The organism is Maccoyibacter intestinihominis (assembly GCF_040096355.1).
Classification (GTDB): Bacteria; Bacillota; Clostridia; order Lachnospirales; family Lachnospiraceae; genus Maccoyibacter; species Maccoyibacter intestinihominis.
On record NZ_JBBMEX010000007.1, the window covers coordinates 115,344 to 173,014 of the forward strand.

52 protein-coding genes, 1 pseudogene and 1 other annotated feature (2 of these 54 cut by a window edge) are annotated in these 57,671 nt (G+C 41.9%); of the genes and pseudogenes, 8 read left to right on the forward strand and 45 right to left on the reverse strand.

What is annotated here, in order from left to right; genetic code table 11:
* The 4 genes in view from WMO43_RS08285 to WMO43_RS08300 are tightly spaced (at most 12 nt apart) and all read right to left on the reverse strand, a layout consistent with a single transcriptional unit that may run on beyond the window.
* A protein-coding gene (locus tag WMO43_RS08285; RefSeq protein ID WP_353530864.1) for an AAA family ATPase crosses the window boundary here: on the reverse strand, positions 1-840 show its 5' portion. 351 nt of this gene lie to the left of the window's left edge; only the first 840 of its 1,191 coding nucleotides appear in the window; its start codon is at positions 838-840; its stop codon lies off the left edge, out of view.
* A gap of 6 nt (positions 841-846) precedes the next feature.
* The gene (locus WMO43_RS08290) at positions 847-1,692 is read right to left on the reverse strand and encodes a hypothetical protein (protein WP_353530865.1); all 846 of its coding nucleotides are present in this window, start codon (positions 1,690-1,692) and stop codon (positions 847-849) included.
* 12 nt (positions 1,693-1,704) lie between these two features.
* Positions 1,705-2,940 carry a DUF5716 family protein gene (locus tag WMO43_RS08295; RefSeq protein WP_353530866.1) on the reverse strand — a complete coding sequence of 412 codons (1,236 nt, stop codon included), beginning with the start codon at positions 2,938-2,940 and terminating at the stop codon, positions 1,705-1,707.
* Positions 2,941-2,951: 11 nt separating this feature from the next.
* On the reverse strand, positions 2,952-6,497 hold the full coding sequence (locus WMO43_RS08300) for a DUF5717 family protein (protein WP_353530867.1): 3,546 nt from the start codon (positions 6,495-6,497) through the stop codon (positions 2,952-2,954).
* Between the two features lie 126 nt (positions 6,498-6,623).
* On the opposite strand from WMO43_RS08300, the gene WMO43_RS08305 reads away from it, so the two are divergent.
* From WMO43_RS08305 to WMO43_RS08320, 4 genes are all read left to right on the forward strand, one after another.
* On the forward strand, positions 6,624-7,715 hold the full coding sequence (locus WMO43_RS08305) for a pyridoxal phosphate-dependent aminotransferase (RefSeq protein ID WP_353530868.1): 1,092 nt from the start codon (positions 6,624-6,626) through the stop codon (positions 7,713-7,715).
* 95 nt (positions 7,716-7,810) lie between these two features.
* Positions 7,811-8,173 (forward strand): GntR family transcriptional regulator, encoded by a 363-nt coding sequence (locus WMO43_RS08310; protein WP_353530869.1) that lies wholly within the window; start codon positions 7,811-7,813, stop codon positions 8,171-8,173.
* 14 nt (positions 8,174-8,187) lie between these two features.
* Entirely contained in the window at positions 8,188-8,883 is a 696-nt protein-coding gene (locus tag WMO43_RS08315) for an ABC transporter ATP-binding protein (RefSeq protein ID WP_177963489.1), read from the forward strand.
* Entirely contained in the window at positions 8,877-9,689 is an 813-nt protein-coding gene (locus WMO43_RS08320; RefSeq protein ID WP_353530870.1) for a hypothetical protein, read from the forward strand. Before WMO43_RS08315 ends, WMO43_RS08320 begins: the two co-directional genes overlap by 7 nt.
* Positions 9,690-10,113: 424 nt before the next feature.
* Here the strand turns inward: WMO43_RS08320 and WMO43_RS08325 are convergent, their stop codons facing one another.
* The 13 genes from WMO43_RS08325 to WMO43_RS08385 form a co-directional block, all read right to left on the reverse strand.
* Positions 10,114-11,016 carry a DNA-methyltransferase gene (locus WMO43_RS08325; protein ID WP_353530871.1) on the reverse strand — a complete coding sequence of 301 codons (903 nt, stop codon included), beginning with the start codon at positions 11,014-11,016 and terminating at the stop codon, positions 10,114-10,116.
* 16 nt (positions 11,017-11,032) lie between these two features.
* Positions 11,033-11,920, reverse strand: a complete 888-nt coding sequence (locus WMO43_RS08330) for a HindIII family type II restriction endonuclease (RefSeq protein WP_353530872.1) — start codon at positions 11,918-11,920, stop codon at positions 11,033-11,035.
* Positions 11,921-12,386: 466 nt separating this feature from the next.
* Positions 12,387-12,596, reverse strand: coding sequence for a hypothetical protein (locus WMO43_RS08335; protein WP_353530873.1), 210 nt, complete (start codon positions 12,594-12,596; stop codon positions 12,387-12,389).
* 213 nt (positions 12,597-12,809) lie between these two features.
* Complete coding sequence (gltA, locus tag WMO43_RS08340; protein ID WP_177963807.1) at positions 12,810-14,195, reverse strand: NADPH-dependent glutamate synthase; 1,386 nt, start codon at positions 14,193-14,195, stop codon at positions 12,810-12,812.
* Positions 14,195-15,082, reverse strand: a complete 888-nt coding sequence (locus tag WMO43_RS08345) for a sulfide/dihydroorotate dehydrogenase-like FAD/NAD-binding protein (protein WP_177963806.1) — start codon at positions 15,080-15,082, stop codon at positions 14,195-14,197. The genes gltA and WMO43_RS08345 overlap by 1 nt, the downstream gene beginning before the upstream one ends.
* 129 nt (positions 15,083-15,211) lie before the next feature.
* Positions 15,212-16,390, reverse strand: a complete 1,179-nt coding sequence (locus tag WMO43_RS08350) for a CaiB/BaiF CoA transferase family protein (protein ID WP_353530874.1) — start codon at positions 16,388-16,390, stop codon at positions 15,212-15,214.
* A gap of 25 nt (positions 16,391-16,415) precedes the next feature.
* On the reverse strand, positions 16,416-17,189 hold the full coding sequence (locus tag WMO43_RS08355) for an ABC transporter ATP-binding protein (RefSeq protein WP_353530875.1): 774 nt from the start codon (positions 17,187-17,189) through the stop codon (positions 16,416-16,418).
* Positions 17,182-18,066 (reverse strand): ABC transporter permease, encoded by an 885-nt coding sequence (locus tag WMO43_RS08360; protein WP_177963803.1) that lies wholly within the window; start codon positions 18,064-18,066, stop codon positions 17,182-17,184. Before WMO43_RS08360 ends, WMO43_RS08355 begins: the two co-directional genes overlap by 8 nt.
* 32 nt (positions 18,067-18,098) lie before the next feature.
* The gene (locus tag WMO43_RS08365; protein ID WP_353530876.1) at positions 18,099-19,142 is read right to left on the reverse strand and encodes an ABC transporter substrate-binding protein; all 1,044 of its coding nucleotides are present in this window, start codon (positions 19,140-19,142) and stop codon (positions 18,099-18,101) included.
* A 275-nt stretch (positions 19,143-19,417) separates the two neighbouring features.
* Positions 19,418-19,663: a binding site (T-box leader), on the reverse strand.
* A gap of 72 nt (positions 19,664-19,735) precedes the next feature.
* Complete coding sequence (locus WMO43_RS08370) at positions 19,736-21,463, reverse strand: methyl-accepting chemotaxis protein (RefSeq protein WP_353530877.1); 1,728 nt, start codon at positions 21,461-21,463, stop codon at positions 19,736-19,738.
* 11 nt (positions 21,464-21,474) lie between these two features.
* Entirely contained in the window at positions 21,475-22,656 is a 1,182-nt protein-coding gene (locus WMO43_RS08375; protein ID WP_353530878.1) for a BMP family ABC transporter substrate-binding protein, read from the reverse strand.
* Positions 22,640-24,190 carry a LuxR C-terminal-related transcriptional regulator gene (locus tag WMO43_RS08380; RefSeq protein ID WP_177963799.1) on the reverse strand — a complete coding sequence of 517 codons (1,551 nt, stop codon included), beginning with the start codon at positions 24,188-24,190 and terminating at the stop codon, positions 22,640-22,642. The genes WMO43_RS08375 and WMO43_RS08380 overlap by 17 nt, the downstream gene beginning before the upstream one ends.
* Positions 24,191-24,414: 224 nt before the next feature.
* Complete coding sequence (locus WMO43_RS08385) at positions 24,415-26,583, reverse strand: hypothetical protein (protein ID WP_353530879.1); 2,169 nt, start codon at positions 26,581-26,583, stop codon at positions 24,415-24,417.
* Positions 26,584-26,951: 368 nt separating this feature from the next.
* Between WMO43_RS08385 and WMO43_RS08390 the strand changes: the two genes are divergently transcribed.
* Positions 26,952-27,686: a LytR/AlgR family response regulator transcription factor gene (locus tag WMO43_RS08390; RefSeq protein ID WP_353530880.1), complete on the forward strand. Its 735-nt coding sequence runs from the start codon at positions 26,952-26,954 to the stop codon at positions 27,684-27,686.
* A 42-nt stretch (positions 27,687-27,728) separates the two neighbouring features.
* Here WMO43_RS08390 and WMO43_RS08395 read toward each other — a convergent pair whose 3' ends face one another.
* Genes WMO43_RS08395 through WMO43_RS08410 form a run of 4 tightly spaced genes read right to left on the reverse strand, consistent with a single transcriptional unit; the run spans position 27,729 to position 33,661 of the window.
* Positions 27,729-29,792 carry a response regulator gene (locus tag WMO43_RS08395; protein ID WP_353530881.1) on the reverse strand — a complete coding sequence of 688 codons (2,064 nt, stop codon included), beginning with the start codon at positions 29,790-29,792 and terminating at the stop codon, positions 27,729-27,731.
* 17 nt (positions 29,793-29,809) lie between these two features.
* Positions 29,810-30,754 (reverse strand): TIGR03943 family putative permease subunit, encoded by a 945-nt coding sequence (locus WMO43_RS08400; protein WP_353530882.1) that lies wholly within the window; start codon positions 30,752-30,754, stop codon positions 29,810-29,812.
* A gap of 29 nt (positions 30,755-30,783) precedes the next feature.
* Complete coding sequence (locus WMO43_RS08405; protein WP_353530883.1) at positions 30,784-31,875, reverse strand: CobW family GTP-binding protein; 1,092 nt, start codon at positions 31,873-31,875, stop codon at positions 30,784-30,786.
* Between the two features lie 43 nt (positions 31,876-31,918).
* The gene (locus tag WMO43_RS08410; protein WP_353530884.1) at positions 31,919-33,661 is read right to left on the reverse strand and encodes an ABC transporter ATP-binding protein; all 1,743 of its coding nucleotides are present in this window, start codon (positions 33,659-33,661) and stop codon (positions 31,919-31,921) included.
* Positions 33,662-33,781: 120 nt separating this feature from the next.
* Between WMO43_RS08410 and WMO43_RS08415 the strand changes: the two genes are divergently transcribed.
* Entirely contained in the window at positions 33,782-34,420 is a 639-nt protein-coding gene (locus tag WMO43_RS08415) for a lactate utilization protein (RefSeq protein ID WP_353530885.1), read from the forward strand.
* Between the two features lie 72 nt (positions 34,421-34,492).
* Here the strand turns inward: WMO43_RS08415 and WMO43_RS08420 are convergent, their stop codons facing one another.
* The 3 genes from WMO43_RS08420 to WMO43_RS08430 all read right to left on the reverse strand — a co-directional run bounded on the left by WMO43_RS08420 (position 34,493) and on the right by WMO43_RS08430 (position 37,321).
* Positions 34,493-34,996, reverse strand: a complete 504-nt coding sequence (locus WMO43_RS08420; protein ID WP_177963008.1) for a GreA/GreB family elongation factor — start codon at positions 34,994-34,996, stop codon at positions 34,493-34,495.
* A 34-nt stretch (positions 34,997-35,030) separates the two neighbouring features.
* Positions 35,031-36,800: an arginine--tRNA ligase gene (gene argS / locus WMO43_RS08425; protein ID WP_353530886.1), complete on the reverse strand. Its 1,770-nt coding sequence runs from the start codon at positions 36,798-36,800 to the stop codon at positions 35,031-35,033.
* A 110-nt stretch (positions 36,801-36,910) separates the two neighbouring features.
* Positions 36,911-37,321, reverse strand: coding sequence for a hypothetical protein (locus tag WMO43_RS08430; protein ID WP_177963010.1), 411 nt, complete (start codon positions 37,319-37,321; stop codon positions 36,911-36,913).
* Positions 37,322-37,700: 379 nt separating this feature from the next.
* Between WMO43_RS08430 and WMO43_RS08435 the strand changes: the two genes are divergently transcribed.
* Positions 37,701-38,564, forward strand: a complete 864-nt coding sequence (locus tag WMO43_RS08435) for an AraC family transcriptional regulator (protein WP_353530887.1) — start codon at positions 37,701-37,703, stop codon at positions 38,562-38,564.
* On the opposite strand, the gene WMO43_RS08440 is transcribed toward WMO43_RS08435, so the two are convergent.
* Both WMO43_RS08440 and WMO43_RS08445 read right to left on the reverse strand, forming a co-directional pair.
* Positions 38,538-38,687, reverse strand: coding sequence for a hypothetical protein (locus WMO43_RS08440; protein WP_177963012.1), 150 nt, complete (start codon positions 38,685-38,687; stop codon positions 38,538-38,540). The two genes, WMO43_RS08435 and WMO43_RS08440, sit on opposite strands and share 27 nt — an antisense overlap.
* 6 nt (positions 38,688-38,693) lie before the next feature.
* A complete protein-coding gene (locus WMO43_RS08445) occupies positions 38,694-39,065 on the reverse strand; it encodes a hypothetical protein (protein WP_177963013.1) in 372 nt (123 codons plus the stop codon).
* 149 nt (positions 39,066-39,214) lie between these two features.
* Between WMO43_RS08445 and sigG the strand changes: the two genes are divergently transcribed.
* Entirely contained in the window at positions 39,215-39,994 is a 780-nt protein-coding gene (sigG, locus tag WMO43_RS08450) for an RNA polymerase sporulation sigma factor SigG (protein ID WP_353530888.1), read from the forward strand.
* 25 nt (positions 39,995-40,019) lie between these two features.
* Here the strand turns inward: sigG and WMO43_RS08455 are convergent, their stop codons facing one another.
* The 19 genes and pseudogenes from WMO43_RS08455 to rsmB all read right to left on the reverse strand — a co-directional run.
* Entirely contained in the window at positions 40,020-41,621 is a 1,602-nt protein-coding gene (locus WMO43_RS08455; protein WP_353530889.1) for an MBL fold metallo-hydrolase RNA specificity domain-containing protein, read from the reverse strand.
* Positions 41,622-41,755: 134 nt separating this feature from the next.
* A complete protein-coding gene (gene sigE / locus WMO43_RS08460) occupies positions 41,756-42,505 on the reverse strand; it encodes an RNA polymerase sporulation sigma factor SigE (RefSeq protein ID WP_177962457.1) in 750 nt (249 codons plus the stop codon).
* A 19-nt stretch (positions 42,506-42,524) separates the two neighbouring features.
* Positions 42,525-43,301: a sigma-E processing peptidase SpoIIGA gene (locus WMO43_RS08465; RefSeq protein ID WP_353530890.1), complete on the reverse strand. Its 777-nt coding sequence runs from the start codon at positions 43,299-43,301 to the stop codon at positions 42,525-42,527.
* Positions 43,302-43,614: 313 nt separating this feature from the next.
* Complete coding sequence (locus WMO43_RS08470; protein WP_353530892.1) at positions 43,615-45,297, reverse strand: methyl-accepting chemotaxis protein; 1,683 nt, start codon at positions 45,295-45,297, stop codon at positions 43,615-43,617.
* Between the two features lie 243 nt (positions 45,298-45,540).
* Positions 45,541-45,720, reverse strand: coding sequence for a DUF6179 domain-containing protein (locus tag WMO43_RS08475; protein WP_177962452.1), 180 nt, complete (start codon positions 45,718-45,720; stop codon positions 45,541-45,543).
* Positions 45,717-46,013, reverse strand: a pseudogene (locus tag WMO43_RS08480) (DUF6323 family protein); the annotation flags it as partial. The gene WMO43_RS08475 and the pseudogene WMO43_RS08480, both read right to left, overlap by 4 nt.
* Positions 46,014-46,025: 12 nt before the next feature.
* Complete coding sequence (locus WMO43_RS08485; protein WP_177962450.1) at positions 46,026-46,595, reverse strand: GNAT family N-acetyltransferase; 570 nt, start codon at positions 46,593-46,595, stop codon at positions 46,026-46,028.
* A gap of 33 nt (positions 46,596-46,628) precedes the next feature.
* The gene (locus WMO43_RS08490; protein ID WP_353530893.1) at positions 46,629-49,511 is read right to left on the reverse strand and encodes a leucine-rich repeat protein; all 2,883 of its coding nucleotides are present in this window, start codon (positions 49,509-49,511) and stop codon (positions 46,629-46,631) included.
* Positions 49,512-49,757: 246 nt separating this feature from the next.
* Positions 49,758-50,054: a helix-turn-helix domain-containing protein gene (locus tag WMO43_RS08495; protein ID WP_177962448.1), complete on the reverse strand. Its 297-nt coding sequence runs from the start codon at positions 50,052-50,054 to the stop codon at positions 49,758-49,760.
* The gene (locus WMO43_RS08500; protein ID WP_353530894.1) at positions 50,054-50,407 is read right to left on the reverse strand and encodes a type II toxin-antitoxin system RelE/ParE family toxin; all 354 of its coding nucleotides are present in this window, start codon (positions 50,405-50,407) and stop codon (positions 50,054-50,056) included. The genes WMO43_RS08495 and WMO43_RS08500 overlap by 1 nt, the downstream gene beginning before the upstream one ends.
* A 56-nt stretch (positions 50,408-50,463) precedes the next feature.
* Entirely contained in the window at positions 50,464-50,790 is a 327-nt protein-coding gene (locus WMO43_RS08505) for a diguanylate cyclase (protein ID WP_353530911.1), read from the reverse strand.
* Positions 50,791-51,321 (reverse strand): histidine kinase N-terminal 7TM domain-containing protein, encoded by a 531-nt coding sequence (locus WMO43_RS08510; protein ID WP_353530895.1) that lies wholly within the window; start codon positions 51,319-51,321, stop codon positions 50,791-50,793.
* A 104-nt stretch (positions 51,322-51,425) separates the two neighbouring features.
* A complete protein-coding gene (locus tag WMO43_RS08515) occupies positions 51,426-52,088 on the reverse strand; it encodes a thiamine diphosphokinase (RefSeq protein WP_353530896.1) in 663 nt (220 codons plus the stop codon).
* A 15-nt stretch (positions 52,089-52,103) separates the two neighbouring features.
* A complete protein-coding gene (gene rpe / locus WMO43_RS08520) occupies positions 52,104-52,754 on the reverse strand; it encodes a ribulose-phosphate 3-epimerase (protein WP_353530897.1) in 651 nt (216 codons plus the stop codon).
* A gap of 13 nt (positions 52,755-52,767) precedes the next feature.
* A complete protein-coding gene (gene rsgA, locus WMO43_RS08525) occupies positions 52,768-53,646 on the reverse strand; it encodes a ribosome small subunit-dependent GTPase A (RefSeq protein WP_353530898.1) in 879 nt (292 codons plus the stop codon).
* An 8-nt stretch (positions 53,647-53,654) separates the two neighbouring features.
* Entirely contained in the window at positions 53,655-55,682 is a 2,028-nt protein-coding gene (gene pknB / locus WMO43_RS08530; protein WP_353530899.1) for a Stk1 family PASTA domain-containing Ser/Thr kinase, read from the reverse strand.
* Between the two features lie 14 nt (positions 55,683-55,696).
* Entirely contained in the window at positions 55,697-56,419 is a 723-nt protein-coding gene (locus WMO43_RS08535) for a Stp1/IreP family PP2C-type Ser/Thr phosphatase (RefSeq protein ID WP_353530900.1), read from the reverse strand.
* Positions 56,420-56,431: 12 nt separating this feature from the next.
* On the reverse strand, positions 56,432-57,490 hold the full coding sequence (gene rlmN, locus WMO43_RS08540) for a dual-specificity RNA methyltransferase RlmN (protein ID WP_353530901.1): 1,059 nt from the start codon (positions 57,488-57,490) through the stop codon (positions 56,432-56,434).
* Positions 57,483-57,671: the end of a 16S rRNA (cytosine(967)-C(5))-methyltransferase RsmB gene (gene rsmB / locus WMO43_RS08545; RefSeq protein ID WP_434784174.1), read on the reverse strand. 1,128 nt of this gene lie beyond the right edge of the window; 189 of the gene's 1,317 nt are visible here — the last part of the coding sequence; its start codon lies off the right edge, out of view — the gene reads right to left on this strand; it ends in the stop codon at positions 57,483-57,485. Before rsmB ends, rlmN begins: the two co-directional genes overlap by 8 nt.

The following is a 57,671-nucleotide window of genomic DNA, read 5'->3' on the forward strand; positions in this document are numbered from 1 at the left end:
GATATAGGTCAGTTCCTTCGAATTGTGTACATGGTATTTTTCACAGGCATAGTCGACTGCGTTCTTCGTATTGACATATTTAAACTTGATCTTATTCAAAAGGATGATCGCTCCGTTAATGTTTGCCTCGCAGCGTTTTAACTGATCGATATCCCGCTGCTGACGGAAATAGAGGAAAAATCCACCGATTGCTGCCGCGGATACCAGCAGCGTAAACATCAGCTTTGTGTCCACGTTTTTCACTCCCTGCAGGACTAAGATCAGCGCCATCAGTACAATAAATACGCCAAACAATACATAGGAAAAAATCCTAAGATAATGCATCTCTTCCTTTACTTCTTCCATGCAGTACACCCACGCCTGTTTTTCTCCCTCTAAATAATTCATATCCCGGCGGATGGCTGCCTCATAGGCTTCATTTGCCTCTAATCTGCGGATGGCATCCGGTATCTCATCCTCTTCCTGCTGCATCTGAACGAACTGTGCGTCGGAAATCTTCTGGGCCGTATTTAAATACTGATCCCTTGCCTTATTGAGTTTGGCAACATTTCCTGCAACCTCATGCAGATCCTCCTGTGTTTCTTTTGGAATATTGCGGATTTTCTGGATATCATTCAGATAGTCCGTGACAATGCGGTACTCAGACTTCGCCTCTTCTAACTCCCGGATCGCCTCAATGATCTCCTCACAGCGTCCGAGCATCTCATGCTCTGCCTGCCTCTTATATTCCGCACTGTCCGTATATGCACCCCGCGTATTCAAATGCTCTAACACATCTTCAATATTCTGTTTTGCTTCCGGCTGTTCTTTTGCTTTCTTTCTTCTTTTCCAAAATCTCATTGTTTCTTACCTGCCATACTTCTCATATTCCTGACGCCATTTATGGACGATCCCGTAAATTTCTGATTTTGTCTCTGCTTTTATTTCTTCCTTTGTTCCTTTTTCATAAGCCTCATATAGGTTCCGGATCTTTTTTACATTTTCATCCAAAGGAAGCTGCTCTTTTATCGCTTCTAATTCTCTTTCATACTCTTTGAGTTGTTCTGTACCGATCCCGTATTCTTTCGCCCGTTCGCTTTGTTTTTCTTTCTTATCTGCTAAGAACAGACAAAATAATTCTGACTTTTTGGAACTTGGGTTTGTATTCTTCTCATAAGCTGTTTTGTAACAATCTGCCGCCTGGGAAAACAGAAACAGATTTGCATAGGCGGTTCCTAAATTGTGGCTCACATCTCCTAAGAACGCCTCCTGTGTCTCTTCTGTCTGATTCTGTAAGATCCAACGATATTCCTCCATGGCGCAATGATATTTTTCACGCCGCAACAGACGGTCTGCACGCAGCTTATGCCTTGAAAGCTCGTCCTTTTCCTCTAACTGTCTGAAGATCTCCATGGCAGCCTGCTGTTCCGCCTCGGTCGCATAGCCGGTCTCCTCTAAAAGAATCCTTGCAAATTCATAAGAAGGCACCCCCTGTTCTAATGCCTCTTCTAATTTGCAAGCAAGTCCTTCCTCTTTGATCTCCGTTCTTACCCAGTCGCAGAATGTCCTTCCGACAAAGTCCATCTCCACAAATTCTGCATTGTGGATCAGATAATAGCTCATCTCCTCTAAGGAATATATATTTAAGGAAGCACTCTCTATATCATATGGTTTTTTGGCTAAAGCATGACTACAAAATAGTAATTGTCCCATCGGCTTCCTCCTCTAAAATTCCATCGTATACTTCCACACCTTTTCACTGGATGGAAATAACTCTCCAAATCCAAGGTCCTCTATCTCAATCTCCGCTTTTGTATCTCCTAACAGATGTACCGTGATCCTGATCCTTGTGGTCCGTGCCGGTCTTTTAGGCAGATCCGCAAGCTCTAAACTCTCTATTTTTGCCTCCCTGCCATATGGATGCTGTAACCACAGTTCCACGGTATCCGTACCGTCTAAGATCACCTCACAGCTATGCTCCTTTAAATACCAGTTCTCTCCGGCAGTTACAAGCGAATAGAATTCCAACTCCTGCTTCTTTCTTACCTTCAGACTGATGTTCATCTTGAACTCACTGTCTCCTAAATACACATATTCCCGCTCTGTCTCTTTTTTTTGGAATGCCACAAAACATGCACCCAGAGAATATAGATTCTTCCCTAAAAATGCCCGTCGTCCACGGCAGATATATTTTAAAGATTCCTGCATCCATCCACCGTCAAACGCACTTCCGACAAAATAGACCGTAGACACAAGCTGCTTGTCGAATGCCTGCTGTGCCATTGCTAAAAACCCTGCATCTTTGTCATCTGTCAGTATGCCCAGTTTCTGTTCTTTTATCGTAACCACACAGGGCTTCGTTCGTTTCTCTTTTTCCAGACTATAATACACGATTTTCTCACTGCTGCCATCAAATAATCCTGCCTGATGATTCTGAAGTTTTTCCTCCTGATTGCAATGATAAAAACAAAAACACTCTTTATAATCCACAACCTCAAACTGTTCTTCGGACAATTCTAATTCCTGCCGCACCCGGTCTAACAGGCGGACACATTCTTCCGTGACGGTCTGCACCGCAAAGACCAGACGTTCTAGTTTCCGTTCCCTGTCGAGTTTATTCGGGATGGATAAGATTTTTTTTATAAATAAAAGGAACAGATCCTCCGCCGGATACTCTCTGCCCTCTACCGTTATCCTGTTTTTATTTAGTGCCTGCCGGAACAGATTCTCTGCTTTCGTTCCCTGTCCTGCCTCTGCTAAACGCTCTGCATCTTTACCGTAAACCCATTGTCCGATACCATGGCGTTTTGCAACCACCAGTGGCAGACTGTATTCAGAGCTTCCTGCTACAAAACTGACCGTTGCAGGACGTTCCATACCCGGATGAAAGTAACTGAGCATTGCCGACTCTTCTTTCAGATCAATACCAATATATAATTTGTCCAAAAGTCTCTCACTCATAACTTTCTCCTTTATAGAACCTCAAAGAGTCTCTTACAGAGCTGTTGCTGCTCTTCGTATTCTATCATCATTTCTTTTGTCTTTTTGATATCCTCTTCGAGAATGGTCTGTGTGATCAGCTGATTTAAAAGCGTATACCGACTCTTGTCCTGTTCTTCACATACCATGCTTCCCGTAATCTGATTGCTTTCTAATATCTGTTCTTTTTCTTCCCGCATCTGACTGACGTAATATTGGATATTTTCACCAAAAAACAGTAAGAAATCACTGATAAAAATCCCACCATAGGCTTCTTTCATTTCCATGGTACGGTATTCATCATGTTCCCCGCTCCGATAGTGCAAAAAGACACGGTTTCCTCTCCGATTCTGATACTCTATAAATACCTTATCATAAAAACCATATTTTTGCTGTAAAAAGACAGGAAATCTTCGATAAAACGAAAAATAAATCTTTTCTGCCGTAAAATCTGCCAGATAGGTATCTAACAGTTCCATGTATTCTTCCTGCTTATCTTTATGGGATGCAAGATATTTTAAAATTGCCAAACGGCACACCGGTATCTGTTTTTCTTCCGGTCGTTCCACCAGATGCCTGAAGAATCGTTCACTGATCACCATATGTTCTACAAAGTATGCCTGCGAAAAATAGTTCAGATAGGCATCTTTTATGATCTCTTTTCCACCATTTCTACAATAGCTTTCAAAAATTTCTTCCGTATATTCCATATACTCCGTAGAATACAGCAGCTGGATCAAAATATGTTCTTCTAAACCATAAGTCTCAATCCCAAACTGTTTTGCTGCCTGCCAGATCTCTCCTAGCCGTTTTGTCGAACCATCATAATTCTCACACAGATATTTCAGGATAGCTTCGTCATATTTTCCACCAAAAAAGGCTTCTGCACAAAGATATACCAGGAATTCTTCGTCTGCATACTCCTCTTTTCCTGCCATGCTTCCGGCAACTGCGGCTAACCGCACGGCATCAATTTCTTCAATACCATATCGCTGCAGCCATGCATATGCCTCCCGATAAGCATGTCTGTCGACTAAAAGCTCTACCATATATTTTCTCGCACTCTGATTCAGCATTGACGGATTGATCCGTTTTAAATACTCTCTGATATCTAAATTTACCTGATTGACCTGATGCAGCCTTATGATCTCCGGGAACAGATAGGTTCTGTATTCCTCACTGACCGAATCCATGCGTAAGAATCTGCGCAGAAGTTCTAACTCCTTTTCATCTAATTCCTCATGGAATGGTTTTTTGTCTAACTGATAAATAAAAAACGATTCACACTCCGGTGCCTGCTCCATGCATTTTTTTATAAATCTGCCGGGACGCATCAATTTTTCTAACTGATACTCCATACCGGAGGCATAACGGTTTCCTTTCCGGTCCTCTAAAAGAATGACATAATCGGAAGAATAGATGGGAAAATATGCAGTTCCGTTCTGGATCGATACCGAAAAGCCATCTTTTAACTGTCTGTGCACTACATAAAGACGAACGGCATCTTTATCAAAGCAAGTCAGCTTATGATAAAACAACAACTGCCCTAATGCCTTTGCCGTCTCGTTTTGTATCATATTTTCCGTTAAAAACGTATCATAGATAACCGCAAGATTATCATCCATATGCCGCTCTAATATCTGTTCTAAGGCAAAACGCTCCATGGTTCTTTCATAACTTGCGTAGACAGACGGCTGACTTTCTTTATTTGCAATAATATTGACATAGAGTGCCGCTTTTTGTGCATACGGAAGACTGCTGTGATAACGGAAATACATCTGTACCATCTTAGGTACCTGACGCACTTCCCTTGCATCCATCGAATAGACAAAGGCTTCATATAAACCTGCTAAACGCAGATCTGCGGTAATTCCCTCTTCATACCAGTGATGATATAGCGTATCGTATTTCTGTCCCTTGATCAGATAGGCACAGATCACGGTCAGCAGTTCCTCTTGCGGATAGATCTCATAGCAGCCGCAAAGAATCTTATAGACCCGCTCCTCATAGGTACGCAGATCTCCTGCTAAATGGGTCACCTGTATGGCAAGCTCTTTTGTGATTGCATGCTTCCTGCATGCCCAGAGCAGCAGACGGCATTCAAACTCGCCCATCTCCGTCATAATATACGGTTCTTTTTCAAGCAGCAGATATGCCTCTAAATAAAAATACGGACTGGTGCATCCGCCCATGACCTGTTCTCTTATGGCATAGTATTTTAATGCTGCATTCTTTGCATAATCTCCCCGTAAAAATAATAAGATCCACACCAGACGCATATCTTTGTTATGCACCCTGCAGATGTCTTCTACGTTCTTTAACACCTTATCTGCATAACTGTCCTCGCGGATCAAAAGGGTGGTCAGATAGAGGTAATATGCCCACGCTACGCTCTTTGTGTCCGTGATCGTTTTCTTCTTTTCATCTAATATCCACTCGGCTTCCTGTCTCTGCCGGTTGATAAGTAGCACCTGTGCCTTCATCAGGCCATACCAATGTTCACTCGGAAAAGCAGCAATGAAATGGTCGAGGATTTCATTCGATCCCATTACCCACTCTCCTAATGTCATCTGTTTTAACCGGAAACGGATATAGCTTTCCGTCAGTCTGCACTTCATTTTGGAAAGTTCCGTATGTTCTTCCCGCTTTTCCGGCACAGCTTCCCTCTGTTCTTTCTGATATACACAGACTGTATGCTCCAGTGTCTGATAAGGGCTTTTTAACGTCAGCTTTCCATAGTTTTTTCCTGCATGAAGCTTTTCTTTTTCAATCAGATACTCCACCTGAAGCATACTCCCGATAAAGTCAGCGGTTGTCATCTGCTTTTTCACAGGATGTAAAAAGGAGGCATCACTTGTAATCTCAAGTTCTAAATATCCCCACTCTCTTTTTCTTAAAACAAGTGTCTCTTTTCTGCTCTGTGTTATATCACAATACTCTTTGCTCTTTTCATCCATGGTCAGTAAGACCGTTTCCTTCTGTTTGCATGCGATCAGAAACTCCTCCATATCCTGCATGCCTGCTCCCGGACGGCAAAGTCCCTCGTAGAGCATTCTTTCACGAACTTCCTCTTCTTTTATCAGATTTACAAACATTGGGGATGTAAAGATCTCATAGGCTTCATTTTTGTCTTTTGCCGCTAATTTTGCAAATTCATAAATAGAACGGATCGTTCCGATGGAAGTCTTTGGATATAATTTGGAAATATTTACAACAAAAGAAAGGTTATATTCATTCTGGTTACAGATTATGTAAAACTCACCCTTTTGAATATTCCCTTCCATCAGACCTTCACTATGAAATTCAAATTGAATATGAACCTCTTCTCCCTCAAACTGCGGATTCATACACTCCATCCGTACATCGGAGGTATAGATCACACCACGCAGAGGAAGCCCGTTACCGCTTCTTATCGTAAAGCTTCCTTTATAGTTCTGCCCCTCTACTACTTTTAATTCCAGCCGGTCTGTTGAGAGCAGCAATTCCGGTTTCTCATATTCAAATTTACCATTTGCCAGATTATAAATCCGTCTACGCAAAATGTCACCTGCTTATCTGGTTTTTATTGCTTTTTCGCACAAGTCGATTATAATAGATTATAAACTATTTCACAGGTTCGTGCAACTGCTCTTTCTGCACCCTGTCAGCATTTGGAGGTATATCATATGTTACAGCATCAGGATCATTTTCATGGAAGTGATTTAGAAAAAATAGAAAAAATTTACGGCATCAGAAAAGAAGAGATCATCAGCTTCAGTGCCAACGTCAATCCGCTTGGGATCTCCCCCCTTTTACGCAGGACTCTGACCGAACATATCGATGCCATTACCGCCTATCCGGACAGAGAATACACTTCTTTAAGACAGTGTATCGCCGGCTATTGCGGCTGTGAGGCAGAACATGTCATTGTCGGTAACGGTTCTACAGAGCTGATCTCTCTTTTTATCCAGATCGAACATCCGAAAAAAGCGATGATCATCGGTCCTACTTATTCCGAATATGAGCGTGAGATTTCTTTAGGCGGTGGTACCACCCTGTACTATCCGCTGCGTGAAGACAATGACTTTCATTTAAACGTTGCGGACTTTACCGCACACCTCAATGAAAATATTGATCTTTTGGTACTCTGCAATCCGAATAACCCGACTTCTACTGCGATCACCAGAAAAGACATGCGTCTGATCTTAGATGTCTGCAAACAGCATGATATTTTTGTGATGGTAGATGAAACCTATGTGGAATTTGCCGAAAATATGGACGAGATCACTGCTGTTCCACTGACAAACTTTTACAACAATATCATTATATTAAGAGGAACTTCTAAATTCTTTGCAGCTCCGGGACTCCGTCTGGGCTATGCCATTACCGGAAATCCGGATCTGATTAAAGCTATTAATACACGAAAAAATCCGTGGACGATCAATTCCCTTGCCGTAATTGCCGGAGAATTGATGTTTACCGACACCGATTATATTGAAAAAACGAAATCCCTGATCTCAAAAGAGCGTTCAAGGATCTATGAAGCATTTGCTTCCCACCCGGATTTCAAAGCCTATGTACCAAAGGCAAACTTTATGTTACTCCGCCTGCTTCGGGAGGATATGAATGCTGATGAAATGTTCGACCGCACGATCCGGGAACGTATGATGATCCGCAACTGCTCTACGTTTCCATTCTTAGACAATAAATATATCCGTTTCTGTTTTATGGAACCGGAGGACAATACCCGTCTGATGGAATGTCTGATGAGAAAATAATAAAAACTTTGCTTTTTGAATATTTCTTGACAAATATTCCCATTTGCATTATTGTATTATTTGACTAATACATATATCAGAAACGAGGTGGGTGTATGCCATGGAATCTCAATTCCGACCGTCCGATTTTTTTACAGATCGTAGAACGCATTGAAATGGATATCATTTCGGGTGTTTATCAGCCCGGACAACGGCTCCCTGCTGTCAGAGAGCTTGCCTCCTGTGCAGCCGTCAATCCGAACACTATGCAAAGAGCCCTTTCCGAACTCGAAAGAACCGGCTTAGTCTACAGTCAGCGGACGAGCGGACGTTTTATCACGGAGGATACTGCTATGATCGAAGGATTAAAACAACAGATTGCCGAAGAAAAGATCCATGATTTTTTTGAAGCTATGAAACATCTTGGAATTTCCAAAGAGGAAACACTCCAACTGATCCAACAACACACTACCATTTAAGGGAGAAGGAAAAAATGAGTTTAGTTACATGTAAAGACCTGAGTAAAACTTATGGTTCTACAACCGCTCTTTCCCATATCAATTTGGATATTGAGGAAGGACACATTATCGGACTGTTAGGTCCGAACGGAAGTGGTAAGACCACACTGATCAAAATTTTAAACGGTTTACTGACTCCGTCAGCCGGCGAAGTCTATATCAAGGAGGCTCCGGTGGGTACGGAATCGAAAAAAGTGATCTCCTATCTGCCTGACCACACCTATCTTGGCGGCGGTATGCGGGTAAATGAGATCATCGACTTTTTTAAAGATTTTTATGAGGACTTTGAGCCGGAACGTGCCTATGATATGTTAGAAAAGCTGCAGATCGATCCAAAGCAGAAATTAAAGACGATGTCCAAAGGTACCAAGGAAAAGGTTCAGCTCATTTTAGTAATGTCACGCCGTGCAGACCTCTACATCTTAGATGAACCGATTGCCGGCGTAGATCCTGCGGCAAGGGATTATATTTTAAACACCATCATCACGAACTATGATGAGCATGCAAGTATTCTGATCTCCACACACCTGATCGCCGATATTGAAAATATTTTAGATCAGGTTATCTTTATTAAAAACGGACAAATTGTAAAGGACGCTTCCGTTGAATCCATTCGCGAAGAGGAAGGCATGTCCATTGACGCACTGTTCAGGGAGGTATTCAGATGTTAGGAAAATTAATGAAACATGAATTTAAAACAACTTCAAAGGTCATCCTGCCACTCTATCTGATTCTTGTGGTTTTGACCATTTTTGCAAGAATATTTGCACAGTCACTTTTTACGGCAGAGAATTCTAACATCGACTCCATCGGCTTTGGACTCTTTGGCGGACTGAGTGTAATCCTCTACATCTTAGGATTGTTTGCTGTCAGCATTGCATCCTTTATCTATCTGTTGGTACGTTTTTATAAGAACCTGTTTGGTGATGAAGGCTATCTGATGCATACACTTCCGGTAACTTCCTGGGAGCTGTTAAGCAGTAAGCTGCTCGTCGCATTTATCTGGAACCTTGTGGAATCGCTGTTGATTGCTTTCAGTATCTTTTGTATTTTTGCAAATCACTATGTCTTTGATGCAATAAGCAATTACTTTGCATCTTTTGGCGGTTTTGATGGAATGGTCTATTACTATACCGGCATGCATACAGGTACTTTCTGGCTTTCCCTGATCGCCTTTATACTGGTTTCCTCGTTTTACGGTCTCCTGCTTCCATATGCAAGTATCTGTATCGGACAGCTTTGGCAGAAACATCGGTTAGCCGGCTCTTTTTTAACTTATTTTCTGATCAATATCCTAACCCAGATCATCCGCACTATTTATGTCGGACTGACCGGAAATGAAGATGCGATCACACATGCACAGAATTATATTCCGACAGCAACCTATGGCTTTATTATGGTATTAAATCTGGTGCTTAGTGTTGTCTTTTTCTTCTTGTGTGGGTATATTATGAAGAAGAAGGTGAATTTGGAATAGATTCTGTTTTTCATAGCTCACTGTTCCGCGAACAGGAACAAGAGGTTCTATATTTTGCGATTCAGGTAATGACAACGGACGAAACCGACGCTGATTCGTCTTCCTGACTCAGCAGCATCTTTTGCAGGCATCCGTGCCTGCAAATTTTTGTTTTTGTACGCAAAATAAGAACCTCTACGTTCCTGTCGCAGTCACAGTTCGCTATGGAAACAGTGGAATTGCAAGCTATGAGAAATAATAGAATTCTAAATGCTTATTTTCCTAGTTCATCTGATTTATCTTCCCCGGTAACTCATCGAAAAGCCGAAAGTTCTTATTCCTCTGGAAAGTATAGAAGTTAATTAAAATGTCGTGTTTTTCCGCAAGCTCATGACAAACTCTAAGTTTTTCTAGCTATACATGCATTATCTCACCTCATAATATATTATTTCTTATTTAATCTTTCCGAGATAATTTTGCAATATTCAGCATTTACTTCAATACCAATATATTCTCTATTTAAATTTTGTGCAGCTACCAATGTTGAACCACAACCACAAAAAGGATCTAAAACCACCTGTCCTTCCAATGTTGTCAAATTAATCAGAAATTCCATAAGTGCCACTGGCTTTTGAGCCGGATGAAGTCCTCTATCATTTCGAGAGGATTTACATTTAATAATATTAGAACATACTTCTATTCCCGTGTTATTTAACGGATTTTGCTTAAAATATTCCTCATTGTATCCACCTACATCATATAACATAATATTATCCGTTAATGTTCCACCAATAGGATACGGCTTCATAAACCATAATATAGGTTCAAATAAAGGACGTAAATTTCCTAATTTCCATCCAGTCCATTTATCAGCATTTTCACTATCCCCACGTCTTTCAAAAACAACTTTTACATTTTGAGCCCTATGAGCTGCTGAATCCTTCTCCCATGCAATCATATCTTTAAAGATAAACCCTGCATCTTCCATAGCACAAATACACCTATGTGAAAATCTCCTGCCTGCAAAAACAAAACAACTAGCTCCCGGTTTTAAAACTCTTAGCCATTCTTTTGACCAAGATGAACACCAATTATAATATTCTATAGGCATATTTTTATCAGCTTCTGACCATCCATTTAAAGGCTTACCTCTTTTTTTAAAAACTGACGATTGTTTTTGTGCTGGACTCATACCTAAAAGTGATGAATTAGTATTATTATGCAAAATATCCCAAGTATCTAAGGATATTCCATAGGGTATATCCGAAAGAATCAAATGCACTGAATTGCTATCTATATTTTTAATTTCTTCTATAGAATTACCACAAATTATGGAGTTTGTTTTCATATTATAACCTCTACTTTTATAAAGAACTCTTATAAGATAAAATAGCTGATATTTTTTCGTTAAGTTTCCTTGACTTGATTAATTCTTTAATTGCTTGTTCTTTTGTATACTCTTCTATCTTTTGTATTTCTGCATTTAATACTGCTATTTCATCATTACTTCGTTCAAAAATATATAACTTACATATATTCAATTGTTCCTCAAAATCTTTAAGACTAATTGGTATCCTATCACATACCATTTTATTGATATAAGGAAATAAGCAATTCATTCTATCTGCATAAGCAATCTTACTATCTCTTTCTATCCTAGTTGGTGCATTCCATATTTGTTCCAAACTTAACGAAACATCTTCAACAACCTGCTGATTTAAGAGAAATAATATATGTTCCCATGACAACAAACAGACTTTATCTGATAAAGAAGATGCATAAATTTGACTACTTGTATTAGGATATTGAAAATATGGTGCTACTAAAACTGCAAAATCATGTTCCATTCCTCTCCATCTACTTAAAGTAGATATTTTAAAATCTTTCTGATTTTTTGCCGTTCTGCTTAATCTAAAAGTTTTCGCATCCGCAACTAAGGTATATCCATGATGACTTTCTGCAACAATGTCGGCACTATTACCTCGTTCAGATAAAGCCTTTGCTTTTAATCCTATTTCAGAAAAACACCTTGCTAATACAATATCTGAAGCCTTAGAATAAAGCTTTTCTTCAGTGGAGCTAGCTTCTATAACCTCTGGTATTGTACCAATTTCTTTAACAATTTCTATAAAATCATCTTTTGATAAAGACTGTATATATGACTCAATATCATTTCCCGACAGCTTAAAATTCTTTTTTTCCTTTGTTAACGAAAATAATAATTTCAGAAAATCTGAGTATTGTTCTTTCATCTCTTTTTATTCCTTTCATATAACACTACTTTGTATATTATAACATTCTAATTTATCATCGTCATCTAATTTAAAAATTTATCATACTAATGAATTGCAATTGTGTATATCTGAACTCCTCCTTAATATTATTTTAGCATTTCTAGTAACTCATCGAAAAGCCGAAAGTTCTTATCTCTCTGGAAATCATAGAAGTTAATTAGCATGTGGATGCGGAAACCGGCGAAGATAATCAGACGGAATAGAAAACAAACTATTATTTATTATTTATTGTTTCCCTATACCTTTAGACAGATTTCCTCCTGTTCTTCTATTACTTTTAATATTTGTGGATCTTTTTGAATACTTTAGATTTACTCTTAGATTGTTAATAAAATAACACTTGATTTTTGACTTACTGTCATCCTTGAAATAGTTAGATTATACTGACTTTTGAATAAGAAAATACATTCTGACAATGTCATTCCTATATTTTTGTAAGGAACTCCTCTATTGAGTCCGCCTTTGCTGCTGCCTTGAGCCACTCGTTCAAGCTCTCAGGATTCTTTTCATTTAGAATCTTTTCTTTGATCTCATCCGGAACTGTACCTAAATCCTCTAAAAGTTCCATGACACTCTGTGCTTTTCCGGTAACGACACCTTCTGCTAACCACTTTTTCTCTTTTCTTTTGAGCATTTATTCTACTGTCATGTACCTTCCCTCCAGTTCACGCCATTGTTTTAATTCCCTGACTCTGTCATGTACTTATTATATCCTGTCACTGTGAAAATGACAAGAAAAAGAAGCCGATATCTTATTGTTTTCTAATAAAAATATCGGCTTCCTTGTAAATATCACTATATCGATATGAACTCTCTTAATGTTCACTTCGTTGTACTTCTGACAGTCTTATTTCCGGCTCAGGTACTCATCAATGCCCTTTGCAGCAGCTTTTCCTGCTCCCATGGCAAGGATTACGGTTGCGGCTCCGGTTACAGCATCTCCACCGGCATATACACCCTCTTTGGTGGTCTTACCGTTGTTTTCATCTGCAACGATACACTGCCATTTGTTTACATCTAATCCTTCTGTTGTAGAAGAGATCAATGGGTTTGGTGAAGTACCAAGTGACATGATCACCGTATCTAATTCTAAATCAAATTCAGAACCTTTGATCTCTACCGGTCTTCTTCTACCGGAAGCATCCGGTTCTCCTAATTCCATCTTCACACAGGTCATTCCTTTTACCCAGCCGTTTTCATCCACTAAGATTTCCTTTGGATTTGTCAGCAGGTCAAAAATGATGCCCTCTTCTTTTGCATGATGTACTTCTTCGACTCTGGCAGGAAGCTCTTCTTCACTTCTGCGGTATACGATATGTACCTCTGCGCCAAGTCTTAATGCAGTTCTTGCAGCATCCATCGCAACATTACCGCCGCCGACTACGGCAACCTTTTTGCCTTTCATGATCGGTGTATCATACTCATCTTTGAAAGCCTTCATCAGGTTATTTCTCGTTAAAAATTCATTTGCGGAAAAGACACCGTTTGCCTGCTCGCCAGGAATGCCCATGAATTTCGGAAGTCCTGCACCGGAACCGATAAATACAGCTTCAAAACCTTCTTCGTCCATCAGTTCATCGATTGTTGTAGACTTACCGATTACGACATTGGTCTCAATCTTAACGCCAAGTGATTTGACGTTTTCAATCTCTTTTGCCACAACTGCACTCTTTGGCAGACGGAATTCAGGGATACCATAGATCAGAACACCACCTGCTTCGTGAAGTGCTTCAAAGATTGTTACATCATATCCCATCTTTGCAAGGTCACCGGCACAGGTCAGTCCTGCAGGACCGGAACCGATCACTGCTACCTTGTGGTTTTTCTTTTCTTTTGCCGGCTCAGGTTTTACATTATTTTCTCTTGCCCAGTCAGCTACAAAACGCTCTAATTTTCCAATGGAAATCGGCTCACCCTTGATGCCACGGATACATCTTCCCTCACACTGGCTCTCCTGCGGACATACACGGCCACAGACTGCCGGAAGTGCGGAGGATTCACTGATCACTTTGTAAGCCTCTTCAAATTTTCCTTCTTTTACTTCTGCAATAAATCCCGGAATATTAATGGATACCGGACAGCCTTCGATACATTTTGCATTCTTACAGCCGATGCAGCGGGAAGCCTCTTCTACAGCCTCGTCCTTGTTATATCCTAAACATACTTCGTCAAAGTTGGTTGCTCTTACCTTTGGTTCCTGCTCTCTGACAGGTACTTTATTTAATACATCCATTATTTGTCACCTCCACAATGTCCGCATCCGCCATGATGTGTATCGCCTTCCTGTAATTTCAGCATGGCTCTTCCTTCTTCCGTCTTATACATCTGCTGTCTCTTCATTGCCTGGTCAAAATCTACCAGATGTCCGTCGAACTCCGGTCCGTCTACACATGCAAACTTCACTTCATCGCCAACAGTCAGACGGCAGGCACCACACATACCGGTTCCGTCCACCATGATAGGGTTCATGGAAACAATGGTTGGAATCTCTAATTTCTTTGTTAAAAGACAGACAAACTTCATCATGATCATCGGTCCGATTGCAACACAGACATCATAAGTATTGCCGTCTTTTACTAAATCTTCAATTACGGTCGTAACCATTCCGGAACGTCCGTAACTTCCATCATCCGTTGTTACATAGAGATTTCCGGCAACTGCCTCCATCTCTTTTTCTAAAATCAACATATCTTTGGTCTTAGAACCAACGATCACGTCTACATCTATTCCATTTTCGTGCATCCACTTCACCTGTGGATAAACCGGTGCTGCTCCTACACCACCAGCCACGAATAAAATCTTTTTCTTCTTTAAATCTTCGATCTCTTCTGAACAGAACTCAGAAGCACATCCGAGCGGTCCTACGAAATCACGGAAAGAATCTCCAACCTCTAATCCGGTCATACGCTGTGTAGAAGCTCCAACCACCTGGAATACAATGGTAATTGTTCCTGCTTCCCTGTCATAATCGCAGATTGTCAGCGGGATACGCTCGCCTTCTTCGTCTATTTTTACAATTATAAACTGTCCCGGCATACAGGTCTTTGCCACTCTTTCGGCTTTGACATCCATAAGAAAAATCTTATCTGCCAGTTGTTCCTTTTTTACTATTGGATACATCGTTATCCTCCCATCTCATTGTTTTTGCTGCTCGCTAAGCATACCTACCTGTTAATGATACTAAATTTTCAATTATTTCGCAATATCTCTGCAAAAAAAGTCTAAAAACATCCTATGTACTCTGATTTTTTAGTCAAAAACACCCTTCGCTTTTAACTCTGCATAATCCATCCCCAGTTGTTCTATCACTTCTTTGGTATGATAGCCGGTCGGATAACCGGCAAACTTATATTCACATGGACATTCACTAAGTTTGACTGCCGTTGCAAGCTGTTTGACACTTACGTCTTCATGAAGCGGCAGTTTTACATCCACTACCATCTCACGTTCTTTTACCTGCTCATCCTCTAAAAGTGCTTCTTTTAAATTCAAAACCGGCTGTACGCAGGCATCATAATGAGAGAATACTTCTACCCATTCATCTCTTGTCTTTGTCTTTAAAATGCCACGGATCTCTGCTTTTACTTCATCGATATTTGGCGGATATACCGTTCCTTCTATTAAGTCCTCACGTCCGATCGCCGTGCAGAATCTGCTCCAAAATTGTGGTTCTAAGGAACCGACGCTTAGATATTCACCGTCTTTTGTCTCATAAAAATCATAGATGCAGCCACCATTGAGACGTTCTCCCTCACGCTTTGGTTCTTTCCCGGAAACTAAAAATCCGGCACCGTCTAAGCTGTTAAACGGCACACAGCCGTCCATCATTGCCACATCTATGTATTGTCCTTTTCCTGTATTTTTCCGATAATTGACCGCTGCTAAAATACCGATCACGGAATTCATAGAACCGACTGCAATATCTGCAATCTGAAAATTCATCAGGGAAGGTCCTGATTCCCTGCGCCCTGCCTGTGAAATAATGCCGCTTCTTGACATATAGTTGATATCATGTCCTGCCGCATCCCGCAGTGGTCCTGTCTGTCCGTATCCGGTCAGTGAGCAGTAGATCAGTTTCGGATTGACTGCTTTTAAATCCTCGTAGCCGAGTCCTAATTTTTCCATAACACCGGGGCGAAACTGCTCTAGCACAATGTCATATTCTTTGACAAGTTCTTTTACAACCGCCTTTCCCTCCCCGGTTTTTAAGTTCAAAAACATGGTCTTTTTATTTCTTCCAAGCCATGCCTGTGATGCAGACACTCCGGTATCCCCGATAAACGGCGGATAGTCCAATACGATATCCGGTCTGCTCGCAGAGCTGATCTTCAACACCTCTGCCCCCATATCCGCTAACATCAATGTTGCGTATGGTCCCGGTAATAAGGTAGAAAAATCCAAAATTTTCAAATCATCCAGTGAACCCATTGTTTATTCCCTCTCGTTCTCTTTTCTAATTACCACATTCAATACTGATCCGGTTAAATGTTTCTAAGATGTCATCGACTTTCATCTTTGCTTTTTCTTCGCCTGCCTTATCGATAATGGCATTTCCCTGATGCATCATGATCAGACGGTCTCCATATTCTACGGCATAACGCAGATTGTGTGTGACCATGATCGTTGTTACTTTTTTCTCTTTTACAATCTTATCGGTCAACTCCATGATGATCTCTGCGGTCTTTGGATCAAGTGCCGCTGTATGCTCATCTAAGATCAGAAATTCAATCGGGTTCATGGTTGCCATCAAAAGGGCAAGGGTCTGACGCTGACCTCCGGAAAGCGAACCGACTTTTGTCTCCATCTGATTTTCCAATCCAAGATTTAAATCTCTTAACATTTCACGGTAATGCTCTGCTCTTGCTTTGTTCACGCCTCTTCCTAATCCATAACCTTTTCCCTTGTTATCGGCTATGGACATATTCTCAAGGATGGTCATGCTTGGACAGGTTCCTTTGGATGGATCCTGATACACTCTTCCGATCCTTCTGTGACGGATATAGTCTTTCTGATTGACGATGTCTGTTCCACTGACTAAGATCGAACCGGAATCCACCGGGATCGTTCCGCAAATGATATTGAGCATAGAGGTCTTACCGGAGCCGTTACTTCCGACGACTGATAGAAATTCACCATCCTGTATGGTCAGATTGAAATTTTCAAACAGGCAGAGTTCGTTGACAGTGCCCGGATTATAGTTTTTATTGATATTTTTTAACTCAAGCATTGTTCTTCACCTTCTTCTTTCTGTCCATGCTGACTACTAAAATGATTAAAAACAGGACTGCTGTGACCAGTTTTAAGTCTGTGGACTGTAAACCAAAGCTGATCGCCAATGCCACACATGCTTTATAGATAATGGAACCGATCACAACACTGGTGGTCACCCGGAAAAATGTCACTTTTTTAAAGAGACTTGTTCCGATGATCACGCTTGCCAAACCAATGACAACGGTTCCTGTTCCCATGGAAACATCGAAATATCTCTGCTGCTGGGTATAAATACATCCGCTTAAGGTTACCAATCCGTTAGAAATTGCAAGTCCTGCAATTTTTACCAAGCCCTTATCGACTCCCATGGATGTTACAATGGTGTCATTATCTCCTACTGCCCTTAGTAAAAATCCGGCTTTTGTACTCATATACCAGTCCAGTAAATATTTCATCACTAAGGTAATGATAAGAATAATGACAACGGTTGAAAACTGTGCTGCGTTTCCTTTAAAAATGCTGTTGACCAGATCGTTATCAAATATTGTTTTTTCTGTATAGATCGGCAGGTTTGCACGTCCTGCTATCCTTAAATTGACGGTATACAATGCGGTCATCATAATGATTCCCGACAATAAATCCCGCACCTTTAATTTGACATGGATGACTCCGGTCAGAACTCCTACGACTGCTCCTGCTGCAAAGGACACCACCAATGTGATCAGTGGATGAACTCCTTTGGTGATCATAACAGCCGTAATGGCAGCTCCCAGTGGGAAGCTGCCGTCTACGGTCAAGTCCGGAAAATCCAGAATTTTATATGTGATATATACTCCTAATGCCATGATCGCATAGATCATGCCCTGTTCTAATACACTCAATACCAGTGCCACGTTGTTACCTCCAAGTTTTCCGTCTGTATTTTTTATTCTACGGTAATCTCCGTAAATGTTTCTGCTGCATCAGCAATGTAATCTTTGTCTAACTCCATACCAATTTTATCTGCTGCTTCTGTGTTGACATAGAGTGCGGAATCTGCTGTTTTGATGTATTCTGTGTCTTTTGCAGTTGCTTCACCTTTTAAGATCTTTGCTGCCATAGCACCTGTATTTTTTCCAAGTTCAAAATAGTCAATTCCCATTGCTGCCACACATCCGGCTTTTACCTGCTCAATCTCACTTCCGAATACCGGAATTTTCTTGCTGTTGGCTTTTTCAATCACGGTCTGAAGTGCCTGTACTACGGTGTTGTCTGTCAGGTTGCAGATACAGTCCACTTTTCCTACCAAATCCGCTGCTGCCATATCTACATCTGCAAGGGTGTTGATTCCTGTGTCTACGATTTCAAATCCGTATTTATCTGATACTTTTTTGTACTCTTTGATGGTGCTGACGGAGTTTGCTTCGCTGGTAGTGTAAAGGATTCCGATCTTCTTTGCATCCGGGAGCATCTTACGGATCATTTTTAACTGCTCATCTACCGGAAGAAGGTCACAGGAACCTGTGATGTTGCCTGCGTTGCTGCCATCCTCTTTTGCAAGTCCTGCGCCGACCGGATCGGATACTGCGGTATATACGACCGGAATGTCTGCACTCATTGCCGCATTATAAGCACTCATGGCACTTGGTGTTGCGATCGCGCAGATCAGATCTACTTTCTTTGACACATAGCTGTCTGCAATGGTTCCGACTGTTCCTGTATCTGCCTGTGCATTGTCGTAATTCACTTTTAAGTTCTTTCCTTCTTCGATGCCTGCTTCTTTTAAGCCCTCTAAGAATCCTTCACGGCAGTTATCTAAGGAGCCATGCTCTGCAAACTGGGAAATTCCGATGGTATAGGAATCTTTGCTTTCTGTTTCTGTACTCTTTGTGTCTTTTGTGGATGTCTCTTTTGTGCTGCTTCCGCATCCTGCTAACATTCCTGTTACAAATACCATACTCATTACGACTGCTAATAATTTTTTCTTCATTTTTCTTACCTCTTTCTTTCTGCCTTCTGGCTGTTGTTAGATCCAGAACAAACGCAGATACAAGTTCGCCGATTTTTATGGGTTTTGATTTTACGGATTCCGCTTTCACATAGGGATGTTATCCTGTCATTACAAAAATCCGATGTGCTTACGCACTTCCTTTCAGAAGCAGAAGGATGCTGCAGATAAATCTGCCCATCTTTCCGCTTCTGAAAGAACCTTCGGTATCGGATTTTTGCAATTTCTAAGATACAAAAAAACCGCCTCAAGCATTTGCTTGAGACGGTAATATTATCATATTATCGCGGTACCACTCAAATTGACGAATTGTCCTCTCTTTCACATACTATCATACATGCCTCATTGATAACGGGTTTGGTTCCCGGCTCACCCTACTATGTATTACGCTTCAGGCTGCCCTCAAAAGTCCATTCAACGAATACCGCCATACTGCAATCCCACCACCTGCAGCTCTCTGTGACTTTGGTCTAACGTCTACTACTCTTTTTCAACGGTTTGTTCTATCTGATGTCTAGATTAATACTTTATGAGGCATTTGTCAACCGCTTTTTTGATTTTTTACTTCTTACTTTTTACACCTGAAAATGCTTCATGCTTCCCTCTAACTCATCCGCAATATTTTTTAAGCCTTCCATACTGCCGGATACTATATCAAAATTCTCTGTTACGGTATTGGCTGCCGTACATACTTCCTGCGTAGTGGCTGCATTCTGTTTTGCAATTTCTGAAAGTTCTGACACGGTCTCTACGATTTCTTTTCTTGCCCCATCTAAATACTCTACGCTGTCTGCGATTACCTGCATTCCTTCTATGGATTCTAAAATTCTCTTCATAACCGCTTCTGTCATTGTCTCGGTCTCTTTGATATGTTCGGTCTGTGCCTCTATCGTCGTTGTAACTTTTCCCATGGTCTCTACTGCACGATCAGAGTTCTCCGTAAGCTGCTGTAAAATATCAGAGATATTCTGACTCGACTCATTGGACTTGCTTGCTAACTGCTGGATTTCTGTAGCAACGACCGCAAAGCCTTTTCCACTTTCTCCTGCTCTTGCAGCTTCAATGCTCGCATTGAGACTTAACAGGTTTGTCTGTGAAGCAATGGATGCAATGATTTCCGTTGCTTCTTTGATCTGTACTACCGATTCATTTGTCTTTGCTGTCTGTGCTTCGATCTCCTGTATCAGTTCCTGCACTTCTTTATTGCTTTCAAGCAGTTCCCGGATGGTTTCCACATTCTGTTTCTCTGCACAGGACATGGCATCTGCATTCTGCTGCATCTGTTCCATCTCCTCTGTGGTCCGCTCAATTTTTTCACCCATACTATGTACATTCTTTGCCGCTTTGTCGGAAATCTCTGCCTGCGTTGCCGCACTTTGCATGATGCTGTCAATCGCTCCCTCTACCTGCCGCATAGAAGTTGTGGTCTCTCTTGCCGTCTCGCCCAGTTCGCCGGATGCCATCAGCACCGCCTCTGCATTTCCTGCAATATTCGCAATACTTTTGATCATTTCCTCCTGCAGGCTGCTGATCGCCTTTGATAAGTCTCCGAGTTCATCCTGCCTTTTTATCAACTTTGTATCCATTTCATTTTTCAGATTACCGGAGGACACGGACTGTACCATATTGATTCCTTTTTTCAATGCTCCTGAAAAATTAAAAGCAAACACTGCTGCCACTGCGATACAGAGCAACATTACAATCAGTACCACTAAGATCACGGTATTGATAATCTTATTGATCGCGGAATCCTTCTGTGCCTTATTTGCTCCCACAAAGATCATGCCGACCGGTTTTTTGCTGTCTCCCTGATAAACCGGAACATAGTAACCATAGTGAAGTGTGCCGTCTATGGACACGGAGTCACTGAAGTATTCTTTTCCCTTTTCTAAGACTTCTTTTTGGATGGTCTCTCCCGCCGGAGAACCTAAGATACGGTCTCCGTTTTTATCCTTTGCAGAAGTCATGATCCTGTCTTTTCCATAGAAAAAAGTCACTTCTAATCCTGTCTTTTCTTTGATACTGTCCACAAGACTTTCCGACTTGGAAATATTGTAACTTCCTTTCCATATTTCTCCATTTTCCGTCTTAATATAATCCCCTGAATTCTGGTCATACGCTGCAAACGTAGATGTTGCCGCACTCTGCAATGCATCTTTAATCTCTTTTAGCAAAGAATCCCTGACAATGGTCTGTGCTATAAAGATAACCATCAGTCCCAATACTAAGACCGGAAGAACCCCAAGCATTAAAATCTTCTTTTTTAAGTCAAATCTTATCTGTCTTTTATTTGTCTCTTCCATCCGTATCTCTCCTACTCTACAATCTTCACGTTTTTATAGTACCAATTGATACCTCCCGTGATGGTATCATCGTCTAGTGTCTTACCTTTCTTTCCAATTGTATCCCCTGTATTGGTTTCAATCTTTCCATCAAAGACATTGCATTTTCCGGATAAAATCTCTGCCCTTGCCTCATCTACTTTTTCCTGTGTTCCATCGGCGCAAAAATCTGCCAAGTCCGTAATGTCCACCAATCCTTCTGCCATACCACCATAATAATTCTTTCCATCATAGGTACCATCTATGATACTCTGTACCTCGGAAGTATAATATGCACTCCAATTCCATATTACACTGCACAGGCAGGCATCCGGTGTCTCTTTTCGCATATCAGAGTTGTATCCGATTCCATAGACTCCTGCATCCTGTGCCGTTGTCTGTGGATACGGTGTATCGCAATGCTGTGCCATAACATCACAGCCCATATCTAAAAGCTGCAGGGATGCCGCTTTTTCTGCCTCCGGTGCATACCAGCTATGTGTGATCTTTACATATACTTCTGCATCCGGGTTTACCGATGCGACTCCCATTGCAAAGGCATCAATCCCTCCTGTCACTTCTGAATTCGAGGAATCCTGTGCCGCCACATAACCGATCTTATTGGTCTTTGTATTCATTCCGGCGACAATCCCGCTTAAGTATCTTGCCTGATAGATGCGTCCGAAATAGTTCGTAAAATTTTTTCCGTTGCTCTTATAACCGGTTCCATGGCAAAAATAAATGTCCGGATACTCTTCTGCCATCTGTTCCATCACATCCATGTAGCCCCAGCTTGTACCGAAGATAATATTGCAGCCTTCGTCTATGCACTCCTGTATTGCCTTTTGTGTTGCCAGCGCATCAGTATCATCTACATTGTTCTTTCTTACGATCTGTTCATCTGATAATCCGAGATTCTTCTGCATTCCCTGGATTCCCAGTTCATGTGTATAAGTGTAACCGCTGCCCTCTGCCGGGTCGGACAAATGGACTACACCTACTTTAATCTTGTCCTTTGCTATCCCTTCTGATGTCTTTTTCGCACTGTCTGTCTTTTCACTCTTCACATTATTGGTTGCATAATCATCCGGTTCTTTTTTCGACTGTCCGCATCCGGCTAACATAGCCACCATACATACGAACAGAATCATGATAAATTTACTTTTTCTTCTCATCAGTACCTCCTTTTTCTAATCCTATAAATCCAATCTCATAGCCACGTTCTACCGCCTGCTGCCGGTTTTGTACCTTGAGCTTTTTAAAAATGTTTGCCGTATGAAATTTTACGGTTCCCACTTTCTTGTCTAATTCCTCTGCGATCATATCATTGCTCATGCCTCTTGCCATCAGGCGTAAGACCTCTGCTTCTCTCTCCGTTAAAGCACCGTAATGCTCTCCCGGTGACTTTAAGTAATCCGGAAAATGACTTGCTACACTGCCTGCAAGGTCGAGCACGTTTTCCGTAAAGCTGTCTGCCCCTGCCTCTTTATGATAAATTTTTAACATTTCTACCATACAGGCTCCCTCGTCTGCTAACAGGCGGTAATATCCATACTGTTTTGCAAGGTCTAATGCCTTTTGCAGCTCCTCGCACAGACGCTTGTTATCTTTTGCCTTATAACATGCCATGGCTGATAACATATAGCACTCACACAGATCCATATACCTGTTGACCGGCTCGATCAAATTGATCAGACGTTTTGCTAATACGATTGCCATCATATGCTTTCCATTTAAGAGATAACAGCGGATCTTGATCAGATAAGCATACATATCCATCATATAAAGTTCTTTATTTTCATCCGGTGCCTGATATTCTAACCACGCCTCGATACGCTCCATATTTCCGCCATATAAGGCTGCTCGGCATTCTAATGCATCCAGACTTGACTCTAACTCATCCCGTCCGCCTCTTTGGATGCGTTCCCGGATTTTTTTGATGTACGGCTCTGCCATCTTGGTCTGTCCGTTGACAAGAAGTATCCGAAACTGCAACGCCATCGCCACAAACAGGCACTGTACATCCTGCTCGGACTCTAACAACGGAATTGTTCCGGTGACTAAAACTAATGCATCAAAACATTTGTTGTTCTGGTAATTCCATTCCGCTAAAGCCACTTCATAGACCCCTTTTCCACTATTGCCATATAATGTCTGCACGGATTTCGTAATCTCATCTTTATAGCTGACTAAATATTTTCCATAGGGTGTGAAATCCCTAAATCCATCCAGAATGCTTGGTCTGCATGCAGAAAGTATCAGACTTTGAATCGGCTTCGTATGAATCCGTTCCAGAAAACATACAATCTGAAAAAAACGTTTGTCCGTGGTATCGGGAAGCACCATTTCTAAAATCAGACGAAAAAATTTCTCACGCGTCAGTTCCTCTTCATCCGGCGCTGGTGCTTCACACAACATATCCGCATAACAGCGTGCCTCTTTTAACTTTCCTTCCATTGTTGCCAGTAACGCTCTGATGGAAAGCAGGACTGTGTCACCCTCATAACCGTTCTCATCTTCCATATGAAAATAACTTCTGCACTCCCAGATGCCGGTCATAGACACCGGCTTTTTAAATTCCTCTTCCATGACTGCCCGAAGCTGTCCCTGCTCTTTCGCCTCTTCCATAATCTGACACAGCTCTTTGACATGTCTTGGGTAATGCACCTCTTCTTTACTCTTTCTTACCGTTCTCACTGTTCTTGCCACCACTTCCTCATTTATATAAACTTCTCCGTTCTTTTCCTTTTTTTACCTCATTTATTATAGCGTATACGGTCATTCCATGTAAACCAAACCAAAACCAAACTTTTTACCAAACTTCCTTATTATAATAAGAGGACCGATGACAGATTTTCCCTGCCCCGGCCCTCTCCATATAATATTATGGATACCGTTTTTCCGGTTCTTGCTATTTTTTTACGCTTTTTATTTTACGCTTTTTTAATCATCATCTTAGAAGTAAATCCAGTGTTTTTGTTAAATAATTTCTTATATTCCTTTACTTTGTTCTTCGGTACTTTGATCGTTGCTTCTTTATGGATGTTCTTAACGGCATTCTTACCTACACTTTCGATATTTTTCGATTCAATGGTAATGGTCTTTAACTTCTTATAACCTTTGAATGCGTCGTCTCCGATTGCTGTAACCTTGAAGGTCTTACCACCGATTTTTACGGTATCAGCTATTTTACAGGAGGTAAACTTCTTATCGGATTTTGACTTTTTGGTTGCAGCAAGGGTAACGGTTCCTTTTCCGTTTGTGGATGCTTTTGTCATCTTGTATTTAAAGTTTCCTGCCGTATAGGTTTTTCCTTTTGCTACGGTAATCTGGAAGGTCTTTTTGATGCTTCCTTCGTATTTGCCTTTCCCTTTGATGGTCACGGTCGCTTTTCCGATATTCTTATTATTTTTATAGGATACGGCATAATCGGTTCCCTGTTTTAATGTCTTTTTGCCCAGTTTGACCTTAATTGACTGCTTCTGGGATTTTCCATTGTAATTCTTATTGGAAATACCACTTACCGATGCCTTTTTGATGCTGGTCTTTGTCTGGATATTTTCCTGTGGTTTTACCCGCTTTGCAATGGTTTCCGTCTGTGTCTGTGTACTAAATGCCGCATTTTTAAAGGCTGCCGTATAAGTACGGACTCCTGTCTTTTCATACGTCGGCTGCGTGGTCACTGCAGAGGTTACGGTTGCTTTTTCTGTCTCTACATGTGTCTTATCTTTCTGACAGATCCGGCTTGCCGTACAGGTACTCTTATCCGCACTCCAGCTATAGGTCGGGGCTGCATATTTGTGTCCTTTTTTCGCTACTGCTTCTGTCTGCGTCTGTGTGGCAAATGCCGCATTCTTAAATTCTGCTTTGTATGTACGCTCTCCGGCTGTTGTACAGGTTGGCCGTTTTGTAATAACAGAAGTTGCAGTCGCTGTCTCTGTCTCTATATGTGTCTTATCTTTCTGACAGATCCGGCTTGCCGTACAGGTACTCTTATCTGCACTCCAGCTATAATCTGCTGCTCCATAATCATGGTTTGTCATTGCCACAGAAAAATCCTCATCCGCATCGGCAGGTGTCTTTACACTGCAACTATCTAAAACATACTCTCCATCAATCTTAGCAAATGTTCCTTCTTCCACCTCCAGTGTTCCACCCGCAACTGTATATTTGTCCACAACCCTTTCTTTATGAATCTCAATGTTATTGTAGTTTCCTCCCCGGATGATCAGATGTGCCACTTTTGAGGTAATCTTATTGTCTGTTACTGCTTCTCCCTGTTTAAATTCTGACCCCTCACGCACCCTAGGATATGAAATTTCTGTTCCATCAAATGTTCCTTCTTTAAGTATTACTGTTCCGGTTCCCTCAAAAACTGCGGGGATGTCATTTATACATTTATACTCCCTACTTTCCTCATCGTAATATCCCGCTCCCCATTGTGCTTTATTATTTACATCCTGTTCTAATTTAATCTTGGCTCCATCTTTTACTTCTTTGATAGTCATTGTTCCATCCACCCGGAACAATCCACGATAAAATTCATGCGTTGTGTTACCTTCATAGTTTTTATCCGATACAGAATTGTGAATTTTTACCGTATCGTCTACATAAAGATTTGCCGTTCCCTGTATCACAAACGGAGTCAGACTCTTGCCACTCCAATAGCCACTGTTCCAAACATATGCTCCATCATCATTCTGAATAGAAAAATCTTCTGCTAAAATCAGATTTACGGTTACTCCCTCCGGCACCTGTATCTGAGTATCTACCCAAGTGTCATTCATGTAATTCTGTCCCATTAAAATATAGGTTCCATCGTGATCTAATGTAAGGATCACGCAGTCCTCATCAATCTTATCTTCCTGTTTTCCAAGATCAATCTTCGTCACATTCTCTTTGCTGATGCTGAGTGTCTCTGCCGCCTGTACCACGGATACATTTCCGGTTCCGGTCAAATAAGACGCTAATCCGGTAACTGCCGGACATGGATTTACTGCCATCCCTGCTGTTAAGGTTGTTGCTAACAGAAGTCCTGCTTTTGCCTTTCTACGCTGATTTTTCATTCTTTTTTCGTAACTGTGTCTGGTTGGTTTATACATATGTTCCTCCTTGTGATTTCATTTCGTCACTTTTGTCTGAAACCATTTATGCCTTTATGTGTATGTGTGTTTGATATGTGAGTTGATGCAGTATGATCTACGCCAAACACGAAGCTCCACATATAGGCATAAAATGGTTTCAACACAAAATTCATACCTATATTATATGAATTATAATACATTCGTCTTATTATCAAAAATATCCGGCAATACGTCAATGCTATCTGCCTGATTGTCAAAAAAAATGCCTATTTGTCATTCGTGGCTATCCATTTTTTTGTGATTATGCTATAATTTATAAAAATTTTTTGTGATTTATTTTTATGTTTTACTGATATGGATTGTGATAGAAAAGGGGGTTGCCTGTTATGCTGATCTACATTTGTGATGATTCAAAAAGTGATTGTCTACGCCTGATGCACCATCTTTCTGCTTATGAAAATGAGATTGGTGCAGATTTTTCTACGGTTGCTTTTTCAAGCGGTGATGAGATGTTTTCGTATCTGAAGAAACACCGGGAAATCCCGGATCTGTTTTTCTTAGATATTTATATGGAGGGAAAAGACGGCATGGAAGTCGCCAGGGAGCTTCGCAGGCAGCAGGTGACAAGTGGCATTATCTTTACTACCTCTTCTACCGAGCATGCCATGGACAGCTATGAGGTACATGCGCTTTATTATCTGCAAAAACCTTTTACCCATGAACATTTTCTGATGGCGATGCAAAGATGTGAGGCTTTGATCCAAACGGCTCAAAAAAAGCTCTCTGTCTCTGTGAAGGGCAAAGAGCTTTTAATCGCATTTTCTGATATTTTATACTTAGAGACCGGACGGCATACCGTGATCTTCCATACACGCAAGGAGACCTTTTCCGTACCGGGAAGCCTAAGCCGTTTTGCGGACGCTTTCGCTGATACGAAAAACTTTCTTTCCTGCGGTCGCAGTTATTTAGTCAATTTGGATTTCGTGGAAGGATTCTTAAATCAGGATTTAATTATGTCGGACAATTCCCTGATCCCTGTTCCGATCCGTAAGCAATCCGAAACTGCCCGTATTGTTGAGGAATACAAAAATTCTTTGGCGAAACCTACGGTTACTTTCTGACCGTGCCTTTTGAGGATGGCTTTTTGCTCATCTCTTTCCGGTTTAGGACAATACCGTCTGTATAAGTCGCACAATACGCTCCCATTCCTGCATGGCTTCTGGTAAAAGTTCTTCAACCTGTCTGCTGTTTCCCTGCTTTGCAGTCTCTTCTAATTCTTCAAACAGATTTCCAAGCCGTTCCGCTCCGATGCCACGGACTTCTCCCTTGATCCCATGTACCTGTGCTATAAAATATTCATCAATATCAGTGGTATGTATTTTTTCTCTTTTTTCTTCGTATTCTTTGATGAACATTTCTAACAGATTCCGGTAAAATTCCACATCTCCATCCGCAAACTGCAGACCGTTCGTTACATTGATCTCACCCTGTTCTAAGACATGGAAAATCCCTTCAGGAACTGTCTTTGCTTCCTGCTCATCAGACTCCCAGCCTAAATATCTGCCTAACAGTCGTTCTAATTCTTTGGGCTTTATGGGCTTTGTGATATAATCGGCAAATCCTTCTTTTAAATACATCTGCTTTGCTCCCGGCAGTGCGTTTGCCGTCAGTACGATCACGGTCGTATAGCGGTTCCTGCCCGCTGTATCCTCCTGTATCTGATGCAGTGTCGCTATGCCGTCCGGCTGTGGCATTAAGTGATCTAAGAAAATTAAATCATAATTTCTTTTTCTGCATGCTTCTATAGCGGCTTCTCCACCGATAACGGTTTCTAAATGTACATTTGTCTTTTTCAAAAGATGTTTTAATACCTTTAGATTGGTTGCGTTATCGTCTGCGGCAAGTATCCACTTATCGGTTAAGTCGCTTATTTGTTTTGTTCTGTCTGTATTTGCCGTTGTATCTATATCGGCTGTCACATCGGCTCTTCTGCCATTTGGGTTATCCGAGTGTGCAGAAATTTCTTCGCCTGTCGCTTTTTCAGCTTCATAGATTGCCTTTTCGATCAGTGCAAGCATCTGTTCTCCTGCTTTTGCTGTCTCTTTGGCATACTCTAACACCTGCTCCTCTTTGCTCTCCCGCAATATCATTTCATTCATTCCAAGCATTGCGTTCATCGGTGTACGGAGCTTGTGGCTGATCTGTATCAGGATATTCTGTTTGATCTCGTTGGCTGTCCGCAGTTCCTCCATCTGCTTTAACTGCTGTGTCTGATTGATGAACCAGAGCATCATGCCGCTTTTTTCTCCGTGCTCTATGATACTTTCGGTTCTAAGCTCATAGATTTCTTCGCCCCACTCTAACATATGGTCTTCTTTTTTCAACACTTCTATGATGTCCGGGTATTTGGATATCCTCTCCCCTTCCCGGATGCCCGGATACATCGCATTCATCCTCGCGTTGACAAAGATAATGGTATTTTCGTTACTCAGTACGAGAAGTCCCTCATCACCATGATTAAACGCGTTATCTACCGCAGCATGCAAAGAACCGAAGTAGCCGTATTTTACCATTGCCATCATCATGCAGAACATCGTAATGGTCATAGCACATACCACCGGATTGTAGCTGCCAAAGACTCCTACGCCTTTTAATATCAGTTCTAAGGCAAAGACTCCGTTTCCTGCCGCTATATAAAGGATTCTTTTTTTCTGCGTTGCCGTACTCTGTCTGTAACGCACACCACAACAGATCTGGATCGTCAAAAGGACCGCCGCCATATGGACATAGTGTATCTCCCAGATGATCCCGCCACTGACATTGATCCTGTGATACATGCCGTCATTTAAGATCTTCATGGAATTGTAAAAATAAGGATGGTGTTCTGCCGTAAACACACCGACTAATACCACCGTATTGATCGCTGCCTGTATGATATAAATCCAGCCGGGTATTTTTAAATAGGCAAATTCGGAAGCGAACCACAATAATGCCATTAAAAATCCTGCCTGTCCGACATATTGGACACAGAGACCGCTCAACGCTTCTCCTACCGTATCTGCATGCATCAGCTCTAACTGGACCCCTATTACAAAGATCACGGTAAATACGTCATATAGCACAAATGCCATCTGTGCTCTGGATGGCTGTTGTCTGATCACAACCACGAGCATAGACAGCATTAATAAGACCGCTGCTATATTGACTGCTTCAAGTACATAAAACATGTCTGTTTTCTCCTATATTAACTGAAATATACCAGCTCATCTTCCGGCTTTTTCGCCGGTTTTATTTCTACCGGATAAAGGACCGGTCCTTTTCCACGATACTCTTTTGCAAATTCCACTTTGACTTTTGCCGTAATCTCGATCCAGGATTTATGAGGTATCTTATCGGAATCCGGATATTTGCACTTAAATCCGATAAAGGTGATATCCTCCACGCAGCAGGTCATTGCAAAACGTCCCGGTACAAAGACTCCTTTTTTCATTTTGTCCGGGTTATAGACTAATGCTAAGAACTTGATCGTCTTTCCGTCATATTTTTTCGGATTGTCCATGGCATCGAGATACCACAGTCCGTAATCTGCATCGGATAATTCGATAAAATCCGCACTGGTGTCAAATGGAACGTCCTCCATCTCACGCTCATCTAAGGTTCCGTCTTTTCTCTCATAGACGATCTGTGCTTTCCGGTTCAGTGCTTTGACATTCCGACGGAATTTTTCCCGCGGCGTATCATCATCGCAGCGGTTAAAAATGACCACATCCGCATCAAATAACTGCTCCATGATCATTGTCCGCATATTTGCCAGATACATCTCAAAGGTTGTGGCATCGGCGGTTGCTAAGGACTGTACGACTACCCAGCCCTCTGGCAGTTCTGTCTCTTTTAGGGTGTCCATGCCCCAGGTGCCGTTATATTCGATAAAGATCACCTGCGGTTTATAAGCCTCATTGAGTTTTTCTAATGTCTTTGCATTAAAATCTTCTTCCTCATCGATCGTTGCAAGTTTTACATTGATGCCGGCTAACTTTTCTTCGTCATACTCTACATCTCCGTCCTCGCAGGCGATGATCAGTCCGCGGTCCTCTTCCGTAAAATCGTTCTCAAACAGGGTCTCTAAGATCAATGATGTCTTACCGCTGTCCATAAATCCCGTAAAGAGATATACCGGTATTTCTTCCATGCTGCTGCCTCCTTTCCTGTCTCGTTTTTCTATACCAGTTCAAACAGATGCTCTAACCGGTGCTCCTCAATATCTGTTCCGATCACGCAGAGTCTTCCCGTATAATCAGGTTCGCCCTCACGGATCTCATACTCGCCCGGAACCATATCGAAGTAAATCCAGGTTCCGTCTTCTGCCGGAACCATACCTTTTGCTCTTAAGATCGTGCCATATTCTTCGGTATTGCAGAATTTCTTTAAAATGTTCTCAATACCCTCTCTGGTGTATTTGTGAGGTGTCTCCTTGCCCCAGCTTGTAAATACATCGTCGGCATGATGATGTCCATGTTCGTGATCGTGGTCATGGCAGCCGCAGGTGCAGTTCTCGCCATGTTCATGATGGTGGTCATGATCGTGATGATGCTCATGGTCGTGATGATCATGTTCATGGTCATGCTCGTGGTGATCATGATCATGATGATGGTGATGCTCATGCTCCTCTTCCTCGCGATGATGTGCTTCCGCTAAAAGTTCCGCTTCCATCGTGTCCTGACCCTCAATGACTTTTAATATCTGCTCTGCCTTGATTTCATCCCAAGGGGTGGTAATGATCGCAGCTTTTGCATTCAGCTCCTGTATCTGCTTTACGCAAAGCTCTAACTGTGCCTCAGATGCTTTCTGTGTTCTGCTTAAGACAACGGTGGTTGCATATTCAATCTGATTGTTAAAAAATTCACCAAATGCCTTCATCTGTTTGCTGGCTTTGAGTGCATTGACAACGGTTACTAATCCGTTTAATTTGACATCCTGCTCTTTTTCAATATCCATAACGGATTTCATGACATCCGAAAGTTTTCCAACACCGGATGGCTCGATCAGAATACGGTCCGGATGGAATTTCTCGATCACTTCGTTCAGATTCTTACCAAAGTCTCCGACTAAGGAGCAGCAGATACATCCGCTGTTCATCTCGGTAATCTCAATTCCGGCATCCTTTAAGAATCCACCGTCAATGCCGACTTCACCAAATTCGTTTTCGATCAGCACGATCTTTTCTCCCTTGAATACCTCGTCTATCATTTTTTTAATAAATGTTGTTTTTCCTGCTCCTAAGAAACCGGAAATAATATCAATTTTTGTCATACTATCGTCTCCTTCTTTCTATATACTATTGTAGCACAGCCTGTCAAACTTCTTCGTCGGCAAACTGCATCCGGTAAAGACCGGCATAAATTCCATTTTTTTTCATCAGTTCCGTATGGGTTCCCTCTTCTTCAATGCCATTCTCGGTCAGCACCAGTATCTTTTTCGCATTTCGGATAGTCGAAAGTCTATGTGCAATGACAAAGGTTGTACGGTTTTTTGCCAGTTTTTCTAAGGATTCCTGTACGACCCGCTCACTCTCGTTATCGAGTGCGGAGGTTGCCTCATCAAAGATCAGGATCGGCGGATTCTTTAAAAATACCCTGGCAATGGAAAGACGCTGTTTCTGTCCCCCGGAAAGTTTTACGCCGCGCTGTCCGATGTCGGTGTCATAGCCATCCGGCAGTGCCATGATAAACTCATGGGCATTGGCATTTTTTGCTGCCTCTATAACTTCCTCCCTTGTCGCATCCGGTCTGCCGTAGGCAATATTGTCATAGACCGTTCCGACAAAAAGATAGACATCCTGCTGTACAATGCCGATATGGTCTCTTAGGCTCTTTAAGGTCAGATCCCGGACATCTTTGCCATCCACTTTGATACTGCCACCCGTCACGTCATAAAAACGCGGGATCAGGTTGCAGAGTGTGGTTTTTCCTGCTCCGGAAGAGCCTACCAGTGCCAAATACTCTCCTGCATCCACATGTAGATCTATGTGGCTTAGTACCTTTTCTGTATTTTCCTCATACTGAAAAGACACATTTTCAAAATCAATCGTTCCTTTGACATCGGTCAGCTCTTCGCTGCCCTGACTGTCCTGTATATCCGGCTCGATCGCCAATATCTCCTGAAAACGCTCATAGCCGGAATATCCGTTCTGGAACATCTCCGCAAAGTCGATCATCGTGCGGACCGGATCGGTCATAATACTGATATAGAGTAAAAATGTGACTAAATCGGTCACGCTGACCTGTGCTTTTGTGATCAGTATTCCACCTGCGACTAACACGATGACCGTGATCATATTGATAAATGCCGTCAGTCCCGAATGATAACCGCCCATATAGAGGTAACTGTCTTTTTTTGCAGCTAAAAATCCATCGTTGCCGACTTTGAATTTTTCTTCTTCCACACTCTCGTTTGCAAAAGATTTTACCACACGGATGCCCGATAAATTATCCTCAATCTGGGCATTGATATCGGCAATCTTCACGCGGTTTCTCGCAAAGGCTTTTTTCATTTTACGGTTAAAAAACCACGCATACAAAAACATGAACGGTATCAGTGCAAATGCAGCAAATGTCAGTTTCGGACTGATTGTGAATAATATCACAAAGGCTCCGATAAATTTCATTGCAGAAATGACCACATTTTCCGGCCCATGATGCAAAAGCTCCGTAATATCGAACAAATCCGAAGTAATGCGTGACAGCAGTTGTCCCACCTTCTGATTGTCATAAAAGGAAAACGGCAGCTTCTGATAATGTGCAAAAATCTCTGCTCTCATATCATACTCAATCTTTGCTCCCATCACATGTCCGTAATTTGCTATAAAATAATTGCAATAGCACTGAAATAAAATCAAAACGGTCATCATCAGACCCAGTTTTAAAATTACCCGGAATGCCTCATCCGTTTCATAATATATCACAGTCGAGGTGATATAACGTACCACCAGCGGAATCACCAGTGTAATGATGGATGCCATAATTGCAAAAAACATATCTGCAAAAAAGATTTTTTTATAGGGTTTATAATAAGAAAAGATACTCTTTTTCTTCTCCACGTTATCACTTCCTTTACGTTTTTATTCCGTCAACGTTTCTTATCATACCTTCTTTTGCCATGAAATGCAAGCTATGCTATAATGCTGTCAGACAATTTTTCAAAAGAAGGAGGCTTCCCTATGAATCCAAAACAGACCTTTTATGAACATCAGGCAAACACGATCATTGCAAATTTAAAAAAACGTCAGATGGACGGCTTCTACTGTCCAACCTGTAAAGACGCAGTAAAAACAGCCATGGAGCTTGTATCCACCGGCGACAGTGTAAGTTTTGGCGGCTCCATGACACTTTCCGAATCCGGTATCATGGATGCGTTAAATGCCCGTGAAGACATCACACTCTATGACCGTTCAAAGGCTTCTACCCCGGAGGAGATCGGTACGATTTACCGCAAAGCATTTTCCTGCGACACCTATTTTATGAGCACCAATGCCATTACCTTAGACGGCGAGCTTGTCAACACGGACGGCAACGGCAACCGCGTGGCTGCTCTGATTTTCGGTCCGGCACAGGTCATTATTGTCTGTGGCATGAACAAAGTTGCAACGGATACAGACGCTGCTATCGCAAGAGTACGCAACATCGCCTCTCCACCAAACTGCAACCGTTTGAACAGAAAGACTCCATGTGCCACCACCGGTGTCTGTGCAGACTGTCTTTCCCCTGAGTGCATCTGTAACCATACCGTAATTACCAGACGCTGTGGTACGCCGCACCGGATTAAAGTGCTGTTAGTCGGGGAGGAACTTGGGTATTAAAAAAATACCGGTAACATGATAAAAGGAGAGGATGCTATGATACGCATACCTCTCCTGCTTTGCTTTTCACACTTAATACTTCCGGATACTATCCTCCGCTTCATCATCAGACTTCTCAATGGCACGAATCTCCAGATAGTAGCCGGCATTCTCATTGACCTTGACATACACGCGGTCACCGACCTTGGCTCCGCGGATGGCTTTGCCGATCGGAGATTCAATGCTGATATAATTTTTCAGGGAATTGCCGCGTACACTGGTCACTAATTTGTAGACCTCTTCCTCGTCATCATCCTCAAAATAAACGGTTACCCTATTGTTCAGTCCGACCTCGTCCATCTTTGACTCATCCGAAATGACGCTTGCCGTCTTTAACATTCTCTCTAAATACCGGATACGGCTCTCATTTTTATTCTTTTCCTTTTTCGCTGCATGGTACTCAAAATTTTCACTCAGATCGCCCTGCGCTCTTGCTTCCTTTACGGATTCGATGAGCTCCTTGCGAAGTACCAGCCTGCGGTATTCAATCTCTTCTTCAATTTTTTTCACATCGCTCTTTGTAAGCTGTTCTCTCAAAATTCTCCCTCTTTTCCTGTTTCCACTCTAATGCTTACATCTTCTCCGGTGCTTCAAATCCAAGCAGGTCGATGCAGATTTCCAATGCAGATTTTGTCAGTTCTAACAGACGGATATATCCTGCCTGTACCGCTGCATCTTCCTCCGCCATGATCTTTGTCTCATGGTAAAAATGGTTAAATGCGTTAGACAGATCATAGATATATGCACAGAGTTTATGCGGTGCTTTCTCCTCATATGCATTTTCCATTACAGCATTAAACTTTGATAACTCTAACATCAATGCTTTTTCACTGTCGGAATGTGCAGGCTGTATCACAGCATCTTTTGCACTCTTACCTGCCTCGGCATATTTTGCTAAGATCGACTTGATACGCACGATGGTATATAAAATATATGGTCCTGTATTTCCTTCAAAAGAAGTGAAACGATCAATATCAAAAATGTAATCTTTAGATGCCTGATTGCTTAAATCTCCATATTTGATTGCAGAAAGTGCTACGATCTTTGCTGTTTTTTCTGCTTCGTTCGGGTCTACCGTATGGTTCTCCGTAATCTTTTCGTACATCTTCTCGTTGATATTTTTCATCAGCATTTCTAAACGCATAACGCCGCCTTCACGGGTCTTAAACGGTTTTCCGTCCTTGCCGTTCATCGTACCAAAACCTAAGAACTCTAATTTGGTATCCTCCGGTACAATTCCGGTCTTTTTCGCACAACGGAATACCTGTACAAAATGCAGTTCCTGACGCTTGTCTACCACATAGATAACCTCATCCGGGTGGTAGTCCTGCTCACGCATGATCAAAGTTGCTAAGTCTGTTGTTGTATACAAAGATGCGCCATCGGATTTTAGGATAATACACGGCGGGATTTCTTTTGTATCCTCTTCTTTTGCAACATCTACTACCAGTGCGCCGTCACTCATGTAGGCAAATCCGTCTTTTTTCATCTGTTCTACCATATCCGGAATGTATGGCTGGGCATCGGATTCGCCCTTCCACAGTTCAAAAGATACATTCAGATTTTCGTAATTTTTCTTTAAGTCTGTTACGGAAACATTTAAAATGTGGGAAAGCAGTGCCTGATATCCTCTCCGTCCTGCCTGCAATTCAGAGGTTGCTTTCATGGCTGCTTCTTTGTATGCCTCATCCTCTTTGGATTTTGCACTTGCAGTCGGATAGATCTCCTCTAACTCTGAAATGGTAAACGGTGCTTCTTTCGGATATTCTCCGGTATAGTTCTCATCATAATATACAAGCTCCGGTTTACGCTCTCTAAGCTCGGTAATGATCAGACCCATCTGGAGTCCCCAGTCACCTAAATGCACATCACCGATTACCTCATGTCCCATAAATTTTCCAATACGTTTGATACTCTCACCGATAATTGCAGAACGTAAGTGTCCGACATGCAGCGGTTTTGCAACATTCGGTCCGCCGTAATCAATGATGATCGTCTTTGGGTTCTTTGCTTTTTCACATCCAAGTCTTTCTTCATCTTTCTGCATAGACTGCATATAGGATGCAAGATATTCCTTTGATAAGATCAGATTTAAAAATCCCGGTTTCACGGAATCTACCGACTCAAACATCTCGCTCTGCTTTAATTCCTCTGCTACCTTATCTGAGATCATAAACGGTGCACAGTGGTATTCCTTTGCGGCAGCCAATGCACCGTTGCACTGGTACTCGCACAGATCCGGGCGGTTTGAAAGTGTCACTCTTGCATATTTTTCATCGTAACCGCAGGCTATAAATGCCTTAGTCACTTCCCCTGTAATTAAATCCAGCATTTTTTCCATAAAAGTATCTCCTTATATCACCACATCAAAGAGGGTAAGATGACTTACCCTCTGCATAATCTATTATAGTATAATACTTTTTGAAATCCCGTGCAAGTTCTGGCAGAAACTTAAGAGAAAAAGTTCTCAGCAATCGTATAGCTCTCTGTTTCCTTGATACCGCCGGTTAAAAAATGTGCCATATCTTTATTGAAAAAGTGCATTTCGACACCACCCTGCTCATCTGCAAGTACGAACTCATCGTCTTTGATGTAACCGTCATCTAATAAGTATTTTGCAAATACGCAGATGCCGCCTTCATACTGCTCTGCTTCTCTTCCGCTCTTGTCATACATCCGCACTACGATCTTGCCGTCATCTAAGATCGGTCCATACAGTAAACCGACTGCATTGCTTCCAAAATTTCTCTTACAGAGCATTTCGATATTACGCTCCTGTAAGTGGATGTCATTTTTATTCGGATCTAAGATCAGGTAGTTGTTACCTCTTCCTCTATATTTCTTTAATGTGATCGTTTCCATAAACCTGCACTCCTTTCGCTCTGCCTTTGTTTTATCTTTTATCTATACTTTATTATATTTTATTTTTTTGCATTTTCCAGTGTATTTTGTGCTTGAAAATATGCAAAAAGTGCTGTAGGATAGTGTTAGAGCATTTGTGTGTAATTAAAATAATTTTTTTATTTTGGGATATGTGCGTGTTTGTTGACGATTCTGCTATTTTCCGGTGTAGCGGTCAAATATGCTGAATCGCCAACGAACACTGCACAGCTAAGCAAAAGAATATTTTATTCATTATACTCACACAAATTCTTTTTTTATCGTACTCATATCATAAAACACAGGATAAAACAGACTATTATAATAACCAGATATCACCATGCAGGGAGGAATTTTTCAGATGTATCCACCGGAAGAGAATTTAAGAAGTGGTTATTTACAACAGAATTTCAGGTTATTTCATTTAAAGGACAAAAAGGAGCAGCAGTTTGACTTTCACTACCACGATTTTGACAAGATTGTGATTTTTTTATCAGGCAAGGTTACTTATATTGTGGAAGGGAAGTCTTACCACTTAAAGCCTTGGGATATTCTTTTAGTGCCGCACCACGACATCCACAAACCGGTCATTGACGGCAGCAGTGTCTATGAGCGTATTGTCATCTGGGTGAAAAATGAATTTATGGAAAAACAGCACCGCAAGAACTGTGACCTCTCCTCCTGTTTTCAGGAAAGTCTTGACCGCAGCTTTAACCTGATCCGCGTCCGCTCTTCCCTGCAATCGGAGATCCAGACGATCATCGCCAATTTAGAGGACAGTCTGCGCAGTGCGGAATTTGGCAGTGAGTTATTAAGTGACACTTATTTTTTGCAACTCTTAGTCTACATTAACCGCGTGTTTTTAGATGCTTCTTTTACAAACGATGAGACGGATCTGACCTATGACAAGCAGATCACGGAATTACTCAAATATATCAACTCTCATTTAGGGGAAGATTTATCGAATGAAACGCTTGCGAACCGGCTGTATTTAAGCAAATATTACCTGATGCACCGCTTTAAGGAAGAAACTGGTTACACCTTACACAGCTATATTGAACAAAAAAGGCTGTTACACGCCTCCGAACTGATCAAGGAAGGTGTCCCAGCCATGAAAGCCGCCCAGGAGTGCGGCTTCAAAGAATATTCTACTTTTTTAAGGGCGTTCAAACGCAACTTTCATATTTCTCCAAAGGAATTACTGACGGATGTAAATGCCCTGTGATTCTATAAAATCCTGCAACTCGTCCTGTGCATCCTGTGACCATTCCGGATTTAACTCCTTTTTTGTCTTTTCCTGCTCTTTTTGTTCCTCGCTCCGTTCCTGTCTCTTTGCAACATCACTCATTGCACATCACTCCTCTGTCTGACTGTCATGAATCACCTTGTCCAATTTCTGTCGCTTCTCCGCTAAGATCGCATTGATCTGCTCTTTGGTTACCGGATTGTCCGTCTCGTTCGTGCCGTATCTGCTAGAAGGCGGCATTTTTGCCTGTTCTAAAAGCTCCCGCTGTTCCATCTCACGACGGCGTTCTAACTCTAATGCGACTTTTTTTGCGGCTTCTTCTAAGCGTAACCGTTCCGCAGCTTCCTGCTGCCTTTTTCGCTCTTCTTCCTCTTTTTGACGCGCAAGCTCTTCCTGTGTGACATAATGAACATTGTATCCTTTTATAATGCTGTTTTTCAGCTTCTCACGTCTGTTACGTTCATCGATTAAGTCTCTCATTGACATCCCTTTTCCCATCCACTTTATGGTCTTATTTTAGCATATCATTTTTTAAAAATAAAGATATTTTGAATAACTTTCCAAGAGAAAGCACATCCTAGTATCGTCCTCATTTTCCCCTACATATTTTTCATTCAGGAGGAACTGTCATGGCAGCATACAAGGTTGAAATCTGCGGTGTAAACACTGCAAAACTCCCTATTTTAAAGGAAAGTGAAAAGGAAGAACTCTTTGCTAAGATCAAACAGGGAGACATGGCTGCCAGGGAAACTTACATTAAGGGAAATCTGCGGCTCGTTTTAAGTGTCATCAAACGTTTTTCGAATCACAATGAAAATGTAGATGACCTGTTTCAGATCGGATGTATCGGTCTGATCAAATCCATTGATAACTTTAACCCGGATATGGGGGTAAAATTTTCCACATATGCCGTGCCGATGATCATCGGGGAGATCCGAAGATACCTGCGCGACAACAACTCGATCCGTGTAAGCCGCTCTTTGCGTGACACTGCCTATAAAGCGATCCATGCGAAAGAAATCTTAACGAGGACTGCTTCTACGGAACCGACATTAGAAGATATTGCAAAAGAAACCGGTATCCCAAAAGAGGATATCGTCTTTGCACTCGATGCCATTCAGAGTCCTTTAAGTCTCTATGATCCGGTCTATACTGATGGTGGTGATGCGCTCTATGTCATGGATCAGATTAGTGATAAGAAAAATAAAGAAGAAAAATGGATTGAAGAGCTCTCTTTAGGCGATGCCATGGATCGTTTAAATGAGCGTGAAAACTATATTATCCGGCTTCGTTTTTTTGAGGGCAAGACCCAGATGGAAGTTGCCGAGGAAATCCATATTTCCCAGGCACAGGTCTCCCGTCTGGAAAAATCCGCCCTAAAGAGTATGAAAAATTATCTTTCTGTGTAGATTTCGGTATAGATCAGCAATCCCATTAACGATCCCATTTTTCACACAGTGCATTGATCTGGTCTGCAAATTTTGCCATATCTTTATTTGCAGTTCCTTCATTTTTCTGGATGACCGCTAAGAGTCTCTCACCGGCTGCTAACAGTCTTGCAAAGACGTTCGAAGAAGCCTTGCTGCTCTTTGTCTTTTTCTTCACAAGATCTCTTGAACCCTGTGCAGTCTGCTGGTTCAGCACCAGATCAAACGTATCCCCACTGTATGGTGCTACGGCATCGAGTCCTAATTCTTCTCGCAGATATGCAGCAAAGCCATCGCAGACCTCATCATCACCATGCACGATAAAGACCCGTTTTAACGGTGTCTTATAGGCTTTGATCCATTCTGTCAACATTCTCTTATCCGCATGACCGCTCAATCCCGGAAGGTTCATGATCTTCGCGTGAACTTCAATCTGCTCGCCAAACAATTTTACTTCTTTGACACCGTTAAGCAGTGAATGTCCTAACGTTCCCGGCACCTGGAATCCGACAAAGACGATCGTGGAATCCGCTCTCCACAAATTATGTTTTAAATGATGGCGGATACGGCCTGCCTCACACATACCGGAAGCAGATATGATTACCTTGGATTTTTCGTTAAAGTTGATCATCTTCGATTCATCACTTGTAATCGCCATCTTCAAACCGTCAAAACGAATCGGATTGATGCCTTTTCCGACTAATTCTAATGCCTCTTCGTCGAAACATTCTGCTACATTTTTATGAAAAATTCCGGTTGCCTCCACAGCAAGCGGACTGTCAATATAGACTTCAAAATCCTGATACTCTTTCATCAGATTTTCGGTCTTGATCCTTCTTAAAAAATAGAGTAATTCCTGTGTCCTTCCTACAGAAAATGCCGGGATCACGACATTTCCGCCCCGGTGAAAGGTTTCGGTGATCACTTCTGCCAGTTCTTTTGCATAGTCGACAGACACCTCATGCAGACGGTCTCCATAGGTGGATTCCATGACTACATAATCGGCATCCTCGATAAAATGCGGATCTTTGATCAATGGTTTGTTGCCATTGCCAATGTCACCGGAAAAGACAATTTTTGTCTTTCCGTCTTCGTCCTCTGCCCATACCTCGATGGATGCAGAGCCTAACAGGTGTCCTGCGTCCACAAAACGGATGGTAAGTCCCGGTTCGATCTCAATTTTTTGTGCATATGGACATGGTACAAAATGCTCCATAACTCCCATTGCATCATTGATATCATAAAGCGGTACCACTTCCGGTCTTCCGGCACGTCTTGCTTTCCGGTTCTTCCATTCTGCTTCAAACTGCTGGATATGCGCACTGTCTTTTAACATGATCTCGCAGAGTTCCGTTGTCGCATTTGTCGCATAGATCTTTCCGCGAAATCCATGGTTATAAAGTAGCGGCAGCAAGCCGGAATGATCGATGTGTGCATGTGTTACTAACACATAATCGACCTCTGAAGCATTGACGGGTATCTCCTGATTGACATATAGATCTGCTCCCTGCTCCATTCCACAGTCGATCAGGACATGCGTCTGCCCCACTTTCAGATAATGACAGCTTCCTGTTACCTCATGATCTGCCCCCAAAAATTCCAGTTTCATATACACTTCTCCTTTTACGTTTCCTCTGTATGCAGATTATTATATGATTGATAGGATCATACTTATCGCAGTACCTCTCAAAAATCTGAGATTTTTATTATTATACCATATTTGTTTCGGAATTGTATATGCAATTACTCGAATTTTACAATTTCTTTTTTTAATCTTTTCATAATCTTCTTTTCTAACCGTGAGATATAGGATTGAGAAATCCCAAGCAGATCCGCCACTTCTTTCTGGGTCATTTCCTCTCCGTTTTTTGTTCCAAGTCCAAAGCGCAGTTCTACGATCGTCCGCTCCCTGCCTGAGAGTTTTTTAATCGCTTCCCGTAAAAGCTGCTCCTCTACTTCGCTTTCGATCCCACGATAGATAATGTCCTCTTCGGTGCCTAATACATCGGATAGCAGCAGTTCATTGCCATCGTAGTCTACATTTAAAGGTTCGTCTATGCTGACCTCTAACTTTGTCTTATTATTTCGCCGCAGATACATCAGAATCTCATTTTCGATGCAGCGGGAAGCATAGGTTGCCAGCTTGATATTTTTTTCCGGATTAAAGGTATTGATCGATTTGATCAGACCGATCGTTCCGATCGAGATCAGATCCTCTACTCCGACACCGGTATTGTCGAATTTTTTTGCGATATAAACGACCAGCCTTAAATTGTGTTCTATTAACATGGAACGCGCCTCTTTTAAGCTCTCCTCTTCTCCATTCACCAGTCCCTGTATGTAATGTGCCTCATCGATCGCATCTAATGGAGGTGGCAGAACTTCACTTCCTCCGATGTAGTGCACTTCATTTTTCTTTTTTAAAAACATAGAATAGAAAGACGGTATGATCCGAATTCCCATTTTTCCCGGCAGATTCATTTTTATGTACATTTTCTGCTGCTCCTTTCCTTTACCATAATCGCCCATTTAAAATTATCCGGTATGTACTGTCTTTTAAAAATTTTTCTTCCACAATGGCAAAAACTGCCGGTTGTATCGCAATTTCTTTTTTTTCTTTTTTAATATAAAGGGAATCCAGTATCACCGCCTGCACCATGCCGTGCTCTTCTCCAAGTGATACAAATGGTATATAGCGGTACAACACCGGCTCCTCCCCTGTAAGCATCTCTAACGTGTTCTTTTCTATAAGGCTGACCGGAAGATTACTGTACGGGTCCATAAGCAAATTTCCCGTATCGAAAAAACCTTTTGTGGAAACTTCTTTCCCTTTATGGCATACTCTGATATCATAGATTTTTTCTTCCTCCTTCCGGTCCTGAAACAGGAGTAAAAATATAGTCACCACTCCTGCTATGCCTCCCATAACCCATCCAAAGAGATTCCTTTGTCCTAAGAGCCGGCAAAGCCACTCTACCGAACCGCCAAGCAGCAGCATGATCAGATATCCCGCTGCATAGTCTGTCAAAAATTCACGAATACTTTTCTGCTGAAAGCAAAAATAGAACATCAGCGGATTGATAAGAAGGTGTACAAGTATTTTATAAATCCCTGCATTTTTCAATAAAAGCATACTGGCAGCCACACTCAATACGCCCAACAATGCCATCACTGCCATTCGTCCTGTTTTTGTCTGTTTTCTTCTGACTTCCCGAATAAGGAAGAGGGTCAGGTAGTCGAAGAAAAAGTTGGTCACGATGTATACATCTATGTAAAACTCATAATGCACCTGCTACCTCCATTGCTGCTTTTGAAATCTCTTTGATCGGTACGAACCTATTATATGAAATATCAGATGCTTTTTTTGTCAAAATCAAAGTGGCGAAATACAGGAATCATCCTGTCCTTTCGACAGACCTTCCCATAATATCCGAAAATCCCGGATCGTTACAGAACGGTAATTGCGTGAGAAATTTCTTATAAGGATCAGGGTGTCAAAAAACTTCAAACCGCCTTTTGACACCCTGATCCTATAAAACAAAAAAGAAAGCAGATCTCTCTGCTTTCTTTTACGTTATCTATCGTAATATACTTCCCTGTTACTATTTGCGGATCTTGAAGCTCTTGATCAACTGCTCTAACGTTCCTGCCTGATCGCTCATTTCCTGACTTGCTGCCGCACACTGCTGTGAAGTTGCGGAATTTGTCTGAACAACACTGTTGATCTGCTCAACTCCCTGATTGATCTGTGTCATCGTTGCTGCATCTGCCTCTAATGCTACCGCGATCTTGTATACTTCTGCAGTCGCTGCTTTAGAGCTTTCTACAACCTGCTCTAACTGTTTTGCAGTCTCATCTGCAATGACTTTACCTCTCTCAACCGCGGATACGGAGGTCTCGATCAGATCACGGGACTCTTTGGCTGCTTCCGCACTCTGTGCTGCAAGAAGGGATACCTGATCTGCTACCACGGCAAATCCTTTTCCTGCTTCTCCTGCTCTTGCTGCCTCGATGGAAGCATTCAGTGCTAACAGATTGGTCTGTGAAGCAATGTCATTGATCGCTGCAATAATGTTGCCGATCTCCTGAGAGGTATTACTGATCTCATCCATGGCTTCGACCATTTCCTGCATCTTCTGGTTACTGATCATAACAGCTTCTTCGGAAGATTCTACTTCCTTGCTGATATCTTTTGCATTCTTTGCATTACCGGATACGCGCTCGCTGACTTCGTCAATCGTTGCCGTAAGCTCTTCTGTAACACCTGCCTGCTCAGTTGCACCTTCTGCTAAATCCATGGAACCTGCTGCTACCTGTTCTGCTCCGTTGGTTACCTGATCTGCAACGCTTTGAACGTTTGTGATCATATCTGCCATACTGTGCTCAAATGCTTTAAAGGATGTTAAGATTCCTTTGAAATCTCCCTTCCATTCTACGGATGGATTGACAACAAAGTTCCCTTTTTCAAATTCCTGCATTGAAGCACCGATATCGTCTACATAAGAAGATAAGGTTGCTATAGAAGATCTTAAGCTGTCTGCTAATGAACCCAGCTCATCATCTGCCTGATAATCCAAAGTGCTGTGAAGATTTCCTTGGGACAATTCTTTCGTTGTCTCCTCCAATGCAGCTAATGGTATCAAAATAGATGCAATAATACGTTTTCCAACTACTACTGCGGATGCGATGCCGATTAAATTGAATATGATAATACCAATAATATTGGAAACTGCATCACGCTTACTTGCAAACATCAGTTTGTCCACTTGTTCATCTGTAATCTTTTGTATTTCTTTTGCGGTATCTACTGCTTCGGATAATGCCGGTGCACATTTTGTCAGTATCTTTTCCGTTGCATCTTTCTGATTTCCTGCTTCAATCTCATCGATAATATCCATACCGATGGTCCCCCACTTATTCATCTGGGTCACATACTGATTATAGAGCTTGTCCTCAATGACCCCTGTTTTTTTCATTGCATCTAACTCTTGATCAATATTCTTTAAAGCATCGTCTACATTTTTCTTATATGTAACATAACTTGACTTATCGTCATTTAACGCCATCTCACGGATATTTCTGGCTGCAATATTTACATTCAGTCTGCACATCTGAACGGCTGTGTCAGCCCGCTGTACTTTGTTAGAATAATTACTGAGATTTCTAAGCAGTATCGTCTCTCCTACGATTGCTAAGATTCCTGAAAATACCATCAGTACGATCACGATCAGATAGCCGGTTATCATTTTTTTTCTGATAAGCATTCCATCTAATTTTTTAAACATATGCTTCTCTCCCTTTTTGTGTATTTTTTGTATTCTCTCATATACGATTATTATAATCAGATTGGTAGGCTTTTGCAATATTGTTTTCGTCATATTTTGTCAAAAAATGCAATTTTTTACGCTGCTTTTTATAAATATCCAAAGTCCGTCAGAACTACCGTTCCATGCAGTCTGTGGTGCTGTCTATAATCTTTCTACACTGTTTTTTTAACTCCTCTGCTGTCTGACTGCATACCAGCTCTTCTAATACTTCGTAGGGTTTTTCCTCCTGTGATGCACTGCCTCCATCAAGTGTCTTGCTCTCTCATACGAGACGGAGCTACTCTCTGCTGAGGTGAATTTTTCTGTCAGCTCTGCTACTACGGGGATCAGTTCTTCCATTCCATAATCGATCTGCTGATCTGTTTTCTGCTCTGTATTCATGCCTCATCCTCCCGATATTTTCCGATATATTTTTTCGTACCGGTCCGCACCTCTCTTGCGAATGTATCAAGTACCGTTCCCTCTAAATAATCAAGATCTCCGGCACAGATTCCATCAAATTTCTCTTTCATGTACTCTAACAGCTCATCATCGGTCAGTTCATCTAAGGATTCATTTTTATACAGATAAAAAATATCCTGTAACCGCATCAATGTATCCGCATAGTTTTCCTGCATGATAAACGGGGAGTCGCAAAAATGAAAAACCAGCTTTTTTAGGATTCCCTCCCCAAATTCTACTCTCTGCTACTCCCTTAAGCTGTTTTTCCGCTCCTGTACCAGCAGTTCTGCGTCCTCCCTGCTCATGCAGGTAACGTGCTCCGTGCGTATATCATCCATCAATTTCCAATGGATATCACGGTTGGTATGATGATAGATAAATCCGCATTTTTCCTGTACCCGTTTTGATTTCTCATTTCCATCAAAATAGCCACACCAGATCCTGTCTAACTTCAAATCTTCAAAACCGTGCCTTAACAGTTCCTCCACAGCTTCCGGTATCAGTCCCTGTCCCCAGAACGGCACTCCGATCCAATATCCGATCTCTCCTTCGGTGTCAGGAATATCTAAATTACTTGCAGACCCGATCATCAGTCCTACACTGCCTACTGCCTGATCCTGATCTTTTGGTATTACTGCATAGGTCTCATCCGCAGATAATACATTCTTTATGATCTCTCTGCTGTCTTCTACACTTGTATGTATCGGCCAGCCGGCAATGGGGCCAACCCTTGGATCTTTTGCGTATTCATACAGGCTTTTAGCATCTGATTCCTGCCATTTACGCAGTATCAGTCTTTTGGTTGTTAATTCCATGAAAATTCTCCCGTTCTTGTATTGCTATGTTTTTTATTCTACCTTGATCGATACTTTAATCGTACGGCTGGCATAGGTTCCTTTTCCCTTTGCCTTTACGTTGATCGTATATTTTCCTCTCGGTGTTCCCTTTTTGATGGTTACCTTTCCTTTATTGTTTACCGTAATATATTTCTTACAATTCTTGGACTTACTGTAGGTTACCGTTCCCTTTGCCTTTGTGACACCGATCTTAAAGGAGTAGTTTTTTGCAAGTTTTCCGGTAGATGCCTTGGCTTTGTAAGTCTTTGACTTAACTTTTACAGTCATTGGATTCTTTTTTTGGATCACCAGTTTTGCAATATTAGACTGTGCACTCTTATGCGTGTCAGTCGCTGCAACTTTTGCTCTTACATAATAAGTTCCGACTTTTTTCGGATAGTTTTTCAGCTTCTTTTTGCACTTCGCATCCGTATAATAGGTGTAGGTTACTTTTCCTTTACTTCCGGTTACCTTCGCCTTACCGATCTTGATCGCTTTGCCTGTGTAAATGGCATACTTGTCCTTTAAGACTACTTTTGAGGATTTTTTCGTACTTGTTTTTCCATTGACTTTGACTTTTATTTTCACAGAGGTCTGATAGTATTTCGTTTTACCTGTGATCGTTACATTTCCCGAGCCGACAAAGGATACCTTTCCTTTGGCATCTGTTTTCGCGATCTTCGTATTGCCGGATACCCAGGTGATATTCTTACTGCTAAATGCCACCTTTTGTCCAAATTCCGGATTAATCAGCCACAATTTTGCCTGTGTCTTTTTTCCAACCTGACATTTTGCACTATCAATCCCAATACTAAACTGATATGTATACTCTTTCGGCGTATTCCATATGATCCCCCTGCTTGTGATCGCTTCCGAAAAAGTGCCGTTTGGAATATACATCGACTGACTTACCGTCTGATTCGCCGGTTTTGCTGCTGCCTGCGGATTCTCGGCATTCCCAAAGCACTGCGCCCATGTATAGACTCCATCCATATAAAAACATCCGATTCCTATCGTTGTGGCATCTTTCGAAAGAATATTCTCTCTATGACCTTCTGAATTCATCCAACTGTTCATCACTTCTGAAGCTGAACGCTGATTGATCGCAACATTTTCTGCGATCATAGCTGCATTTGCCGAAAAACAGCCTGCACCATCCGGTCTTGTATGGGAAAACAGCACTTCCTGCTCTCCTGCTCTGATCATCGCTGTTTCTAATAAGCTGCTATCCATCGTCAATGCCGACAAACCATTTTCCGCTCTTTTTTTATTTACAATGGAAAGAACCTCAAAGGCTTTTTTATAATCTCTGGTACCGGAAATGGTGATCTTCTCTGCATAATGAAGTCCATTTTTACCAAACTTCACAAGTTCTTTATTCAGGCAGTTTACCTGTACCCCTGCCTCAAAGGCGTTCTCATCTACATACTGTGTAGATGCCGGAAGCGTAATACTGGTTAAAGAAGGGCAATTTGCAAATGCCTGTCGATAGATTGTTTTCACCTTTGACAAATTTACCGTTTCTAACGCATAGCACTGTGCAAAATCAGCATAACCGATCGTTTCTAAGCCTTTTGCCGTAAACGTTTTCAGGCTGCTACAACTGTTAAAAACGGAACCACCCCATTTTTTCATTCGATCCGGAAGTGTGACGTTCACTAAACTGCTACAATCGCAGAAAGTACGCATACCCAAGGTCTGAAGTCCTCCAAAATCAATCGTTTTAATGCTGCTGCACGCCTCAAACATCCTGTAAGGGGACTCTTTCAGTCCTTTCCCGAATTTGACGGATGTAATCTCTGTACAACTATCGAATGCAAAACTGCCAGCCGTTGTTATCTTATCGGTAAGTACCAATGCTCCTGATAATGAGGAATCGTAAAATGCTCCCTCCCCAAGTGTTGTTACATTGGAAAAACGAACGCTTTTCAGATTACGGGTCTTGGAAAAAGCATAATCTCCGATCTGCTTTACACCGGTCGGCACGGTAAATTGTGTAACCGCTTTATCCACTGGAAACAGCACTAACGTGGACTTATCTTTTGTATATAAAACACCATCTTCTGCTATAAAAGCAGTGTTGCCGGATGCAACTTTCAACTCGGAAAGGCTCGTATTGCCAAATAATATCTGTGGCGAAAATTTTGTCATTTTTTTAGGAATTTCAAAAGTAGTAATCACGGTCTCCTGCAATGCATAATCCCCCATTGTGGTTACTCCGCTTGCGGAAAATGCTGCTAATGAAGTACATCCTGCAAATGCTCCGCTCTCTATGGTTTTGACATTCTTAGCAAGTTTTACTCCTGTAAGTGATGAACACTCATAAAATGCTGCCTCTTTGATGGTCTGTAAGGATTGTGGAAAGCTAACCGATGTAATGGAACTCATTCTGCAAAAGTTCTGCTGTCCGATCACGGTAATCCCCTCACTGATCACTACACTCTTTACATTGAGTTCGCTCCACGGTGCAGGTTCTGACAGACTTGCATCCGGCATTGCACCGGAACCTGTGATCGTCAGTGTCGTACCTGATAATTTCCATTTTACATTGCCATATGTACCGCTCTGCGCAGAAGCTCCTGTCGCATTCTGAGTCAGATCATTCGTTCCGGTACTTTTTTGTTCTTCCTGATCCTTTACTTCTATGTTCTCTGCTTCTGTACTCTTTGTATCCTGACTCTTTACTTCTGTATTTTTTGCATCTTCGTTCTCTTTTGGTTTGTATTTTCCCGCCGGTGAGATGTCCTGAGCTTTCCCTCCGACTAATTGCCCGTCCTCTTTTTGGAGAGATGCTGCTGCCTGTACGGATTTTGTGGAAAATCCAGACATTGCGTATAAAAGACAGCATCCTATGAACAGTCCTAACACTAATTTTCCTTTTTGTTTCTTTTTCATAGCTTTAGACCTCCTTTTTTAGTTAATTTTCCAGTAATAATATATTATTTCCCTACTTTTTCCAGTGATCCTATCAATCACCCTTTCAGTCACCTTTTCAGTCACTTTCCTATTTCAAAATCTTGTATTGTTATTGCTTTATTTTACCACATTTATCTGCCTACCGGAATATATTTGGAATAATCAAAAGAATCAAAAAAGACATTCGGACTCCTTTCAGAATCCGAATGCCTAAAATATTATACGCTATTTCCGTAATTGTGTTTGCATTGGTACAAATTCAATTTTTAATTGCATCCCCATACCATGAGCTAACCGCTTCAAAAGTTTTAAAGATGGATTTCTGGTTCCATTTTCAAGTTTACTTATATCTGCCTGATCTATTCCCGTACGCTTTGCAAGCTCTTTTTGTGTTAAATTCTGTTCAATGCGTGCATCGATCATGGCACGAATAACATCCATTTCCGGCTGCATGTCATCCCATTCCTTTTTAAATTCAGGGTCTTTTAATTCTTCTTGTAATAAATTTTGAAATTCACTCATTATTCACCACTCCTTTCTAAAAAAGCTTTTCTGCATTTCTTTGCATATTCAATTTCACTTGGCGGTGTCTTTTTCGTCTTCTTAACAAAACCATGTGTTAATACTATTCTCCCTTCATAATAAAAGAAATATAATACTCTTGAAATATCTGTCCCTACTTTTGCTCGCAATTCAAATATTCCATCACCTAAAGGTTTACTGTATGGTTCTCTTAACTGATTCCCATACTGCTCTAAAATACTAACTAAGCCAAATAATTTTGCCTTCATTTTGGGATTTTGTGAAAGCATAAAATCTTTCGCGGGTTTCTTTCCCTCCTCTGTTTCGTAGAATTCTGCTTTAAATTCACTCATAACTTTCCTCCGATGTGATTTCTATATCAATATAATATGGTGTTTTTACCATATTGTCAAGCAACAGGACACGCCTTGATCAAAAACAAACCATAATGTAAATTATGATAAAATGAAACCAAGTCCTCTCCCCATGGAATCCCCCACGGGTAAAGGACTTGCTCTCTTATTTTCTTCTCTTCACATTTCTTAGCAATCAGAAAATGCAATCTCTCCATTACTCTTACAGGCTCTAAAAGCTCTGTTCCGTAATCTAACATCATAAATTCATCACCACCGTAACGTGCCACAAAGATGTTGTACTCTCCCGCAAGCTGTATCATGCACTCCGCAATGGATATCAGTGCATTGTCTCCTTCTGCATGACCATACTTGTCATTAATCTATTTGAAACGGTTTGCATCTAAGAGATAAAGGATCATCGGATGCTCCTTATCTGCCTGTGGAATCTTCGTTTCTAACATAAAAAACAGACGTTTCCGGTTATTCAGCCCGGTCAGTGCATCATTATAAATCTGCGTCCTTTGTATATAGACAAAAATGATAAATAATGGTGTTATGATTGCCGGTGCTAAAATCGGCGTATTTCCAACCATCATCTGTACCATACCCGCTAATAACGGAAATAGTAAAAAAATCCCCAACAGCCAGCACAATGTCCGCCTTTCCTTATTCGTTTCCCGGATACCATACTTTACGGCATAGATACAGACTACAAGACTATACAGATATTGCAGGGATGACACAAAAACGAACAATACGCCTCTTTGGTATGTACCATCTGCCGCAATCTGAAATACCCAGCCGGTCCACGGTGTCGTCAGACATAATACCATTGCAAGCCCGATCGGTATCTGACAGATCAGATAGACCCGTCTGCCCGGACGTTTATCCGTTCTTCTAATGCGTGCCATCGCAAAAAAAATCTACCCCGATATATGTTACTACCATTTGCAAATTCACAGACTCTCCCACCTCTTTCTGTTATATCCTGCTTCCTTCTCCTGTAAAACTATTCCTAATCCTTAGATTCGATTACTACTAATCTGCCTGTTCGAAATTCAATCTCTGCCTGTTCTCCTGTGATCTCATTACTGATCCCGATCGAATGGCAGTGATCTAACGTATAATCCTCTAATGGATATTTCATTCCCTTTAATGTAATGCCTTCCACAGCTCCCATAAACGGAAGCAGTGAGACATATTTTCCATACTGTGTTTCTCTTTTGATCACGGTTCTTTGATCTATGACCTGTACCCGGTTATGTGCATCTACAAGATAAGCCGAAATTCCCTCTTCCCGCAGCAATCCCAGCAGATAGACATTTGCAAGCATATGGTCTAACCTGCTTCCGGTTCCTCCTACAATATGAATCTCTTCTGCCCCAAGCTCTGCCGCAGTCTGCACTGCTGACTCGGTATCCGTATCGTCTTTTTCCGGACGTAATACTTTCCACTCAATGCCGTCCATTTTTCGATACGCCTCTAATACAGCCGGGTCTACGGAATCAAAATCGCCCACGATCATGTCCGGTTTTTTTCCGTACTTATATAAAAACTCCATGCCGGAGTCCGCAGCAATAATATAACGAAATTGTTGTTCTTCTATATATTTTAACATAAAAGATGCCTCTATGGCACCGCCTGATATTACCAATATCTTTTTTGTTTTCTGTACCATTTCACCCATCCACTCTTATTTCATCAGAGTTAAAAAATCCTGCACATTCTGCGCAACATCACCTTTGAACACTGCACTTCCTGCCACAATGATATTCGCTCCTGCATCCATCACCATTTCCACATTGTCCAGATTGATTCCTCCGTCCACCTGAATGTCGGTTTTTAGTCCCTGACGCTCGATCATCTCCTTTAACTTACGGACTTTTTCCGTACAATAGGAAATGTAGGACTGTCCGCCAAATCCCGGATTGACTGTCATCAGCAATACCATATCCACTTTCGGCAGGATATACTCGACCGCTTCTAACGGCGTTGCCGGATTCAATGCTACTCCTGCTAAAATATCATGCTCTTTGATCACTTCAATGGTGCGGTCTAAATGTTTACACGCTTCTGCATGAACGGTAATGATATCCGCTCCTGCTGCCGCAAATTCGTCAATATAACGAATCGGTTCCTCGATCATCAGATGCACATCAAAAATTCTCTCCGTCAGCGGACGGATCGCTTTGAGCACCGGAAATGCAAAGGAGATGTTTGGGACAAAACAGCCATCCATAACATCAATATGCACATAATCCGCTCCCGCTTCATCAATCACTCGGATCTGCTCGCCTAAATTGGCAAAATCAGCAGATAATATAGACGGTGACAGACATTTCATAATTAAGTTCCTCCTAATACTTTTTCGTATCTTTTATTTCTTCATATAGGGTACAGTAGTTCTCATACCGCTCTGTACTGATCTTTCCTTCTGACAGTGCTTCCTTTACGGCACAGTCCGGCTCATGGATGTGACTGCATCCCGTAAAACGGCATTGTTCTTCTAATGCCACAAATTCAGGATAGCACTCTTTTAAATCCTCTTTTTCAAATCCCGGCATATACATGGAACTGAATCCCGGCGTGTCCATCAGATAGGTGTTTTTCGAAAGCGGTATGACCTGTGAATGTCTCGTCGTATGCTTTCCTCTTTCGATCTTCATACTGATCTCTCCGGTCTCCATCCGGATCTCTGACTGCAACACATTCGTAAGCGAGGATTTTCCGACACCGGACGGACCGGCTAAGGCAAAGGTCTTTCCCTCTATCTGCTCTTTGACAGTTTCTATACCGATCTGCTCTTTCGCACTGATAAAACAGATCGGATATCCGGCTGCGGCATAGATGTCCTGCAGTCTCTTTCGTTCTTCTTCATCCACTAGATCTGTCTTATTAAAGCAAAGCACTGCCGGAATATGCTGATATTCCATCATCACTAAAAAACGGTCTAACAGATGGAAGTTCGGCTTTGGCTTTGCCGCCGCAAAGACCACCAATGCTCCGTCAATATTGGCAACTGCCGGCCGGATCAGTTCGTTTTCCCTTGGTAGGATTTTTTCGATATTTCCTTTTTTCTCATTTTCATCTAAAATAGCAATTTCCACGTTATCTCCGACTAATGGTTTAATTTTCTGATTGCGAAAACTACCTTTTGCTTTACATTCATAAATTCCGGCTCCTACTACATGAATGTAGTAGAACCCGGAAATTCCTTTTACTATCTTTCCCTGCATATCTTTCCTTACTGCTTGTTAAATGTAACGTCCTGTACCTGTTTCTGCTCTGTTCCGTCAGAAAGTGACCAGGTAATCTCAAGTTTTCCGGAAGACATTTCTGCGATATCTGTTTTCTGGATCGAGTATGGGAAGGATTCGATCGCAATACTGTTCCACTGCTCTAACACTGCTCCATTAGAGTCCTTTAATACAATACTTGCACCTACCACACTGTCATTATCTGCCGGTGCCGTAATCTTGGCACTGAACTTATAATAAGTGATCTTTGGTCCGTCACTGATGACCAGGCTGATATTGCTTCCCGCATCGACATATTTTCCATCTGCGATACTCTGACTGATGACATTTCCTGCCGCAACGGTATCACTGTTCTCTTTGGTAACACTTGTTACCGTCAGTCCTGCTCCTGAGAGTTCGTTTCTGGCATCTGTCTCCGATTTTCCAACCACATTTGGAACTACGACCGGTGCTTTTCCCTGAGATACAACAATACTGATACTGTCACCCTTCTTTGCCTTGGCACCTGCATCCGGTGTCTGGGAGATGACCTGACCGCTTGCTACCGTATCACTGTTTGCGTAATCCCTTGAATACTTAAATCCGTTATCCTGCAGTTTATTAATGGCGGATGTTTCATCGAGTCCCTTGACATCCGGAACGGAAACTTCACCCACGCCACTGCTCATCACAACGACAATGGTTGTATTTTTCTTGATCATATCTCCTTTGTCTTCACTCTGCGAGATGATCTCTCCTGCATCATATTTTTCGGAAGCCTGTGTGCCGCCGTCTTTGATGCCTAGATCAATTTTATTTAATGCTTTTTTTGCTTCCTCATAGGTCATTCCGGTGACATCGATCATCTCGACCTGTTCGCTGTCTTTCTCTGTTTTTGTCGCCTCTTTTGTATCATCCTTTTTACCGGAGGAACCAAATTTTACGATCCCACTGACACTTAAGATCAGCCAGATGACAATTCCGACAATGATCACACCTGCAACGATCCCTGCAATGGACATAGCCTTTTCCATCTTCGGATTGAGTTCGCCTTCGGATTCTTCCTCTTCTTCGTCGTCCTCATCCTCTTCCGCTTCTTCCTGCGGATCATAATAAACGCTTTCTGCTTCTTTTTTGATGCGCTCTAAATCTTCATCATTATATTTTCTTGTCTCGCCGCCGACATTCGGATCTACCAATGTCACAAAATCTTCATCCGGATTGATCAGGGATTTCTTTAAATCCAATAACAGATCGCCCATGGTCTGATATCTTCTGTCTGCATTCTTCTGTGTACACTTTAAAATAATCTTTTCTAAGCTGACCGGAAGATTTGGTGCATAAGCACTCGGTGCTACCATTTCTTCCTGCAAATGCTGGATTGCCACGGCTACAGTGGTATCTCCGTCAAACGGTACACGTCCTGTCACCATTTCGTACATCACGATTCCTAAGGAGTAGATGTCACTTCTGCCATCCACAAAACCGTTTCTTGCCTGCTCCGGGGAAGAATAATGGACAGAACCCATCACATCCGAATTAATGGTATTTGATGTTGCCGCTCTTGCAATACCAAAGTCCATGACTTTGACTTTTCCCTCTGTGGAGATCATGATATTCTGCGGTTTGATATCCCTGTGAATGATATTTTTCTTATGGGCAGCCTCAATTCCTCTGCCTACCTGAATGGCAATACTGATCGCCTCTTTAAAAGTAAGCTGTCCTTTTTTCTCAATATAAGTCTTTAAGGTAATGCCTTCTACATATTCCATGATAATGTAGTACATCCCCTCCTGACTTCCTACGTCATAAATATTGACAATATTCGGATGCTCTAAGCCCGCTGCTGACTGCGCCTCAGTACGGAACTTTGTTACAAAATTAACATCCTCTGAAAATTCCTGTTTTAATACTTTAATCGCAACGAAACGTCCTAATGTATGGTCTTTTGCCTTATAGACATCCGACATTCCGCCCGCACCTATTTTTCCTACGATCTCATAACGATCATCTATAAACATTCCTTCTGTTAGCATTCTTTCCACCTCGTCTAAAACGGTTCTATAACAACCACCGTGATATTATCCTTTCCCCCATTGTCATTTGCTGTCCGGACTAATCTCTCCGCGCACTCCGCAACGTCTCTCTGACTGTTGATGATGCTTCGGATGTCCTGGTCCTCTACCATGTTTGTCAATCCGTCCGTACAGATCAATATGTAATCCTGCGGTTCTAAATTCACCTGAAAGAAATCCGCTACTACTTTGTCTGCTGCTCCTACAGCTCTTGTAATGATATTCTTGTCGGGATGATCTTTTGCTGCATCTTTTGCAATCTCGCCCATGCGTACCATTTCCTCTACTAAGGAATGGTCTCTGGTCACCTGTTTGATCTCTTTGCCGACAACATACATTCTGCTGTCACCAACATTGGCAACCCATGCCTTTTCCCCGATTACTGTCACTACAACAACCGTAGTCCCCATGCCGGACATTGCCTCATCACCGGCTGCTTTTTTTATCAGTTCCTCATTTGCTTTACAGATGGCATGCTCGATGACCTCCACCGGTTCGGTTCTCTCATCCTTTTCAATACTCTCTACGATACTTTCTACCGTATATCTGGATGCATACTCACCTGCTTTGTGTCCGCCCATCCCATCTGCTACAATAAAAAGGTTCGGCAAATTTCCAACGGCATTCTCCGATGTATACATATAATCCTGATTCATTTCTCTTCTCTTTCCGATGTCTGATATCGAAAATGTCTTCATTCCCTGTTTCGCCTACCCTTCTGTATATCTCTTTCTCAATTGTCCACAGGCACCATCTATGTCTCTGCCCATTTCCCTTCTAATAGTAACATTTATTGCATTTTTTTCAAGTTCTATTTTGAATTTCTCTGTTGCCGTATGATCCGGCTGCTTATAATTCCGCTCTTTGATTGGGTTGACCGGTATCAGATTCACATGACAGTTCATTCCATGGATCAGTCTGCTGAGTTCCTCTGCATCCTCTTTTGTATCATTGACTCCTGCCACTAAGCTGTACTCAAAGGTCACTCTCCTGCCTGTCTTTGAAAAATAATATTTGCAGGCATCGATCACTTCTTCGATGTCATACTTATTTGCGATCGGCATCAGTTCCTGCCTCTTTTTCTGGTTTGAAGCATGCAGGGAAAGTGCTAATGTCATCTGTAATTTTTCTTCGGCAAGTTCCTTAATCTTCGGCACAATGCCACAGGTGGATACCGTCAGATTTCTCTGGCTGATGTTTAAGCCGTTTTCATCGGTCAGCATGGTAATAAAACGCAGCAGGTTTTCGTAGTTGTCTAACGGTTCTCCCGTTCCCATCACAACCACATTGGAGATCCGCTCTCCGATGTCTTCTCCTACGCGGTAAATCTGCTCTAACATCTCTGCCGGAGTCAGTCCTCTGACTAATCCGTCTAAGGTAGACGCACAGAAACGGCAGCCCATACGGCAGCCTGCCTGCGAGGAGATGCAGACGGAATTGCCGTGTTTATAGCGCATCAGCACGCTCTCTATCATATTTCCATCCGGCAGACGGAACAGATATTTTTTGGTTCCATCCAGTTTCGATGTCTGAATGGTCACCGGCTCTAAGACCGTCAGTTCTGCCTGCTCTTTTAACTTTTCCCGAAGTGCCTTTGATAAATTCGTCATCTCATCCCAGCTGCTCACATGGCGGACATGCATCCACTGATAGATCTGGGATGCCCGGAACGGCTTTTCTCCAATGGATGTCATAAACGCTTTCAATTCTGCTAAATCCATGGATTTGATGTCTGTTTTTCTATGATTTTCACTCTGTATCTCACTCATGTTTCTTTCCTTTTTTCATCCTTGCAACAAAGAATCCGTCATTTCCTTCTTCTCCTGGAAAAATCTGCTTTTGCAGTTCTACTTCCAGTTCCGGGTACTGCTCTGACAGCCACCTGACATTTTCCTCATTTTCCGCTTTATGGATCGTACAGGTACTGTAAAGAAGTGTTCCGCCCGGTTT

Excerpts from the sequence above, each read along its gene's own strand:
- WMO43_RS08290 (WP_353530865.1), bottom strand. The coding sequence starts at position 1,692 with ATGGGACAATTACTATTTTGTAGTCATGCTTTAGCCAAAAAACCATAT.
- WMO43_RS08295 (WP_353530866.1), bottom strand. The coding sequence starts at position 2,940 with ATGAGTGAGAGACTTTTGGACAAATTATATATTGGTATTGATCTGAAA.
- WMO43_RS08305 (WP_353530868.1), top strand. The coding sequence starts at position 6,624 with ATGTTACAGCATCAGGATCATTTTCATGGAAGTGATTTAGAAAAAATA.
- WMO43_RS08310 (WP_353530869.1), top strand. The coding sequence starts at position 7,811 with ATGCCATGGAATCTCAATTCCGACCGTCCGATTTTTTTACAGATCGTA.
- WMO43_RS08315 (WP_177963489.1), top strand. The coding sequence starts at position 8,188 with ATGAGTTTAGTTACATGTAAAGACCTGAGTAAAACTTATGGTTCTACA.
- WMO43_RS08320 (WP_353530870.1), top strand. The coding sequence starts at position 8,877 with ATGTTAGGAAAATTAATGAAACATGAATTTAAAACAACTTCAAAGGTC.
- WMO43_RS08325 (WP_353530871.1), bottom strand. The coding sequence starts at position 11,016 with ATGAAAACAAACTCCATAATTTGTGGTAATTCTATAGAAGAAATTAAA.
- WMO43_RS08330 (WP_353530872.1), bottom strand. The coding sequence starts at position 11,920 with ATGAAAGAACAATACTCAGATTTTCTGAAATTATTATTTTCGTTAACA.
- WMO43_RS08335 (WP_353530873.1), bottom strand. The coding sequence starts at position 12,596 with ATGCTCAAAAGAAAAGAGAAAAAGTGGTTAGCAGAAGGTGTCGTTACC.
- gltA (WP_177963807.1), bottom strand. The coding sequence starts at position 14,195 with ATGGATGTATTAAATAAAGTACCTGTCAGAGAGCAGGAACCAAAGGTA.
- WMO43_RS08345 (WP_177963806.1), bottom strand. The coding sequence starts at position 15,082 with ATGTATCCAATAGTAAAAAAGGAACAACTGGCAGATAAGATTTTTCTT.
- WMO43_RS08350 (WP_353530874.1), bottom strand. The coding sequence starts at position 16,390 with ATGGGTTCACTGGATGATTTGAAAATTTTGGATTTTTCTACCTTATTA.
- WMO43_RS08355 (WP_353530875.1), bottom strand. The coding sequence starts at position 17,189 with ATGCTTGAGTTAAAAAATATCAATAAAAACTATAATCCGGGCACTGTC.
- WMO43_RS08365 (WP_353530876.1), bottom strand. The coding sequence starts at position 19,142 with ATGAAGAAAAAATTATTAGCAGTCGTAATGAGTATGGTATTTGTAACA.
- WMO43_RS08370 (WP_353530877.1), bottom strand. The coding sequence starts at position 21,463 with ATGGAAGAGACAAATAAAAGACAGATAAGATTTGACTTAAAAAAGAAG.
- WMO43_RS08375 (WP_353530878.1), bottom strand. The coding sequence starts at position 22,656 with ATGAGAAGAAAAAGTAAATTTATCATGATTCTGTTCGTATGTATGGTG.
- WMO43_RS08385 (WP_353530879.1), bottom strand. The coding sequence starts at position 26,583 with ATGTATAAACCAACCAGACACAGTTACGAAAAAAGAATGAAAAATCAG.
- WMO43_RS08390 (WP_353530880.1), top strand. The coding sequence starts at position 26,952 with ATGCTGATCTACATTTGTGATGATTCAAAAAGTGATTGTCTACGCCTG.
- WMO43_RS08395 (WP_353530881.1), bottom strand. The coding sequence starts at position 29,792 with ATGTTTTATGTACTTGAAGCAGTCAATATAGCAGCGGTCTTATTAATG.
- WMO43_RS08400 (WP_353530882.1), bottom strand. The coding sequence starts at position 30,754 with ATGGAAGAAATACCGGTATATCTCTTTACGGGATTTATGGACAGCGGT.
- WMO43_RS08405 (WP_353530883.1), bottom strand. The coding sequence starts at position 31,875 with ATGACAAAAATTGATATTATTTCCGGTTTCTTAGGAGCAGGAAAAACA.
- WMO43_RS08415 (WP_353530885.1), top strand. The coding sequence starts at position 33,782 with ATGAATCCAAAACAGACCTTTTATGAACATCAGGCAAACACGATCATT.
- argS (WP_353530886.1), bottom strand. The coding sequence starts at position 36,800 with ATGGAAAAAATGCTGGATTTAATTACAGGGGAAGTGACTAAGGCATTT.
- WMO43_RS08430 (WP_177963010.1), bottom strand. The coding sequence starts at position 37,321 with ATGGAAACGATCACATTAAAGAAATATAGAGGAAGAGGTAACAACTAC.
- WMO43_RS08435 (WP_353530887.1), top strand. The coding sequence starts at position 37,701 with ATGTATCCACCGGAAGAGAATTTAAGAAGTGGTTATTTACAACAGAAT.
- WMO43_RS08440 (WP_177963012.1), bottom strand. The coding sequence starts at position 38,687 with ATGAGTGATGTTGCAAAGAGACAGGAACGGAGCGAGGAACAAAAAGAG.
- WMO43_RS08445 (WP_177963013.1), bottom strand. The coding sequence starts at position 39,065 with ATGAGAGACTTAATCGATGAACGTAACAGACGTGAGAAGCTGAAAAAC.
- sigG (WP_353530888.1), top strand. The coding sequence starts at position 39,215 with ATGGCAGCATACAAGGTTGAAATCTGCGGTGTAAACACTGCAAAACTC.
- WMO43_RS08455 (WP_353530889.1), bottom strand. The coding sequence starts at position 41,621 with ATGAAACTGGAATTTTTGGGGGCAGATCATGAGGTAACAGGAAGCTGT.
- sigE (WP_177962457.1), bottom strand. The coding sequence starts at position 42,505 with ATGTACATAAAAATGAATCTGCCGGGAAAAATGGGAATTCGGATCATA.
- WMO43_RS08470 (WP_353530892.1), bottom strand. The coding sequence starts at position 45,297 with ATGTTTAAAAAATTAGATGGAATGCTTATCAGAAAAAAAATGATAACC.
- WMO43_RS08475 (WP_177962452.1), bottom strand. The coding sequence starts at position 45,720 with ATGAATACAGAGCAGAAAACAGATCAGCAGATCGATTATGGAATGGAA.
- WMO43_RS08485 (WP_177962450.1), bottom strand. The coding sequence starts at position 46,595 with ATGGAATTAACAACCAAAAGACTGATACTGCGTAAATGGCAGGAATCA.
- WMO43_RS08490 (WP_353530893.1), bottom strand. The coding sequence starts at position 49,511 with ATGAAAAAGAAACAAAAAGGAAAATTAGTGTTAGGACTGTTCATAGGA.
- WMO43_RS08495 (WP_177962448.1), bottom strand. The coding sequence starts at position 50,054 with ATGAGTGAATTTCAAAATTTATTACAAGAAGAATTAAAAGACCCTGAA.
- WMO43_RS08500 (WP_353530894.1), bottom strand. The coding sequence starts at position 50,407 with ATGAGTGAATTTAAAGCAGAATTCTACGAAACAGAGGAGGGAAAGAAA.
- WMO43_RS08510 (WP_353530895.1), bottom strand. The coding sequence starts at position 51,321 with ATGGCACGCATTAGAAGAACGGATAAACGTCCGGGCAGACGGGTCTAT.
- WMO43_RS08515 (WP_353530896.1), bottom strand. The coding sequence starts at position 52,088 with ATGGTACAGAAAACAAAAAAGATATTGGTAATATCAGGCGGTGCCATA.
- rpe (WP_353530897.1), bottom strand. The coding sequence starts at position 52,754 with ATGAAATGTCTGTCACCGTCTATATTATCTGCTGATTTTGCCAATTTA.
- rsgA (WP_353530898.1), bottom strand. The coding sequence starts at position 53,646 with ATGCAGGGAAAGATAGTAAAAGGAATTTCCGGGTTCTACTACATTCAT.
- pknB (WP_353530899.1), bottom strand. The coding sequence starts at position 55,682 with ATGCTAACAGAAGGAATGTTTATAGATGATCGTTATGAGATCGTAGGA.
- WMO43_RS08535 (WP_353530900.1), bottom strand. The coding sequence starts at position 56,419 with ATGAAGACATTTTCGATATCAGACATCGGAAAGAGAAGAGAAATGAAT.
- rlmN (WP_353530901.1), bottom strand. The coding sequence starts at position 57,490 with ATGAGTGAGATACAGAGTGAAAATCATAGAAAAACAGACATCAAATCC.